The organism is Streptomyces sp. NPDC013157 (genome assembly GCF_042899865.1).
Lineage (GTDB): Bacteria > Actinomycetota > Actinomycetes > Streptomycetales > Streptomycetaceae > Streptomyces.
In genome coordinates this window covers 57220-113378 of the sequence record NZ_JBIBAK010000004.1, presented here as the reverse complement: position 1 = coordinate 113378, position 56159 = coordinate 57220, and the positions used below count along the sequence as shown (strand labels likewise).

Genomic DNA, 56159 nt, shown 5'->3' with positions numbered 1-56159 from the left:
GCGGATCACCACGACCGCGCTGCAACTCGTGGACGAGCAGGGCGACTTCAGCGTCCCGCAGATCGCGAAGCGGCTCGGCACCCAGGCCGGTTCGCTGTATCACCATGTGGACGGCCGGGACGGCATCGTCGAGCTGCTGCGCGAACGGGTCGCGGCCGCGATCGACCCGGCGACCCTGGACCTGTCCCCCTGGGACACCGCCGTGGAGTCCTGGGCCCGCTCCTACCGGGCCGCGTTCGCCGCCCACCCGCGGACGATCCCGCTCCTGATGACCTCGCCGGTGCGGGCGCCCCGGGTCCTGGAGCAGTACGAGCGGGCGGTCACGGTACTGCTGGACGCGGGCTTCGCCCCGGCGGACGTGATGCCCCTGCTGATCGCCCTGGAGAACCTGGTGCTCGGCTCGGCCCTGGACCTGGCGGCCCCGGAGACGATGTGGGAGCTGACGGACCGGACACCGACCCCGCACCTGGCACGGGCCCTGGCGGCGGTGGGGGACGGCAGGGCGGACCGCGCCTTCGAGGTGGGCCTGACGGGCCTCATGAACCACGCCCGGAGCCTGCTCCCGCGCTGACCTCCTGCTCCAGCGGATGCTCTAGCAGGTTCCGTGTATCGCGGGCGTATCGAAAAACGCATACGCCGCGGCAACGGCCCGCCGGGTCCCATGGAGGGCGTGAACCACAACGCAACCCCGTCAGCACCTTTCCGCCGCGCGCGCCGGACCGTGCTCCCCGGCCTGGCGCTCCTCTTCACGGCGGGCGCCCTGTTCGTCGTACGGCGACCGCTCATGATGTCCGCCCCGAGGTGCATGGCCGGGCGGTGGCACGGCTGCTTCGACACGTTCAACGGCGTGGTGCTCATGACGCTGGTCACGCTGCCGCTCGCCGCGCTGGTGGCGTGGGCGCTGGCGCACCGCCGGCGGGCCGCCGGTGTCCCGTGGGCGTGGCGGACGTCGCTGGCCGAGGTGGGCATGGTGCACGGGACGGTGCCGTTCGTGTGGCTGACCATGATGCCGGGCGAGGGGGCCGGCACCGCGCCCGCCCGGGTGAGTCTCGTGCCGTTCCGGGACCTGGTCACGATGGGGACGCTCGGGATCGCCGGCAACCTGCTGGTCTTCGCGTCGCTGGGGTTCTTCGCCCCGGTGCGGTTCGCGGCGCTGGCGTCCGTGCCGCGGATCCTGGCGCTCGGGGCGGGCTGCTCGGCCCTGGTGGAGACCGCGCAGTACGTCCTGCGCCTGGACCGGGTGTCCTCCGTGGACGACGTCCTGGTCAACACCGCCGGCGCCCTGCTGGCCGGGCTGGCGTCGCGCCCCTGGTGGCGCACGCCGGCACCGGCGCCGTCGGACCGGCCGAGCCGCGCGCTGACGCCGACGGGATGAGTCACCTGCCGCCGCGTCTCGTCCTGCCTACGCTGGGGACACCGTGAACAGACGCCCGAACCACAGCGCCCGACTGAAGCTCACCCTCAGCTACGCCGGATTCCTGCTCGTCGCCGGGGTTCTCCTGCTGGCCGTGATGTGGGTGTTCGTGCTGCGCTGGCTGCCGAACGAAGACGCCACGTCCCTCCAGAAGAGGTTCGGCGCCGTGATCATCACCGGGCCCAAGCGCACCGACCTCCTGAACGGCTTCGCCCCCGCCGCGGCCACGGCACTGGCCTTTCTCCTCCTCTTCGGCCTGCTGGGCGGCTGGATCCTCGCCGGCCGGATGCTCTCGCCCCTCGCCCGGATCGCGTCCGCGGCGCGGCTGGCCTCGAGCGGATCGCTCTCCCACCGGATCCGCATGACGGGCCCCAGGGACGAGTTCCGGGAACTCGCCGACGTGTTCGACACCATGCTCGAGCGGCTGGAGTCCCACGTCGCCGAACAGCAGCGGTTCGCCGCGAACGCCTCCCACGAACTGCGCACCCCGCTGGCCGTCTCCCGCACGCTCCTCGAAGCCGCCCGCAACGACCCCACGCGGGACCGGGGCGAACTCATCGAACGCCTGCGCACCGTCAACACGCGGGCGATCGACCTCACCGAGGCCCTTCTGCTGCTCAGCCGGGCCGACGGCAGGAGCTTCACCCGCGAGCCCGTCGACCTCTCCCTCGTCGCCGAGGAAGCCGCCGAGACGCTGCTTCCCCTCGCCGAGAAGCGCCGGATCACGCTCGACGTCACCGGGGAGCCGGCACACGCCGTGGGCTCCCCGGCGCTGATCCTGCGGATGGTGACGAACCTCGTCCAGAACGCCGTCGTCCACAACCTCGCCGCCGGCGGCACCGTGACGGTCCACACCGAACGGCAGCACGACACGAGCGTGCTGCGGGTCGAGAACACGGGCCGTCCGCTCCCGCCGGAACTGCTGCCGACCCTCACCGAACCCTTCCAGCGCGGCACCGAACGCGTCCGCACCGACGAGCACGCCGGCGTCGGCCTCGGGCTGGCCATCGTGCACAGCGTCGTCCGGGCGCACGACGGCACCCTCGACCTCGTGCCCCGCCCCGCCGGGGGTCTCCTCGTCACCGTCCGGCTTCCCGCCCCCCGCGGAACGGCCGCCAAGCCCGGTCAGGCCCCGTAGAAGAGCTCCTCCACGACGGCCCGGGCCCTGCGCGTGGTACGCCGGTACGCGTCGAGCATGTCCCCGGCGTGCCCGTCCCCGTACCCCAGGTACCGCCCCACGGCGGCCAGTTCCCGACTCTCGGTGGGGAACGTGTCGCCGGCCCGCCCCCGCACCAGCATCACGGCGTTGCGCACCCGCGTCGCCAGCACCCAGGCCTCGTCGAGTATCGCGGCCTCCTCGGTCCCCAGCAGCCCGGCCGCCCATGCCGCGGCCAGCGCCTCCCGGGTCCGGGTGGTGCGCAGCCCGGGCTCGGCCCACCCGTGCCGCAGCTGGAGCAGCTGCACGGTCCACTCCACGTCGGAGAGCCCGCCCGGCCCGAGCTTGGTGTGCAGCTTCGGGTCGGCGCCGCGCGGCAGCCGCTCGGACTCCATCCGGGCCTTCAGCCGCCGGATCTCGCGCACCGCGTCCTCGCCGAGCCCCTCCGCCGGGTACCGCAGCGGGTCGACCAGCTCGATGAACCGGCGCCCCAGCTCCTCGTCCCCGGCGACCGGTTCGGCGCGCAGCAGGGCCTGCGACTCCCACACCAGCGACCAGCGGCGGTAGTACGCCTCGTAGGAGTTCAGCGTCCGCACCAGCGGCCCGGACCTGCCCTCGGGGCGCAGGTCCGCGTCGATGAGCAACGGCGGGTCGGCGCTGGGGATCTGGAGCAGCCGGCGCATCTCGGCGACGACCTTGCCCGCCGCGTCGGCGGCCTCCCGTTCGGCCACGCCCTCCCGCGGCTCGTGTACGAAGACGACGTCGGCGTCGGAGCCGTAGCCCAGCTCGTGGCCCCCGAACCGGCCCATGCCGATCACGACGAACCGGGTCGGCAGGGTGTCCCCCCAGCCGTCCCGGACCACCGCGCGCAGGGTCCCCGCCAGCGTGGCCGCCGTCAGGTCGGAGACCGCGCCGCCGACCCGGTCGACCAGGGCGCCCTGGTCGGGCTCGACGGGCTTGGTCTCGGTGCCGTAGGAGTCCACGATGTCGGCGGCGGCCGTCCGGAACAGCTCGCGGCGGCGCACGCCGCGCGCCGCCCGTACCCCGTCCTCGGCGTTGTCGGCACGGCCGACGGCGGCGAGGATCTCCTGCTCCAGCTGGGCCCGGCCGCGCGGCTCCAGGCCGCCCCCGTCGCCGTCGCCCAGCAGGGCCACCGCTTCCGGGGCGCGCATCAGCAGGTCGGGGGCGAGACGGCCGGCGGACAGCACGCGTGCGAGGTTCTCGGCGGCGGCGCCCTCGTCCCTGAGCAGCCGCAGGTACCAGGGGGTCTTGCCGAGGGCGTCGGAGACCTTGCGGAAGTTCAGCAGGCCCGCGTCCGGGTCCGCGGAGTCGGCGAACCAGCCCAGCAGGACCGGCAGCAGGGTGCGCTGGATGGCGGCCTTGCGGGTGACGCCGGAGGCGAGGGCCTCCAGGTGGCGCAGGGCGGCGGCGGGGTCGGCGTAGCCGAGGGCCTCAAGACGTTCCCGGGCGGCTTCCGCACTCAACCGGGCCTCGCCGGGGGCGAGTTGGGCGACGGCGTCGAGCAGCGGGCGGTAGAAGAGCTTCTCGTGCAGGCGCCGTACGACGCCGGTGTGCTGCTTCCACTCGCGGATCAGCTCGGTCACCGGGTCGGTGCGCAGGCCGAGCGAGCGGCCGAGGCGGCGCAGGTCGGCCTCGTCCTCGGGGACCAGGTGGGTGCGGCGCAGCCGGTACAGCTGGATGCGGTGCTCCATGGAGCGCAGGAAGCGGTAGGCGTCGTCGAGCTGGACGGCGTCGGCGCGGCCCACGTAGCCGCCGGCGGCGAGGGCCTGGAGGGCGTCGAGGGTGGTGCCGGAGCGCAGCGTGGCGTCGGTGCGGCCGTGCACCAACTGGAGGAGCTGGACCGCGAATTCGACGTCCCTGAGGCCTCCCGGGCCGAGCTTCAGCTCGCGGTCGATCTCGGCGGCCGGGATGTTCTCCACCACGCGCCGGCGCATCTTCTGCACGTCGGCGACGAAGTTGTCGCGCTCGGCGGCCTTCCAGACCATGGGTTCGAGCGCGGCGACGTACTCCTGCCCGAGGCCGGGGTCGCCGGCTACCGGGCGGGCCTTGAGCAGGGCCTGGAACTCCCAGGTCTTGGCCCAGCGCTGGTAGTAGGCGAGGTGGCTGCTGAGGGTGCGCACGAGGGGGCCGTTGCGGCCCTCGGGGCGGAGGTTGGCGTCGACGGGCCAGATCGACCCCTCCACGGTGGTCTCGGAGCAGATCCGCATCATGTGCGAGGCGAGCTTGGTGGCGGAGCGCAGCGCCTTGGCCTCGTCGGCGCCGTCGGCCGCCTCGCCGACGAAGATGACGTCGACGTCGGAGACGTAGTTCAGCTCGTGGCCGCCGCACTTGCCCATGGCGATCACCGCGAGCCGGCAGGCGGCGGCGTCCCCGGGCGCGGCGGCCTCGGCGAGGGTGAGGGCGGCGCGCAGGGTGGCGGTGGCGAGGTCGGCGAGTTCGGCGGCGGTCTGGGCGACGTCCGTCGTGCCGCACACGTCCCGGGCGGCGATGGACAGCAGGCAGCGGCGGTAGGCGACGCGCAGGGCGACCGGGTCGGCGGCCTCGGCGAGCCCGTGCTCGAACTCGGCGACGCCCGGGTGCAGGTCGCGGGGCTCGTAGGTGACCAGGGCCTCCCAGTCGCGCGGGTGCCGGGCGAGGTGGTCGGCGAGGGCGGCGGAGGCGCCGAGGACGCCCAGCAGGCGGTCGCGGAGCGGCTTGGCCGCTATCAGGGTGTCGAGCAGCTCGCGGCGGGCGGTGGGGCCCGGCTGGGCCTCCAGGAGCCGTACCAGGCCGTGCAGGGCGAGGTCGGGGTCGGCGGTGGCGCCCAGGGCTTCGAGGAGCACCGGGTCGTCGCGTACGGCGGCCAGTTCGGCGCTGTCCAGCAGCCGCTCGGCGGCCGAGGCATCGGTGAAGCCGTGCCGCAGCAGCCGCGTGAAGGTACTGCTCCTGCGCCCCGGCGTCATGTGCGGCCTCCCCTTGGGATCACGATCATGCTGGCCAGACGAGCCTAACCGCAGAGGCTGTCACGGGCGCCGATGAGTTTCGCGCGGGATCGTGGTCTGTACGGGCGGACGACCACGGGAGGCGTCATGCGTGAACCCCAGGGCGTACTGGACGCCCGCTACAGCAGCGAGGGCACCTCGGCCCACGACTGGTCGGAGGCGGAGAAGGTCCTGACGGAGTCCGAGCTGTTCTGGATCTCGACGGTACGCCCGGACGGGCGCCCGCATGTCACCCCGCTGCTCGCGGTGTGGCACGACGGCGCCCTGCACTTCGGCACCGGCCCGGGCGAACGCAAGGCGGCGAACCTCGCCGGGAACCCGCACGTCGTCCTGACGACCGGCACCAACGGCTGGACCGACGGGTACGACGTGACGGTCGAGGGCGAGGCGGTGCGGGTCACGGACGACGACCGGCTGCGGGAGCTGGCGGCGGTCTGGGAGGCGAAGTACGGCCCGTTCTGGCACTACGAGGTCGCCGGCGGCTGCTTCCACCACGGCCCGGGGCGGGCCCTGGTCTTCGCCGTGCGGCCGCGCAAGGTCCTCGGCTTCGGCAAGGGCGAGCCGTTCAGCCAGACGAAGTGGGAGTAGTGCACCGGGTCCAGTAGTTCACCCGCTCTTCATCCCCCTGGCCGGGTCCGGTGGGGCGAGGGATTATTGGCGTGCGCATGCTCAGTCCGCACCGCCACCCCCACCCCCTCCCTTCCCCAGCACCGGAGGTTGATGTGTCCGGCAGTTCCGCTCGTTCCGGGATGCTGCGCCGCACCCGTACGGCGGTGGCGTCCGCCACCGCCTTCACCGCGGCCGCCATCGGCCTGTGGACCGGGCTCGGCGGCACGTCCGCGCACGCCGCGAGTGCCGTACCGACCCCGGACCACGTGATCGTCGTGGTCTTCGAGAACCACGCCTACAGCCAGGTCATCGGCTCCTCCAGCGCCCCGTACATCAACTCGCTGGCGACCGGCGGCGCCAACCTGACCCAGATGTACGCGGAGACCCACCCGAGCCAGCCCAACTACTTCGCCCTGTTCTCCGGCTCCACCCAGGGCATCACCGACGACAGCTGCTACACCGCGGGCTTCTCCTCGGCGGCGAACCTGGCCTCCGAGCAGCTCGCGGCCGGCCGCACCTGGGCGAGCTACAACGAGACCCTGCCCAGCCAGGGCTCGACCACGTGCAGCAGCGGCAACTACGCGCGCAAGCACAACCCGTGGTTCGGCTTCAGCAACGTGCCGACCTCGACCGCGAAGACGTTCGCCCAGTTCCCGACCGACTACTCCACCCTCCCCCAGCTGTCCTTCGTGACCCCCAACCTGTGCAGCGACATGCACGACTGCTCGGTGTCCACCGGTGACACCTGGCTGAAGAACAACCTGGGCGCGTACGCCACCTGGGCGAAGACCCACAACAGCCTCCTCGTCGTCACCATGGACGAGGACAACCGCCTGGCCGGCAACCGCATCCCGACGGTCCTGTACGGCCAGCCGGTCACCGCGGGCTCGACCTCGTCCACCACCTACGACCACTACGACCTGCTGCGCACCCTGGAGGACAGCCAGGGCCTGAGCGCGCACGCGGGCAACGCGGCGTCCTCGTCCGACATCACCGGGATCTGGGCGTCCTGACGTGTACGTAGCGGACAGCCGCGCGAGCACTCCGACGACGGCGTCCGTGGAAGGTACCGCCCGGCCCTCGCGGGCCGGGCGGTACCGCACCACGATCGCGCCCGCCGTCCTCGCCCTCGGCACGGTCAGCCTGGTCACCGACGTGTCCTCGGAGATGGTCACGGCGGTCCTCCCGCTGTACCTGGTGGCGGGCCTCGGCCTGTCCCCGCTGGGCTTCGGCCTCCTCGACGGCGTCTACAACGGCTTCTCGGCGGTCGTACGCCTGGTCGGCGGCCACCTGGCCGACCGCGGCGGCGGCCGCCACAAGTGGGTGGCGGGCGCGGGCTACGCCCTCTCCGCCCTCTGCAAACCCCTGCTGCTGCTCGCCCACACCCTCACCCCCATCGGCCTGATCCTGGCGGCCGACCGCACCGGCAAGGGCCTGCGCACGGCTCCCCGGGACGCCCTGATCTCGCTCTCCAGCACCCCGGAGACCCGGGGCCGCGCCTTCGGCGTGCACCGCGCCATGGACACGGCGGGCGCCCTGCTCGGCCCCCTGGCCGCGTTCCTCATCCTCCGGGCGACCATGGACGGCTACGACGCGGTCTTCACGGTGAGCTTCTGCGTGGCGGTGCTGGGCGTGCTGGTCCTGGTCCTGTTCGTGCCGGGCGGCGGCCGTACCGGGGCGGCCGCATCCACCGCACGCCCCACCCTGCGCGCGGCACTCGGCCTCCTGTCCCACCGCGGCCTGCGCCGCATCACCGTCTGCGCCCTCCTCCTGGGCCTCGCGACGGTGAGCGACTCCTTCGTCTACCTGCTGCTGCAACGCCGGCTCGGCGTACCGGACCGCTGGTTCGCCCTCCTCCCCCTCGGCACCGCCGCCGCGTTCCTCCTGCTGGCCGTCCCGCTGGGCCGCCTGGCCGACCGCCGGGGCCGCTGGCGCGTCTTCCTGGCCGGCCACGGCGCCCTGCTCCTGGCCTACGCCCTGCTGCTCACGTCCTGGCACGGCACGGCGCTGCCCTACGCGGTGCTGGCCCTGCACGGCACGTTCTACGCGGCGACCGACGGCGTCCTGATGGCGGCCGCCTCCGACAGCGTCCCCGAGGCGCTGCGCTCGTCGGGCCTGGCGCTCGTGCAGACCGGCCAGGCGGGGGCGCGGTTCGCCTGCTCGCTGGGGTTCGGGGCGGCGTGGACGCTGTGGGGCGACCGTACGGCGCTGAGCGTGTCGGCGGTGGCCCTGGCGGTGTGCGCGGCGTACGCCCTCACCCTGCGCCCCGTCCGGAAGGCCGCCGCATGACCCTGCGCTCCCGCCTCCTGATCCTCCTGTCGGCACTCGCGGTGCTGGCGGCCGTGGCCCTGGCCTCCGTCCTGCACGCCTCCGCCCGGGCGGAACGCCGCGACCACACCCAGGCGGGCGGCCCGAAGGTCACCCCGGGCACGGTGACCCTCACGGCCCCCGGCCGCATGGTCTTCCGCAACATGGCCTGGGGCCCGCACCGCGACGAGCTGACCACGGTCCCCGCCGCCGCCCCCTCCGGCCCGCGCACCGCCTCCGGCGTGAAATGCCTCCGCTTCTACGCCGCCGCGGGCACCGGCGTCTGCCTCCAGGCGGTCCACGGCCCGGTCTCGGACACGTACCGGGCCCTGATCCTGGACGCCCACCTGAAGGAACGGGCCCACTACGACGTCCCGGGCATCCCGTCCCGCGCCCGCGTCTCCCCCACCGGCCACTACGCGGCCTGGACGGCGTTCGTGGGCGGCGACTCCTACGCGGGCACCGACTTCTCGACCCGCACGGCGATCGCCGACACCCGCACCGGCGCCCTGATCCCCTCCCTGGAGGAGTTCCACATCGTCAGGGACGGCCGTCCCTACCGGTCCGCGGACGTCAACTTCTGGGGCGTGACGTTCGCGTCCGACGACAGAACCTTCTACGCGACCCTGGCGACGAAGGGCTCGACCTACCTGGTCCGGGGCGACCTGCGGACCCGCACGGTCACCACCCTCCACCCGAACGTGGAATGCCCGTCCCTCTCCCCCGACGGCACCCGCATCGCGTACAAGAAGCGGGTGAAGGGCCTGCCGAAGGACGCGCCCTGGCGGCTCTACGTCCTCGACCTGCGGACGATGCGCGAGACCCCGCTCGCCGAGACCCGCAGCGTGGACGACCAGGCGGTGTGGAAGGACCGGCACACCCTCGTCTACGCCCTGCCGGGCGACTACGGGGCGGACCTGTACCAGGTCCCGGCGGACGGCACGGGGAAGGCGCGGCGGATCAGCGTCTCGGCGGTGTCGCCCGCGTTCGTGGGCTGACCCCAGTCCGGAATAACGGGAATGGGGGACATGCGACCGTGGGTTGGCGGTTGCAGGAAGAACAGCAGACGAGCACCGGAGCACGACGTGAGCGCTGCCACGATCACGACATCCGCGGTCGAGACCCTGCGAGCCTGGCGCCGTTACGCGCCGGGGCCGCTGCGGCTCGCGGGACCGCTCCTGCTGATCGTCGCGATCCCGGTGGCCGACTGGTTCCTGCCGCCGGACATCCACCTCGCCCATCTCCTCGTCGTCGCCGTGGCGGTCACCGCGGTCGGCAGCGGGCCGCGCGCCACGGCGCTGATCGGGGCGCTGGCGGTCCTCGCACTGGTCAGCGCCGGCCTGGAACGACGGACCCTGACCACCGAGAGCGTTCTCGTCGAACTCGCCGCCCTCCTCGCCGTCTGCGTGTTCCTCGTTCTCTTCACCCGGCTGTGGGACCGTCGGGAGCGGGAACTCGTCCGGGTGCGCTCGGTGTCCGACGCGGCGCAGCGGGTCGTCCTGCGGCCGTTGCCGAAGCAGGCCGGTCCCGTCACGCTCGCCTCGCACTACCGCAGCGCCGAAGCGGACACGGCCGTCGGCGGCGACCTGTACGCCGCCGCCCGGGTCCCCGGCTGCACACGGCTGCTCATCGGGGACGTCCGGGGCAAGGGGCTCTCCTCGATCAGCGACACGGCGATCGTGCTGGGCGCCTTCCGCGCCGCCGCACACCGCCGGATCCCACTGCCGGAACTGGTCGCCTACATCGAGGACGCCGTCCGCTGGGGACTCTCCGAGTTCTCGGAGCCGGACGAGGACGCGGCAGAGCGCTTCGTGACCGCCGCCGTCATGGACATCCCGGACGACGAGCCCGTGGTGCACCTGATCAGCTGCGGCCACCCGCCACCGCTCCTGCTGCGCGGCCGCACCAGGTCGGCGCTGACGCTGACGGTCCCCGAGCCGTCGCCCCCGCTCGGCCTCGGCGTCTGGCCCGCCGACGTGGACTGCGCGGAGAGCGCGGGCGGCTGCTACACGCCGGCGACCTTCCCGTTCGAGTACGGCCACAGGCTGGTCCTGTACACGGACGGCGTCACCGAGGCCCGGAACGCGGACGGCGACTTCTATCCGTTCGCCGAACGCGCCACCGCCTGGGCTGACCAGGCGCCCGCCCCGCTCGTCGAGCAGCTCGCCGCCGACGTCCGCGCGTACACCGGCGGCCGGCTGAACGACGACATGGCGATGGTCGTCCTCCAGCGCGACCGCACGGCGTCCTGACGAGCGGGAGGACCCCGGCCGCGACTACCTCCGACTGCCTGCCCCTACAGCACGGGCAGGTTCTTCCGCAGCTCGAAGGCCGTGACCTCGGACCGGTACTCCTCCCACTCCTGGCGCTTGTTGCGCAGGAAGAAGTCGAAGACGTGCTCGCCGAGGGTGTCGGCGACCAGGTCGCTGTTCTCCATCAGGGTGAGGGCCTCGCCGAGGTTCTGCGGGAGGGGTTCGATGCCCATGGCGCGGCGCTCGGCGTTGGAGAGGGCCCAGACGTCGTCCTCGGCGCCCGGCGGGAGCTCGTAGCCCTCCTCGATGCCCTTGAGGCCGGCAGCCAGCAGGACGGCGTAGGCCAGGTACGGGTTGGCGCCGGAGTCGAGGGAGCGGACCTCGACGCGCGCCGAGCCGGTCTTGCCCGGCTTGTACATCGGGACGCGGACGAGGGCGCTGCGGTTGTTGTGGCCCCAGCAGATGTAGGACGGGGCCTCGCCGCCCGCGCCGGCCGTGCGCTCGGAGCCGCCCCAGATGCGCTTGTAGGAGTTCACCCACTGGTTGGTGACCGCGGAGATCTCGGCGGCGTGCTTCAGCAGGCCCGCGATGAACGAGCGGCCGACCTTGGAGAGCTGGAACTCCGCGCCCGACTCGTAGAACGCGTTGCGGTCGCCCTCGAAGAGGGACAGGTGGGTGTGCATGCCGGAGCCGGGGTGCTCGGAGAACGGCTTCGGCATGAAGGTCGCCTGCACCCCCTGCTCCAGCGCCACCTGCTTCATGACCAGCCGGAACGTCATGATGTTGTCGGCCGTGGAGAGCGCGTCGGCGTAGCGCAGGTCGATCTCCTGCTGGCCGGGGGCGCCCTCGTGGTGGGAGAACTCGACCGAGATGCCCATCGACTCCAGCATGGTGATCGCCTGGCGGCGGAAGTCCATGCCGACGTTGGTGGGCGTGTGGTCGAAGTAGCCCGAGTTGTCGGCCGGGGTGGGGCGGGAGCCGTCCATCGGACGGTCCTTCAGGAGGAAGAACTCGATCTCGGGGTGGGTGTAGAAGGTGAAGCCGAGGTCGGAGGTGCGGGCCAGGGCGCGCTTGAGGACGTACCGGGGGTCCGCGAAGGACGGGGAGCCGTCCGGCATGAGGATGTCGCAGAACATGCGGGCGGTGCCGGGGGCCTCGGCGCGCCACGGGAGAACCTGGAAGGTGGACGGGTCCGGCTTGGCGATCATGTCGGACTCGTAGACGCGGGCGAAGCCCTCGATGGCGGAGCCGTCGAAGCCGATGCCCTCGTCGAAGGCCTGTTCAAGCTCGGCCGGGGCCACGGCGACGGACTTGAGGAAGCCCAGCACGTCCGTGAACCACAGGCGTACGAACCGGATGTCGCGCTCCTCCAAGGTCCGGAGCACGAACTCCTGCTGCTTGTCCATCTTCCGCTTCCCCATCCTTGCTGGTCAGGCCGCCTGTCTTCCTGTCCCGCAGGAGGCGGTCGGGCACCTGAGCATCACACCACAACAGCATTTCACGCGCGTTGCGCACCTTGATCGCCCGAGCGACCTCGGCCTGAACGGCTCTCGTACGGCAGGTGTCCTGCCCTGCCGCCCATCTTGCCTGCTCGCGGCGGCATCCGTAATGGCCGGTCCGGATCCGGAGTGACCGACACCACGGGTCTTAAATTTGAATCTCAGATGCAAGTTTTAATAGCGTCGAGGCGTCCAGCCGTTCGGCGAGCCACAAGGAGCCCCGATGCTGTCCGAGCCGTCCGCCGCCACCGTCCGCGCCACCCTCCCCGCCGTGGGCGCGGCCATCGGAGAGATCACCGAGCGTTTCTACGCCCGCCTCTTCGCCGCCCACCCCGAGCTGCTGCGGAACCTCTTCAACCGCGGCAACCAGGCCGCCGGCACCCAGCGGCAGGCCCTCGCCGGCTCCATCGCCGCGTTCGCCACGCACCTGCTGGACCATCCGGACCAGCGGCCCGACGCGATGCTGGGCCGGATCGCCCACAAGCACGCCTCCCTCGGAGTCGCCCCCGAGCAGTACGCGGTCGTCCACGAGCACCTGTTCGCCGCCATCGTCGAAGTGCTGGGCGAGGCCGTCACCCCCGAGGTCGCGGCGGCCTGGGACGAGGTCTACTGGCTGATGGCCAACGCACTGATCGCCATCGAGAAACGGCTGTACGAGGAGAGCGGGGCCACCGGCTTCCGGCCCTGGGAGGTCGTCGGACGGGTGGCGGAGACGGCCGAGGTCGTGACCTTCCGGGTGCGGCCCGCCGACGGCGGGCCGGCGCGCGGCTTCCGGGCCGGGCAGTACGTCTCCGTGGGCGTCGCCCTCCCCGACGGCGCCCGCCAGATACGCCAGTACAGCCTCTCCGGCGCCCCGGACGACTCGGTCCGCCAGTTCAGCGTCAAGCGCGTGCCCGGCGACCCCCGCGGTACGGCACCCGAGGGCGAGGTCTCCAACCACCTGCACGCGCGCGTGCGCGAAGGGGACGTCCTGGAGCTGTCGGAGCCGTACGGCGACCTCGTCCTGGGCGATGCCGCCGACCGGCCCCTTCTCCTCGCCTCCGCCGGCATCGGCGTCACCCCGATGGTGGCGATGCTCGCCGCGCTCTCGGCCGACGGCCACCGCGCCCCGGTCACCGTCGTGCACGGCGACCGCTCCCCCGCCGACCACGCCCTGCGGACCGACCACACGGCGTACGCGGCCAAGCTCCCGGACGCCGCCGTGCACGTCTTCTACGAGCGCGACACCGAGCCGGGCACCCGCACCGGCCTGGTGGACCTCACCGACGTCGACGTCGCGCCCGGCACGCGCGCGTACCTGTGCGGCCCCCTCCCCTTCATGCGCGCCGTCCGCACCCAGCTCCTCGCCAAGGGCGTGGCCCCGGCCGACATCCACTACGAGGTCTTCGGCCCGGACCTGTGGCTGGCGGCGGCCGCGGCCTGATCCGCGCGGCAGGAGCCGAGAAGGGCCGGCCACCCCCGGAGGAGGTGGCCGGCCCTTGCGCCGGGCGGACGGGATCAGCTCAGGCCGAGGTCCGACAGCGCGGTCGTCCAGTCCGTGACGATCGCGTCCTGGGCGTCGGCGAGGGTGACCGTGCCGGCGCAGACGGCCTTCTTGAGCTTGTTCTCGACGGTGTCCTTGTTGGCGGCGGTCTTGGTGCCGTACTCCGGCTCGGGCCAGAGGTTGAGCTCACTCTTGGGGGCACCGCCGAGTTCGAGGGGGACGAAGTGGTCCTCCTCGTAGTCCGAGGTGCTGGTGTCCGTGTAGCCGTACTCGACGATCTGCTTTTTCTTCAGCGCGGTGGTGTAGGAACTGGACGGCCGGACGGTCGCGGTCCACCCGGAGACGCAGATGGTGGAGTCGATGGTGGACTGGGTGACGTCCGGGTTGAAGTCACCGGGCTGGCAGCTGGGGTCGGGCAGGGGGAGGTAGTCCTGGCTGCAGCTCTGCGCGTGCGCGGTGCCGGCGGCGACCGTGAGGCCGGCGGCGGCCAGGGCGAGGGAGGAGAGGGCGGTGACCAGGGAGCGGGATATTCGGGGCATGGGGGATCTCCCGGTGGGGTGCCCGGCAGGAGTTCCGGGCGGTCGTGAGCATGACAGCACCGGGATCATCTATGCGGGTAGAGCCCTTTGTCGGTAGCGGAGATCCCTTTGTTGAATGTTTGAACACTGCAGGGCCTACGAAGGGCAAGCCATGGCCCGCGCTTGGTTGCGGACCTCTAAACCGCCCTCGGCCCCTTGGAGATGCCGAGCAGCAACGGCCCCGTCGGCTCCGCCACCATGTCCGCCACCGTCACCGGGTCCAGCGCCGCGAAGAACGCCTCCTGGGCCCGGCGCAGGGCTACCCGCAGGCGGCAGCCGGAGTTGAGGGGGCACGGGGTGGCGCCCTCGCAGTCGACCACGTCCCCCTCGCCCTCGAAGGTGCGCACCAGCGCCCCCACCGAAGCGCTGCGGCCCTTCCCGGTCAGCGTCAGCCCACCGCCCCGGCCGCGCCGGGCGTCGACGAGCCCCATGTGCTGCAGTTCGGCGACCACCTTCGCGGCGTGCGTGTACGGCACGTCCATGTCACCGGCGACCTCGCGGGTCGTGGGGCTGGCGTCGCCCGCGACGGCGAGCCGCATCAGCAGGCGTAGAGCCAGGTCGGTGGAGCGCAGCAGCCGCATACCGGTCAGGCTAGGTAATACGCATCCGTCATTCAAATTATCGGTTTCCTGTCGGATCCCGGGTCTTTACAGGACTTTCCTGTGCCCTGCCTACGGCCGACCCCATCTCCCCCATTACGATCAGCGAGCCCCACCGTCCACGTCTCTTTCCCCCAGAAGGACACATCCCATGGGTTCCGCGAAGAAGAGCAGCAACGCCGAGCGCAAGGCGCGCATAGAGGAGATGCGGCGGGCGGAGCGTGCCCGCGAGCGCCGTAACCGGATCCTGACCATCGCCGCGAGCACGGTGGTCGTGGCCGGTCTCGTCGTCGGCGGTGTGGTGCTCGTCAACTCGCAGTCGGGCAAGAGCGACAGCGCGAGCGACGCGAAGGGCGGCTCCGGGGACTCCGGGCACTTCGTCACCGGCAGCGACGGCGTGCGGACCTGGACGGGCAAGCTGTCCCGCACCCACGTCACGGGGACCGTGAAGTACCCGATGCACCCGCCGGTCGGCGGCAACCACAACCCGGTGTGGCTCAACTGCAACGGCAACGTCTACACCAAGGCCGTGAAGGACGAGAACGCCGTGCACGCCCTCGAACACGGCGCGGTCTGGGTGACGTACACCGACAAGGCGAGCAAGTCCGACGTGGACAAGCTGGCGGCGAAGGTGAAGCAGACGCCGTACTCGCTGATGAGCCCGTACGCGGACCAGACCTCGCCGATCGAGCTGTCGGCGTGGGGGCACCAGCTGAGCGTGACGAGCGCGGACGACCCGAAGGTCGGCACGTTCTTCGAGACGTACGTGCAGGGCAAGCAGACCCCGGAGCCGGGGGCCTCCTGCACGGGCGGGACGATGTGACGTGAGGAAGCACATCGGCTGGATCGCCGGGACCGCCGCGGCGGTGCTCGTCGCGGCCGGCGCGATCACCTACGCGGTCGCCGAGGACGGCGACGGCGGTGGCGGCGGCCTGAAGGTCCCGAGCGCGGACGGGGCGGACGCGGGGTTCGCGCGGGACATGGCGGTCCACCACCAGCAGGCCGTGGAGATGTCGTACATCATCCGCGACCGCACGAAGAACACGGAAGTACGGCGGCTCGCCTACGACATCGCACAGACGCAGGCCAACCAGCGCGGCATGCTGCTGGGCTGGCTGGACCTGTGGGACCTGCCGAAGGTGTCGGCGAAGCCGCCGATGTCCTGGATGGGCATGGGTGACATGCCCGAGCGCGGGGACGGTTCGCTGATGCCGGGCATGGCGACCGACACCGAGCTGAAGAAGCTGGGGACCCTGAACGGCAAACAGGCGGAGATCTTCTACCTCCAGCTGATGACGGACCATCACAAGGGCGGCATCCACATGGCCGAGGGGTGTGTGGCCAGGTGCACCGTCGCGGTGGAGAAGAACCTCGCCCAGGGCATGGTCGACGCGCAGCAGTCGGAGCTGACGGCGATGAAGCAGATGCTGACGGAGCGGGGCGCGAAGCCGCGCGCCTGAGCGGTCTCCAACACGCCTTACAAGTCGGGGGATTTGTCGACTTAACGGCACCGCAAGCATTCAACAACAATCGCAACCGATCTGTAATGTTCTGCGCGCCGTCGAAAGTGGACCAAAAGCCCCTAATCAACGCCCACTTGGGACTTCCTTGGGTTTCTCATTCCCCTGGCATGAACAGTTCACCGAAAGAGTGACGTCCACCGTGTGATCCATTCACGGGCCGTTCCGCCGCAGGCCTCCTGGTGACCACGGACGACCGACCACTCCATGCGTCGAACCGCATAGCAGGGGGCAGTATGAGATCCAACCGTGCCAAGGTGCGGGCCAGCGTGAGCATGGCAGCGACACTGCCGATGATCGCCGGCGCGCTCGCACTCGGCATACCCGCGGCGCACGCCGCGGACAGCCCGGCCCGTGACAGCCTGAAGGGCACCAAGCCCACCTGGGCCACGGCCAAGGCGGACAAGGGCGCCACCTCGAACAGCGCGCAGGTCAAGGCCCGGGTCTACCTGGCCGGCCAGGACGCCAAGGGCCTCGCGGCCTACGCGAAGGCCGTGTCCGACCCCAGCTCGCCGCTCTACGGCAAGTACCTCAGCGCCAAGCAGGTCCAGGCCCGCTACGGCGCCACCAAGGCCCAGGTGAAGGCCGTCAAGTCCTGGCTGACCGCGTCCGGCCTGAAGGTCACCGAGGTCACCCAGCACTACATCGCCGTCTCCGGCGACGTGTCCGCCGCCGAGAAGGCGTTCGGCACCCAGCTGCACAACTACGCCAAGGGCTCCAGGACCTACCGCGCCCCGGCGCAGACCGCGTCCGTGCCGGCCGCCGTCAGCGACGCCGTCCTGACCGTCACCGGGCTGGACAACGCGCCGCACAAGGCCACCCACGACGACACGCTGCCGCCCCCGGCCACCGTGTTCAAGAACTCCGGGCCGTTCTCGTCGTACTACGGCTCGAACACAGCGAGCACGCTGCCGAGCGCGTACGGCACGAAGATCCCGTACGCCGTCCAGGGCTACACCGGCAAGCAGCTGCGGGCCGCCTACGGCGCCGGCAGCTACACCGGCAAGCACGTGCGCGTCGCGATCACCGACGCGTTCGCCTCGCCGACCATCGCCTTCGACGCCGGCACCTACGCCAAGGCGCACGGCGACGCCGCGTGGAAGACGAGCCAGCTGCACCAGGTGCTGCCCTCGAACTACACCAACACCGGCGCCGACGAGTGCGACGCCTCCGGCTGGTACGGCGAGGAGACCCTCGACGTCGAGGCCGTGCACGCGGTCGCGCCGGACGCCGACGTCACCTACGTGGGCGCCGCGTCCTGCATGGACAACGACCTCCTCGACGCCCTCAGCAAGGTGGTCGACAACCACCTGGCCGACATCGTCTCCAACTCCTGGGGCGACATCGAGGCGAACGAGACCCCGGACGTCGCGGCCGCCTACGACCAGGTCTTCCAGCTGGGCGCGGTCCAGGGCATCGGCTTCTACTTCTCCTCCGGTGACAACGGCGACGAGGTCGCCAACACCGGTACGAAGCAGGTCGACACCCCGGCCAACTCCGCCTGGGTGACGGCGGTCGGCGGTACCTCCCTCGCCGTCGGCAAGGGCGACACGTACCTGTGGGAGACCGGCTGGGGCACCGAGAAGGCCTCGCTGTCCACCGACGGCAAGAGCTGGACCAACTTCCCCGGCGCGTTCACCTCGGGCGCGGGCGGCGGCACCAGCAAGACGGTCGGTGAGCCGTACTACCAGAAGAACGTCGTCCCGAAGGCGCTGGCCACGGCCAACAGCGCCGGCGGCAACCGGGTCGTCCCGGACATCTCGGCGATCGCCGACCCCAACACGGGCTTCAAGGTCGGCCAGACCCAGACCCAGGCGGACGGCACCGAGGCGTACAGCGAGTACCGCATCGGCGGCACCTCGCTGGCCGCGCCGGTGATCGCGGCGGTCCAGGCCCTCGCCCAGGAGGCGCGCGGCGGTCAGGCGATCGGCTTCGCCAACCCGCTGATCTACTCCAAGTACGGCACCAAGGCCTACCACGACGTCACCGACAACCCGACCGGCAAGGGCCTCGCCGTCGCCCGCGTCGACTTCGCCAACGGCTACGACGCCACCAACGGCCTGCTGACCTCGGTCCGCAGCCTCGGCAAGGACAGCTCCCTGTCCGCGGTCAAGGGCTACGACGACGTCACCGGCGTCGGCACCCCGGCGGGCGGCTACGTCGCGTCGTACAAGCCGACGAAGGCACACCGCAAGCACTGACCCGCTGCGCGGCTCGGCCGACGAAGGGGGCGTGGGGTCCTGGTGACCTCACGCCCCTTCGTGTTGCGCCGGGCGGAGGGCTGGATGCCCTGGCCCGGGAGTGACCGGCTTCGAGCCGTGTTCGAGCCGCGAGAGGGATCTACCCGGTCATGGAGGGGGCGAAGGGGGACAGGGCTGGGGCGAGTTGCATGCCGGGGGCCAGGCCGAGTGCGGTGAGGGCGTCGGGCAGGCCGTGCCCGGTACGGGCCGCGTCCAGTGTTCCCGGTGCGGCCAGTGGGCGGCAGCTGGCGGCGATGATCTCGAACAGGTGCTGCACGCGGCCGGGTCCGCGAGGCAGCAGCCGGCCGTGGAAGTCCTCGTGGTGGGCCAGCACGAGCGCGGCCAGGCCCGCGATGTGGGCAGACGCGGTGCCGGTACCGTCGAGGGCGGTATAGCCGCCGCCCGGGGAGCAGGAGAGAACCGCAACGCCGGGGGCGGCCGCATTCACCCCGGGGCCGTGGCAGCTGAACGGCGCGGCGAACAGCCCTTCCGGGCTCAGCTGCGGCCCGATGTGGACGGCGTGGGAGGTGTCGGGCGGATAGGTGCCGAAGGCTCCCAGAGCGCCCACGGCGAGGACGGTGGGCAGCGAGGCGGGGAAGGAGACCGGTCCGCCGCTGTCGCCTGCCGGAGCGATGCAGGCGATGCCCGCCGCGGTGGCGTCGGCGAGTTTGCGGGAGACCAGCGCCGAGGGGTACGGGGTCGCCACCTGGAGGTGGGCGATGTCGGCCTCGTGCTCGATGCAGTCGTCCAGGGCGGCGATCAGGTCGCTGAAGTGGCCGCCGGGCATGACCTGGCAGACTTCGAGTTCGGCGTCGACGGCGATGCCGATGATGCCCTTGCCGGTGTCCGCCCCGGCGATGACGCCGGCCGCGTGGGTGCCGGTGCCGACCGGGTCGTGGGCCCAGCCCTCCTTCGTGCCGCGCACGAAGTCGGCACCGGAGCGCACCCGTTGCTTCAGGTCGGGGTGGTCGGCACTCACGCCCGTACCGATGACGGCGATCTTGATGCCGAAGCCGCGGAACGTGGGCGGCAGCCGGTCCAACCGCATGGCCTGCTGGCCCCAGCCGTAACTCTGCCGCTGTTCCAGTTCCGGGTAGACCTTGGACAGCGGGGTGAGGGTGACGAGGTTGTCCTGGGTCCCCGACAGGTCGGGGCGGTGGATCCAGAGGTCGGTGTAGCCGCCCGCGGGCCGGACGTACAGGGACTGGACGGACTCCACGGTCTCCGTCGCCAGGGTGAGGGTGGCCCTCCCGTCGGGGCCGGTGACGCCCTGGCTCGGCCATGTCGCCCCGATCAGGAACACCCCTGCGCCGGCCAGCGGTTCGCCGTCCGGGCCGCAGACGCGGACCTGGACCTCCACGGGCTCCTCCAGCGGCATGACCAGCCCCGGGTCGCGCAACGGCAGCATCCCCGCGGTCGGCGTGGCAACGGGTAGGACTGCGGACAGCGGCAGATCCGGCTCGATGTGCACATGCAGCGTCTGCATCGCCGGTACCTGGGCCTCGGCGGCCTCGACGACCACGAGTTCGGGGCAGGAGGGCTGCACGCCCGCCGACTTCAGCTTGTCCGAAGGGGTGAGTCTGCGGACCACCGTGACCTCGGGCATCCGCTCCAGATGGTCGCACACCGCGTCCATGCCGAGTTCGGGCACTCCCACGGGCAGAAGCTGCTGCGGCAGCGGGGTCACCATGTAGCGGGACCGGCGTGGCTGCACCGCGATCGATGACGGTCCGCCCTTCTTGCGTGGCCCCGGTTTCTCCTCGGGGCCCGGCCCGCCGGCCCCCGCGCCCTCGGATTCGCTCTGGCGGTTGCTCCGGGGCTTGCTTCCGGGCCTGTCCTTGACCATTACATCCACCTTGACCATGTCTGCGTAGGTTTTTGGGCTTCTGTTGCGCATGACGGGCGGCCGGCGCCTTCCGCGGCTGTGCGGTGTGCCCGGGAATCGATCCCGGGCACACCGCACAGCGCACTGCCTGCCTTGTGTCAGCCGATGCCGAAGGGCAGACCCATCTGGCCGAAGCCGAAGCCGGGCTGCTGGTACTGCTGCGGGTACTGCTGCGAGTACTGCTGGCCGAAGCCGCCGCCCCACGGCTGGTGGCTCTGCTGGCCCTGCTGACCCTGCTGGCCGCCCTGCTGACCCTGGTGGCTCTGCTGCAGCAGCGTCAGGATCGCGGTCGGCAGCGCCTGCTGCACGGACTGCTCCACGGCGCTGCGCACGCCCTGGATCAGCGTGCTGTGCAGCGCGACGGCCAGGTACGGGTGGGCGTGGTGGGCGATGCCCTGCTGCTGCAGCTGCTGCTGGACCTGCTGGATCTGCTGCAGCGTCTGCTGCATGCGCTGCGCGATCTGCTGGCCCGCCTGCTGGCAGGCCTGCTGGATGGACTGCTGGACGACCTGCGCGAGCTGCTGCTGCGGTCCGGCGATCTGCTGGCCGAACTGCTGCAGAGGCGGGGTACCGGTCATCACCGACATGGATGCTCCGTTCGATGTTACAGGAAGATCAACATATGGGATTTTGTTGACCTTTTCGGAATAATTCCGACATATTGAAGCTACGGTGATACCGGAGCGCCCCACAATCGGGCGAGCCACTCGGGGCGACGAATCCCCCGATCGGCCCCGGCGACCGGCGAACCGGCCAGGGACGCGGCAGGATGAACTGCTGCCGAAGGCGGCGAACGACCCGTGCGGGCGGCACTCACTCACCGCCGGCGCCGGCGGCAGGGGTTTCGGGGACCCGAGAATTCCGCTCGACACTCCCGGCACATCGCCAGGCATCACGGAGAGCGCGGATAGATTGGGCAAGGCCTTACAGCGATACGCGGTAGGGCAGCACCCGACCGGCCGAGCTCCCGCGGCCCTCGGGGTGAATGGGATATGGGGTAATTGGCAGCCCGACGGTTTCTGGTTCCGTTAGTTCAGGTTCGAGTCCTGGTATCCCAGCAAGCACGGACGCGGCCGGTGATCTGCTGCCGGTGCGGTGGGGCGTGGGGTCCTGATGACCTCACGCCCCTTTGCGTTACGCCTACTTGAGGGAGTCGACGAAGGGGGTCCAGGCAGTGGCGGCGAGGAGGAGGGTGGGGCCGTGGGGGGCGTTTTTCGAGTCGCGGACGGGGACGAGGGCGGGGAAGCCGTCGGCGACCTCGACGCAGTTGCCACCGTCACCGCAGCGCCGGCACCTTCCCCCGGCAGCTCGCCCTGCAGACCGTCAACGGCAAGGTCCAACTGGTGCAGAAGCCGGTCAAGGAGCTGAAGACACTCCGCGGGGCCGCCGCCGGCGTCCCGGCCACGGCCGTCACCAACGGCACCACGCCGCTCGGCGTGAGCGGCAGCACCCTGGAACTCCAGGCCACTCTCACCGCGGGCACCGCTGAGCGCTTCGGTCTCGACGTCCGTACCGGCGGTGCCCAGCGCACCCGGATCGGCTACGACACCACCACCGGCGAGGTCTACCTGGACCGCACCGCCTCCGGCGCGACCGACTTCGACCCGACCTTCGCCAGTACCGAGCGCGCCCCCCTGGCCCTTGACGGCAAGCCGCTGAGCCTGCACGTCCTCGTCGACGCGTCCTCGGTCGAGGTCTACGCGGAGAACGCCTCCGGCGAACAGGTCGTCCTCACCGACCAGATCCTCCCAGATCCCGCCGACACCGGCGTCGACGTCTTCGCCGACGACGGCACCGCGAAGCTCGGCCGACTGAAGGCATGGCAACCGGCGTCCATCTGGAAGCGAGCGACCAGGGCAGGCTTGCGTGCGGCCCGGTCAGCTCGCGGTCGGCTGCGTCGGGCGCGGTGCCGGACCGTCCGTTTCCGTACGGCGGTTGTCGTCGGGGAACGTCAGGTCCGTCGCCTCCAGGGGTGCCTGGGTGGGCGATGTGGGGCGGGGCAGGGCGGTGGGCGGGTCGGCGCCCAGGCGTTCGCAGGTCAGCGCGGAGACGAGGATCGCGTCGTCCACGGCGATCCGCAGTGCGCCCGGGTCGGCCGCGGCCAGCGCCCGCGGGCTGTGCAGTCCGTGGCGGGTCAGCGCGCCCAGCAGCCCCGCGGTGAACGCGTCGCCCGCGCCGACGGTGTCCACCACCGCGACCTTCCGTCCGGGACGGCTCAGGCTCCCCGCGCCGGAGTAGACATGGGCGCCGTCGGGGCCGTCGGTGATGACGACGAGGAGTGCGCCGAGCTCCAGCCAGCGGGCGGCGGTCTTCTCGATCGGCGTGTCGGGGTAGAGCCACTCGACGTCCTCGCGGCTCGCCTTGACGAGGTGGGCGGTGCCGACGCTCCGTTCGACGGCCTGCCTGCCGCGCTCCGGGTCGCCGAGGAGGACGGGGCGGACGTTGGGGTCGTAGCTGATCAGCGTCGTGCCCTCGGCGCGCAGGCGGCAGGCAACGGAGTGGATGTGCCGGTCGGCCGGAGCCGTCCAGGAGGCGACCGAACCGAAGTGCAGTACGGCCGTGTCCCGGGGGACGAGCGCGGTCTCCGCCTCGCTCCACTGCCAGTCCGCGGTGCCGTCCAGGTAGAAGTCGTAACTCGCCCGCCCCTGCCCGTCCATGGAGACCACGGCGAGCGTGGTGGGTTCGGCGGCGGCCGGGGCCGAGGTCAGGTCGACGCCCTCGGCGGCGGCGTGCGCGCGCAGCAACCGGCCGAAGGTGTTGTCGGCCAGCCGTGCCATGAGCGCGGTGCGGTGGCCGAGCCGGGCGAGGCCGATGGCGACGTTGAAGGGGCTGCCGCCGGGCCGGGCGCGGTAGTCGCCGGGGGCGTCGAGCTGGACCAGGTCGATGAGGGCTTCGCCGATCACGGTCACGGCCGGCGGCTGTGCGGCGGCTCGTACGGCTTCAGTCATGGCGGGGTCCTTCGGCCGGGATTTCGCCGGAGCCCCGCTCGATGAGCCGGGTTGGCACGGTGACGGTGCGGGTGGGCGACTCGTCGCCGTCCAGACGGTGGAAGAGCATCTCGGCGGCGGTCCTGCCCACCTCCTCGACGTTCTGGGCGATGACGGAGATGCCCGGGTCGAGGATGTCCGCCAACGGGAAGTCGTCGAAGCCCACGTGGGCGACGGTGTCCTGCAGTCCGAGGGCACGCAGGGCCCGCAGGGCGCCGATGGTGACCAGGTTCTGGCTGGTGAACAGTGCCGTGGGCGGATCCGGCAGCTCCAGCAGCCCCTTGGTGGCGGCGACGGCGGCCTCCTCACTGGCCGGCACGTGCCGCACGATCTCGTCGTCGTACGTGAGGTGCGCGACCTCCAGCGCGTGCCGGTACCCGTCGAAGCGCTGGGCGGCGGTCGGGATGGAGGCGCGGTCGCCGAGGTAGGCGATACGGCGGTGGCCGGCCTTGAGCAGGTGGTTGACGGCGGTGACGGCGCCCTGCCGGTTGTCGGAGACGACCGCGTCCGCGTCCAGCAGACCGGCCTCGCGGTCGACGAAGACCATGCGGGTGCCGGAGCGCTGTTCGCTGATCAGGTAGCTCTGGTCGCGTCCCGCCGGGACGATGACCAGCCCGTCCACCCGGCGGTCCACGAGCGCCTGGGCCAGCTCCCGTTCGCGTGCCGGGTCCTCGTCCACGCTGCCGACCAGCACCAGGACTCCGCGTTCCCGGGCGACGTTCTCCACGGTGCGGGTCAGGGCGGCCGAGAAGGGGTTCGCGGCGTCCTCGACCAGCATGCCGATGGTGGCGGTACGACCGTCGCCGCGGCGCAGACTGCTCGCGGTGAGGTTGGGACGGTAGCCCAGTTGGTCGGCGGCCTCGCGGACCCTGGCGACGATCGCGGGATCGACGGTGGGGACGCCGTTGAACACGCGCGAGACCGTCTTGATGGCGACTCCGGCCAGCGCCGCGACCTCACGCATGGTGGGGCGGCTGCGGGTGGACCGGGGCGGCGTTTCGCCCTGAGTCATCGTTGTCTCCTACCGGATTCGCGTTACCCACTCGTTGCCGACGCATGTTTATCAGCGTCTTGACGCGCTCGTCCATACAGGCCCAGTATCTCGCCCAGTCAACGTTGTCTCAGCGTCGGCCAAGGGACGGATCCGAAAGGGATCGAGCCATGAACTTCTCCACCAGTCACCTGTCGAGCCGCTCCGGCCGGCGTACCCGGGCGATGGCGATCGGCGTCACGGTCTGCCTCGGCGCGACGCTCGCGGCCTGCGGTTCCTCGAACGGGAGCGCCTCCTCGTCCGCCTCGGGGGGCGGTGGCAAGGTGGGGGTGTCGCTGATCCTGAAGACCCTCACCAACCCGTACTTCGTCAGCATGGAGAAGGACGCCAAGGCTCAGGCCGCCAAGGACAACGTGGGTCTCACGGTGGCGGCGGGCACCAGCGACGGCGACACCCAGACCCAGATCACCGCCATCGACAACGCGATAGCCCGTGGCGACAAGGGCATCCTCATCACCACCAACGGCGACGCGGTGAACGCGGCCCTGGGCCGGGCCAAGCAGGCCGGCCTGTTCGTGATCGCCCTGGACACCGCGCCGAACCCGACGAGCACCGCGGACATCACCTACGCCACCGACAACGAGCAGGCCGGCAAGCTCATCGGCCAGTACGCGGCGGCGGCCCTCGGCGGCAAGCCGGCCGTCATCGCCATGCTCGACCTGTTCAACAACCAGGTCGTCTCGGTCGACATCAACCGTGACCACGGCTTCCTGGAGGGCATGGGCATCGACCCGGGCAGCAAGACCGAGAACGGCAAGGAAGCCAAGTCCGGCAAGTACACCGGCGGCAAGGGCGGCACATACAAGGTCGTCTGTCACCAGCCCACGCAGGGCGCCATCGACGGCGGCCGCACCGCGATGGAGAACTGCCTGTCGGCCAACCCGGACATCAACGTCGTCTACGCGATCAACGAGCCCGCGGGTGAGGGCGCGTACAACGCGCTGAACGCGGCCGGCAAGGTGAAGCAGGCCGCGATCTACGCGATCGACGGCAGCTGCTCCGGCCTGAAGAACGTGACCAGCGGGGAGTTCGCCGCCGACGCGGTGCAGTACCCGGGCAAGATGGCGGCCCTCGGCGTCACGTCGATCGCCAAGCTGGCCCGCGGCGGCAGCAAGCCCAGCGTGACCGACGGCAAGTCCTTCTACGACACCGGTACCGCCCTCGTCGCCGCCAAGTCCCTGGACGGCCTGACCGTGCAGTCCCCCTCACAGGCCGCCTCCGCCTGCTGGGGCAGCTGACACCCCGCCGGGTGCGGCGCCGCGGCCCGTCGTCACGGCACCGGCGCCGCACCCGTACTCCACGAGCCCATGAGCCCGTACCAGGGAAAACACCGGAAGGACCCCCTGTGACCACCCACGTGGACAAAGCCACACCGGCACCGGCGGAGGAGTTCCTCAACAGGCCCGCCACCCCCAGCCAGCGCATCCACTCGGTGCTGCACCGCCAGCCGGCCCTCAGCCCGGCCATCGTCCTGGTGCTCGCCGCCGTCGTGTTCTCCCTGGTGAACGAGCGCTTCTACGCGCTGCAGAACCTCTCGCTGGTCGCCCAGCAGGTGGCCGTCATCGGTTCGCTCGCCGTCGGCCAGACGGTCATCATCCTCACCGCCGGCATCGACCTGTCGATCGGCGCGGTGATGGTGCTGTCCTCCCTGCTCATGTCGAAGCTCGTCGCGGACAACCACTGGCCCGGCGTGTTCGCCCTGCTGGCCGGGGCGGTCGTCGCGATCGCCGCGCAGGCCGTCAACGGCGTACTGGTGACCAAGATCAAGCTGCCGCCGTTCATCGTCACCCTCGGCACCCTCAGCGTCTTCACCGCCGTCACCCTCATCTACGCCAAGGGCCAGACCGTCGCCCTGCAGCCGGGCAACATCCTGCTGTGGAGCGGCCAGACCGTCTCGCTCGGACAGCTGAACCTCACGTACGGCGTCCTCCTCATGATCGCGCTGTACGCGGTGGTCGGCTACGCCCTGCGTTACACCGCCTGGGGCCGCCACCTCTACGCCGTCGGCGACGACGTCGAGGCCGCCCGGCTGGCCGGCATCTCCGTCAACCGGGTCCTGCTCAGCGCCTACATGGTGGGCGGTTTCGCCATCGCCGTGGGCGCCTGGATCCTGGTCGGCCGGGTCGGCGGCGGTGACCCCAACAGCGGTCTCAACGCCAACCTGCAGTCCATCACCGCCGTGGTGATCGGCGGCACCAGCCTGTTCGGCGGCCGCGGGGTGGTCTTCGGCTCGCTGATCGGCGCGCTCATCGTCCAGGTCTTCGTCAACGGCCTCGCGCTGGCCGGCATCGACCCCAACTACCAAGTCCTCGCAGTCGGCATCCTGGTGATCGCGGCTGTCTCCGTCGACCAGTGGATCCGGAGTGTGAAGTCGTGACGACCGCCACCGCCCCCGTTCTCGAAGCAAAGGGCCTGGTCAAGCTCTTCGGCAGGGTCGTCGGCCTGAACAGCGTCGACCTCACCCTCCACGCCGGCGAGGTCCTCGCCGTCATCGGCGACAACGGCGCCGGCAAGTCCACCCTGATCAAGTGCCTGTCCGGAGCCCTCGTCCCCGACCAGGGCAGCATCCTGGTCGACGGCAAGGAGGTCCACTTCAAACGCCCCCAGGACGCCCGCGACGCCGGCATCGAGACCGTCTACCAGACCCTCGCCGTCGCCCCCGCCCTGGACATCGCCAGCAACCTCTTCCTCGCCCGCGAGATCCGCCGCAAGGGCGTCCTCGGCTCGGTGTTCCGCATGCTCGACACCGGCGAGATGAAGAAGCAGGCCGCCGACCACATCAAACGGCTCGGCATCGGCACGCTGCAGAACATCAACCAGGCCGTGGAGACCCTCTCCGGCGGCCAGCGCCAGTCCGTGGCCGTCGCCCGTACCGCCGCCTTCGGCGGCCGGGTCGTGATCCTCGACGAACCCACCGCCGCGCTCGGCGTCCGCGAGACCGGCCAGGTCCTCAAACTCGTCCGCGACCTGCGCGACCAGGGTCTCGGCGTCATCCTCATCAGCCACAACATGCCCAACGTCTTCGAGGTCGCCGACCGCATCCACATCCAGCGCCTCGGCGCCCGCGCCGGCGTCATCACCCCCGAGTCGCACTCCATGGAGGACGCGGTGGCCATCATGACGGGCGCGAAGAAGCTCGCCCCCGAGGCGAGCTGAAAGGGGCGGCACGGGAATGACCGCCGAGTACCGGATCACCGAGAGCCGCCTCGGCGGCGAACCCACCCTCGTCGTCTCCGCACCAGACGACCGCGTACGCGCCGTCCTCGCCCTGCGCGGCGCGACCCTGCTGAGCTGGCAGGTCGGCAGCGAAGTCACCGGCGAACTCAAGGAGTTGACGGACGGCTACCGCGACGAGAAGGAGCTCCTGGCGCAGGACGGCGTCCGCGCCGGCCTGCTGGCCCCCTTCCCCAACCGCGTGGCCGATGCCCGCTACCGCTACGACGGCCACGACCACGACCTGCTCCCGGGCCACCACGGCGACCGGCTGATCTACCACGGCTTCGTCCGCGAGACCGCCTTCGCACTCGCCCACGCCGCCACGACACCGGACTCCGCCCGCCTGCTGCTGCGCACCACGGCCATCCGGCCGGGCGCATACTCCGGCTATCCCTTCGCGATCGACCTCACGGTCGAATACACCCTCAGCGGCAACGAGCTGGCCGTCGACGTCCGCGCGACGAACGTGGGCGACACGACCGCCCCCTACGCGACGGGCTGGCACCCGTACTTCACCCTGTCCCGCCCCATCGACGACCTGACCCTGCGCATCCCCGCGCACACCCTGATCCGCACCGACGCCTCCCTCATCCCGCTGCCCGGCGAGGACGGCCGCATCTCCCTGGACGACCGCCCCGACCTGGACTTCCGGGCGCCGAGACGACTGGGCGGCGTGGTCATCGACGCCTGCTACGCGGACCTCACTCCCGGCCCCGCCGGCCGGATCGAGACGGTACTGACCGATCCCGCGACCGGCGAGGAACTGCGCGTCTGGCAGCACAGCGGCTACCTGCACGTCTTCACCGGCGACACCCTGGCCCGCGACCGCCGCGCCTCCATCGCCCTTGAACCCGTCGAGACGACGACCGACGCCTTCAACCGCCCGGACCAGACCGCCGGCCTCGCCCTCGAACCGGGCAGGAGCCGCGCGTTCACCTTCGGTGTCGGGTACGCGGGCTCGGCGAACGCTTCCTGATCCGGCGTCCGTCGACGGGTGCGGCCCCCGCCGGGTGGTGAGGGCTCCGGGGAAGGTGGCCGGGGTGTTCTTGCCGCCGTTGGGGGCTCCGTGGAGTATCTGGCTCAATTGCCGTTTGCTCCGGGGGAGTTGCTGTGCCGATTCTGTTCGGTCTGTTGTTGGCCGGCGGGGTTGCCGTCTCGCTGATGCTCCTGGTGCAGCGTCGTGAGCAGCACCGGGAGACAGTGCGGGCCACCGTGTTGCAGACGCAGGTGGAGCTGCTGCGGGCCGCAGCGGCCGATCCGGAGCTGGTCCGGGCCGCGGCCGGGCAGCGGCTCAGCGGTGCGGAGCCCGGGGAGATACGTCGGCACCTGTTCTTCGAGGCTCAGGTGACCGCCTGGGAACTGCGGTGGCGCATCGGTGCCCTGACCCGGCACCAGCTCGGCGCCTACGCCGCGGGGCTGCTGGCCGACGAGGAGGGCCGCCGGTACTGGCAGCGCACCCGCACCGACCGCGTCGGCCTGTCCGGCGACGACGAGAAGCTGCGCACCTTCACCCAGGTGTTCGATGACGCGCTGCAGGAACTGCAGACCGCCGACGCCGGCTGATCAGTCGGTCTTCCTCAGGGCGGCCTTGAGGATCTGTTCGACGTCGAGGGTGGCCTCGGCGCCAATCGCCCCGGGCAGCGTGACGGTCTCGCCGGGTGAGTACGGCCGGTGGTGCTCGTACTTCTCCCCGCTGGGATCGGTGAGCACGTGGACGCGCTGGTGCTTGGGGTCGACGATGACGTAGACCGAAGGTGATCACCGGCCCCGCCCGTTGACCGCCGGATGCGCTGCATACAGCAGTGCCCCGGCGGTCGGCGGGCCACTGACGGTCAGGAGGAGTGGACCGGCTCCGCCGTCTCCGGGACATGCGAGGCGACCACCCGTACCTGACCGGTCGGCGTCGGGACGTCCCGGCGCCGGTCCACCGCGTACGCCACGCTCGCGACGCCCAGGCCCAGGACGGCGAGGGCCGCGCCCGCCAGGGCCGGGGACGTGACGCCGAAGCCCGCGGCCAGGGCCACGCCGCCGATCCAGGCGCCGCCGGCGTTGGCGAGGTTGAAGGCCGCCTGGTTGGCGGAGGAGGCGAGGGAGGGGCCGGCGGCGGCGCGCTCCATGACCATCAGCTGGAGCGGCGAGCCGGTGACGAAGGCCGCGACACCGAGGAGGACGACCGCGGCCGCCGCGCTCCACTCCGCCCGCATCAGGACCGGGAAGAGGAGCAGGACCGCCACCATCGACGCCAGGCCGCCGAAGAGCGTGCCGCGCATCGCGTGGTCGGCGAGGCGGCCGCCGACGAGGTTGCCGATCGTGGCGCCGACGCCGAAGAGGGCGAGGAGGAGCGTCACGTTCCCCTCTCCGTAGCCGGCGGACTCGGTCAGCATCGGCGTGATGTAGCTGTACGCGGAGAAGAGGGCGCCGAAGCCGACCACCGTGGTGGCGAGGGCCAGCCAGACCGGGAGGGAGCGCAGGGCGGTGAGTTCGCCGCGCAGGCCGGACGTCGGGACCGGGGTCTGCGTGGGGTGGATCAGGAAGAACACCGCGGCCATCGCCGCGACGCCGATCAGGCTCACGCCCAGGAAGGTCGCCCGCCACCCGAGGTGCTGGCCCATGAGGGTGGCGACCGGGACGCCCGCGATGTTGGCGACGGTCAGGCCCATGAACATCAGGGAGACCGAGCGGGCCTTGCGCTCCGGTGCCACCAGGCCGGTGGCGACGACCGCGCCGACGCCGAAGAAGGCGCCGTGCGGGAGGCCGCTGAGGAAGCGGGCGGCGAGGAGGGAGTCGTAGCCGGGGGCCAGGGCCGAGAGCGCGTTGCCCGCGACGAACAGGGCCATCAGGGAGATGAGGACCCGGCGGCGGGGCAGGCGCGCGGTGAGCGCGGCCAGCAGCGGGGCGCCGATGACGACGCCGAGGGCGTACGCCGAGACCAGGTGGCCGGCGGTGGGGATCGAGATGTGCAGGTCGTCGGCGACGTCGGGCAGCAGGCCCATCATGACGAATTCGGTGGTGCCGAGACCAAAAGCGCCGACGGCCAGGGCGAGCAGGGCCAGAGGCATGAAGGGCTTTGCCTTTCGGGGAGCAGGGTTCCGTGCGTTCTAAGTTCAACTACGGAACAAAGTCTCCCAGGCCAAGTATTCCGCCAGGTTACGGCGCAGTGTCCGATTGTCCTTACAAAGCCGGCGTGGCTGCGCTGACCAGGGGTTTCTACGAATCCGATGTGGTCAGGTTCACACGCGCCGCGATCGGGAGGTGGTCGCTGCCGGTCCTCGGGAGGGTCCAGGAACTCTCCGGCTCGACGCCCTTGACCATGATCTGGTCGATGCGGGCCATCGGGAACGCGGCCGGCCAACTGAACCCGAAGCCGCTGCCCGCCGCGCCCTGCGTGGAGCGCATCTGCGAGGTGACGCCGTTGAGGGAGCGGTCGTTCATCGTGCCGTTGAGGTCGCCGAGGAGGATCACCCGGGGCAGGGTCTCGTCGGCGATGGCCTCGCCCAGCGCGTCCGCGCTCGTGTCGCGCTGCCGGGCGGTGAAGCCGGCGTTCATCTTGACGCGTACGGAGGGGAGATGGGCGACGTAGACGGCGAGGGGGCCGTGCGGGGTGGCGACCGTGGCGCGCATCGCGCGCGTCCAGCCGAGCTTGATGTCGACGGCCTTGACGCCGGTGAGCCGGTACTTGCTCCACAGGCCGACGGTGCCCTCGACCGCGTGGTATTTGTACGTCGACGCCAGCGCCTTCTCGTACGTGGGTACGGCCGTCGCCGTCAGCTCCTCCAGGGCCAGCACGTCGGCGCCCGAGGAGGCGAGCCGGGTGGCCGTGCCGGTCGGGTCGGGGTTGTCGGCGTTGACGTTGTGCGTGGCCACCATGAAGTCGCCGCCGGTGCCCTGCTTGTCGGTGAGCAGTCCGCCGAACAGGTTCAGCCAGACGATCGCCGGGAGGAGGACGGCGATCAGCGCGGTCGCCGACCTGCGCAGGAAGCCGACCAGGACCAGTACCGGGATCAGCAGGCCCAGCCAGGGCAGGAAGGTCTCGGTGAGACTGCCGAGGTTGCCGACGCGATTGGGGATGCGGGAGTGCAGCAGCATCACGCCGGCGAGGAGCAGCGCCACCACGGCGGTGACGATGCCCCGGCGCCAGATGCGCGGATCGTTCCGCCAGCCCTTCAGCAGCCGTTCCACCAGGCGTCGGAACCGGTCTCCCCGACGCTCGGGTCCCGAGCCGCCGTTGTCCGTCTCCGTCATGTACGCCTGCTGCGCCATACCGCCTGCCTCACAACCTGCCGTGCACACCGTCGTCCCCCGGTTACGACCCTAGGGGATGATCGGCTCCTCTCCCGCCGTCACATGACGGCCGTACGCAAGAGGATGACGAACGGGCCGAGAGGAGGGGTTCCGGTTACCGGCGGGTCGGTGGGGTCTGTGACGAAACGCGAACACTTGCTACGGCGAGGTGACGGGGCCCAGCCCCGCCAGCACCTCGTCGACGATCTGTTCGGCCAGGCCCTCGGGGAGTTCCGCGTCGGGGCGCAGGATGGCCCTGAGCAGCATCGGCCCGGTGAACATGTCGTTGGCCAGCTCGATGTCGACGTCGGCGCGGAGTTCGCCGTTGCGCTGGCCGCGGCGCAGCACTTCCCTGCCCAGTTCGCGCCGGGGATTGACGACGTCGGCGTGGTAGGCGTTCCAGATGCGGGGGCTGCTCTTCATCTGGGCGTAGACGTTGTGCAGGATGGCCGACGAACGGTTCATCAGACCGCGCTGCCGCAGCGACTCGAGCAGCACGACGAGGTCGTCGCGCATGGAGGTGCCGGGGAGTTCGGGGTCGGGGGGCTCGGCGGCGCGCATGACGTCGACGAAGAGCTCCTCCTTGCCGTTCCAGCGGCGGTAGATGGTGGCCTTGCCGACGCCGGCGGTCCGGGCGATCCGCTCGATGGAGAGCTCGGCGAGCGGAACGCCCTCCTCCAGGAGCTTCATCACGCCTTCCAGGATGGCGATCTCCACCGCCTCGCTGCGGGGGCGGCCGCGGGCCGGATTGATGGACCGCGGTCCGCTGTCGGCAAGCGTCACGTCGTACCGTCCTCTCAGTGCACTGGCTGCGGGAATTCTCCCGCAGCCGAAGCCTCCCCCCGTGGTAGGCCACGAGGTTTCCCCCGTGGCTCCGGGGTGTCCCCCGGTGTCCCCCGTGGTTCCGGCCGGCGCCCGCCGGTCCGTTCAGTCGTTCTGGTCGTTCCGGTTGTTCCGGTTATTCCGGTCGTTCGTACTCACTCCGCCGCCACGACCAACTTCTGTTCCCGGTCGCCCTGCTGGCCGGCCGGCGGCTTGCCCGGCAGGAAGAGGGTCACGACCACGGCGCCGATCAGCGCGACGCCCGCGCCGCACAGGGCGGTGATGTGCATGGCGTGCAGGAAGGCGTCGTTGGCGGGGGTGACCAGGGCCTTGCCCTGCGCCCCGAGCTTCGAGGCGACGCCGAGCGTGGCCTCGATGGACTCGCCGGCGGTCTCGCGCAGCCCGGGCGGCAGCGCGCCGAGCTTGCCCTCGATGCCGTTGCGGTACGACGTCGACAGCACCGAGCCGAGCACGGCGATACCGAGGGCGCCGCCGACCTGGCGGAAGGTGTTGCTGAGCGCGGAGGCGGAACCGGCCTTCTCACGGGGCAGGGCCTGCATGATGACGACCGAGGTCGGCGTCATGATGTGCGCCATGCCGGTGCCCATCAGGAAGAAGACGACCTCCAGGATCCAGATCGGCGTGTCGGCCTGGAAGGTGGCGAAGGTGGCCAGGGTGGCGGCGATCAGCACCAGGCCGCCCGCGGTGGTGGCCTTGTTGCCGAACCGGTCCACCACCAGCCGGGCCCGAGGCGCGAAGATCATCTGCGCGGCGGCCAGCGGGAGCAGCAGCAGACCGGACTGCAGCGGCGAGTAGCCGCGCACGCTCTGGGTGTAGAAGACGGAGAAGAAGGTCACGCCCATCAGCGCGAAGAAGACCAGCGCGATGGCGGCCATGGCGGCCGAGAAGACCTTGTTCTTGAAGTAGGTGACGTCCAGCGAGGGGTGGTCGCTGCGCTTCTCGTAGATCACGAAGCCGGCGAGGACCGCGATGCCGGCGAAGATGGTCGCGAGCACCTTGGCGTCGGTGAAGTCGGCGAGCTCGCCGCCCTTGATGATGCCGTAGACCAGCAGGACGAGGCCGACGACGGAGAGCACCACGCCGACGGGGTCGAGGCGGCCCGGGCGCGGGTCGCGCGAGTCGGGGACCAGCCAGACCATCAGGGCGAGCGCGATGATCACGATCGGCACGTTGATGAGGAAGACCGAGCCCCACCAGAAGTGGTCGAGCAGCACACCGCCGGTGATCGGGCCGATGGCGATGGCGAGGCCGACGCCGCCGGCCCAGATGCCGATCGCCTTCGGCTGCTCCTGGCGCTCGAAGACGTTCATCAGGACGGCGAGGGTGGCGGGCATCACGAAGGCGGCACCGAGGGCCATCAGGGCGCGGAAGGCGATCAGCTGGTCCGCGGAGCCGGACTCGGCGGCGAGGGCCGAGCCGACGCCGAAGACCACGAGGCCGCCGATGAGCACCTTCTTGCGGCCGAGGCGGTCACCGACGAGGCCGGCGGTGAAGAGCAGGCCGGCGAAGACGAGGGTGTAGGCGTTGATCGCCCATTCCAGCTGGCTCTGGGTGGCGCCGAGGCCGACCGGGGCCGGGGTGGAGATGGTCTTGACGGCGACGTTCAGGATCGAGTTGTCGAGCACCACGATCAGCAGGCTCAGCATGAGCACGCCGAGAATCGCCCAGCGGCGCCGGTGCACCGCCTCGGGTATGCGCGGGCCGGGTGGAGCGTGGTCGGCAGGAGTTGTCATGCGGACGAGCCTATGACCATTTCAATACGGCACCGTCTCGTATCTGAATTCCTTTACCCATCCCTTACGGAACGCGACAGGGCCGGGCGGATCCCGGGGACCGTGGACGGCGGACGGTGACCGATGGATCACACGGGGGTCCTCTGGCCGTCGGCGGCACGAAGTGCCACCATGAGAGGGATCCGGGGACACCGTCAGGGTGCCTCGAGATGACTGAAGGAGCCGTTGTCATGACGCAGCTTTCGGCTGCCCAGACTGTGCAGAACAGCCCCTCCGACGGCAGCAGGACGCTGTACGGGGGGAAGGGCACCCGCCGCATCACGGTTCGCGACATCGCCCTCGCCAAGGAACGCGGCGAGAAGTGGCCCATGCTCACCGCCTACGACGCGATGACCGCGTCCGTCTTCGACGAGTCCGGCATCCCGGTACTCCTGGTCGGCGACTCGGCCGGCAACTGTCACCTCGGCTACGAGTCGACGGTCCCCGTGACCCTCGACGAGATGACGATGCTCTCGGCGGCCGTGGTCCGCGGCACCCGGCGTGCCCTGATCGTCGGCGACCTCCCCTTCGGCTCCTACCAGGAGGGCCCGGTGCAGGCGCTGCGCTCGGCGACCCGGCTGGTGAAGGAGGCGGGCGTCGGCGCGGTCAAGCTGGAGGGCGGCGAGCGGTCGCACGAACAGATCCGGCTGCTCGTCGAGTCCGGCATCCCGGTGATGGCGCACATCGGCCTGACCCCGCAGTCCGTCAACGCGATGGGCTACCGCGTGCAGGGCCGCGGCGAGGAGGCGGCCCAGCAGCTGCTGCGTGACGCCAAGTCGGTCCAGGACGCGGGAGCGTTCGCGGTCGTCCTCGAACTGGTCCCGGCGGAGCTCGCGGCCGAGGTGACCCGGGTGCTGCACATCCCGACCGTCGGCATCGGCGCCGGTCCCGAGACCGACGCGCAGGTCCTGGTCTGGACGGACATGCTCGGCCTGACCTCGGGCCGGGTCCCGAAGTTCGTGAAGAAGTACGCGGACCTGCGCGAGGTCATGGGCAACGCGGCCCGGGCCTACGCCGAGGACGTCGTCGGCGGGACGTTCCCGCTGGAGGAGCACTCCGTCCACTGAGCGCTCCCCTTCGGGGCGCTGCCCAGAGCCACTGCGGAAACACCAAGGACAGCCCGCCGATCTTCCCCCGTCGGCGGGCTGTCCCCTTTCTGCTTTCTGCTTTCTGCTTTCTGCGGCGAGGTGCGCCGGATGCCGTCTGCCGCGCCGTCGTGGCTGGTCGCGCAGTTCCTCCCCCAGCCTTCGGCCGGGGGTGCCCCCGCCCCTTACGGGGCGTTGCCGGACCCGCGTCTCGCACGAGAGCTTGGCGAGCTATCGGCGGTGTATCGGTGGGCTGTCGGCGCACTGTCGGCCCGTGTAGGCGGCCTGTCGGTGGTTTGTCGGTGGGGCCTGGCACCGTACTTGCCATGACGCGAATCGACAACAACGCCGTGTCCGTACGGGGGCTGGTGAAGCACTACGGCGACACCAAGGCACTCGACGGAGTTGATCTGGACGTCCGCCAGGGCACCGTGATGGGTGTGCTCGGGCCGAACGGGGCCGGCAAGACCACCCTGGTGCGGATCCTGTCCACGCTGCTGCAGCCCGACGCGGGAGAGGCGACCGTCGCCGGTTACGACGTGCTGCGCCAGCCCCGCCAGCTGCGCCGGGTGATCGGGCTGACCGGGCAGTACGCCTCCGTGGACGAGAAGCTGCCGGGCTGGGAGAACCTGTACATGATCGGGCGGCTGCTCGACCTGCCGAGGAAGGACGCGCGGGCCCGGGCCGACGAACTGCTGGAGCGGTTCTCGCTGACCGAGGCCGCCAAGCGCCCGGCGAGCACCTACTCCGGTGGCATGCGCCGCCGGCTCGACCTCGCCGCCTCGATGATCGGCCACCCCCAGGTGCTGTTCCTGGACGAGCCGACCACCGGACTCGACCCGCGCACCCGCAACGAGGTGTGGCAGGAGGTCAAGGCCATGGTCGGCGACGGGGTGACCGTGCTGCTGACCACCCAGTACATGGAGGAGGCCGAGTACCTCGCCTCCGAGCTGACCGTCGTGGACCGCGGGAAGGTCATCGCCGGCGGCAAGGTGGAGGAGCTGAAGGCGAAGGTCGGCGGGCGGACGCTGCGGGTGCGGCCCGTCGACCCGCTGCAGGTCCGGCCGCTCGCCGCCATGATCGACGAGCTGGGCATCACCGGGCTCGCCGGTACCACCGTGGACGGCGAGAACGGCACGTTGCTGGTGCCGATCCTCAGCGACGAGCAGCTGACCGCCGTGGTCGGCGCCGTCACCGCCCGCGGCATCACCATCAGCTCCATCGTCACCGAACTGCCCAGCCTGGACGAGGTGTTCCTGTCCCTCACCGGCCACCGCGCCAGTGCCCCGCAGGACGCCAAGACCGCCGACGACCGTCAGGAGGTCGCCGTATGAGCGCCACGACCGCAACCCCCACCGATGTCCGGATCCCGCTGCGCGGGCACCTGCGGCACACCGGGGCCCTGATCCGCCGCAACCTGCTGTGGATCAGGCAGGACCCGGAGTCGATGTTCGACGCGCTGCTGATGCCGGTCGTCTTCACGCTGCTGTTCGTGTACGTCTTCGGCGGCTCGATCGGGCAGGCGCTCGGCGGCGGTCAGGACGGATACGTCCAGTACGTCATCCCGGGCATGATCGCGATGATGAGCATGACGCTCTCGCAGGGTGTCGGCACCGGGTTCAGCCAGGACTTCAACTCCGGTGTGATGGACCGGTTCCGGTCGCTGCCGATCGGGCGCGGCTCGGTGCTGTTCGCGAAGATCTCGGTGGAACTGGTGCGGATGCTGTTCGCCACCGCCGTGCTGATGATCGTCGCCGTGCTGGTCGGGTTCCACATCAACCACTGGGCCGGACTGTTCGCCGCCGTGGGCCTGTCCGCGGTCTTCGCCTCCTCGATCATGTGGGTGTTCCTCACCCTGGGCGTGATCCTGAAGAACGCCCAGTCCGTGCAGGCCATGGGGTTCCTGGTGCTGTTCCCGCTGCAGTTCGGCTCGTCGATCTTCGCGCCGACGAAGTCGATGCCGGGCTGGCTGCAGGCCTTCACCGACTACAACCCGCTGTCCACGCTCGCCGACGCGGCGCGCGGACTGATGGTCGGCGGCCCGGTCGCCCACGACCTGTGGATCACGCTGGCCTGGTCGGTGGGGATCACGGCGGTGGCGGCACCGTACGCGATCTACAAGTTCCGGACGAAGAGCTGACGTCCACCGGGAAGTCCACACGGAAGACGACGTCAGAGCAGGGCGGTGGCCTCCGCGCGGGAGAGGCCGCCGCCCTCGGCGTACGCCGACTCGTAGGCAGGGTCGTCGGCGAGGGCGGCGCGGACCCGGACCTCCGACCGGTCGCGTGACGTGCGCTCCAGGCCGACCTGGAGGTGGCCGGGCGGCAGCAGGGCGTCGGCGGCGCCCAGGCAGCGGGCGGCGTCCAGGGCCCGTGCGCCCCCGTCGAGGCCGGCCAGGGCGACCGCCGCAACGGTCAGGCACAGGGAGGTCAGGTGCGGGGTGATGGCCTCGCTCAGCGGGTCGGCTGCGAGCCGCACCGCGTCCCGCAGCTTGGCCAGCGCCTCCGCGTGCAGGTCGTCGAGGGCGTCCACCCAGGCCTCCTGGGTGAGGATCAGGGCGTCGAAGACGACGAAGTGGGAGATCTTGAACTCGGAGCGCAGCAGCCGGAGTTGCTCGCGGGCCTCGGCGATGCTGCCGCTCAGCAGGAGCCAGGTGGTGAGGAAGAGCCGGGCCGCGGGCATCGACTCGTTGTTCACGCCCTCGTTGTCGGCGATGACCTGGCGCAGCAGCCGTTCCCCGCGCTCGGTCTGGCCCGACTCGATCAGCACGCTGCCGAGGCGGGCGTGCAGCACGGCGGCCTGGGCGCGGGCGCCCAGCCGGCCGACCCGCTCGATGGCGGCCTCGTAGTCGGCGGCCGCCGCCAGGTACTCGCCTCGGCGCTCCCGGGCCTCGGCACGCCCGGAGAAGGCCTCGGCGGTGCCCCAGTCGTCCCCGAGGCGTCGGAAGATCCCCAGCGCCTCGTCGGCGTCCCGGGTGGCGTCGCCCGCCCAGGCGGCGCGGTTGGCGAGCAGGTTGGCGCGCATGGCGAGGCTCCCGGCCAGCTCCCACTCGTAGCCCGGTGTCTCGCGGCAGGTGCGGACGGCGGCGTCGAGGATCTCGCGCAGCCGGTCCATGCCGCCGGTCAGCATCACGGCGAAGAACCAGAACATGCCCGGCGCCCGGCAGGTCTGCGGCATGCCGGGCTCGTAGACCTCGGTGACGGCGCGCAGCTTCGCCTGGGCCTCGGGCGTCTGCCAGACCTCCAGCTCGGTGTCCATGCAGGCCAGATGGGCCAGGTGCAGGCCGCGCCGGGCCTCGGCGAGGACCTCCCCGGTGTACGGCGGCGGGGTGTCGGTGCAGCGCTGCCACACCGGTTCGGCCCGGCGCAGCGGCGCGGCGAACGGGTCGGGGCCGAAGGCTATGACCTCGGCGCACCAGGTGCGGGTCTCGATCCGCTGGTCGTGCATCTGCCAGTACCAGAACAGCGAGTGGAGCAGACAGAGCGCCTCGTGCTCGTCCCGCAGGGCGACGGCGTGCCGCAGCGCGGTGCGCAGGTTCTCGTACTCCAGCTGGAGCCGCGCGATGGCGGCCCGCTGTCCGGTGCCGCGCAGCAACGGTTCGTTGGTGCGGGCGAGTTCGCGGTAGTACGTCAGGTGCGCGCGCTCGGCGGGGGTGCGCCCACCGCTCTCGTCGAGGCGCTCGCCGGCGTACTCGGCGACGGTCTCCAGGAGCCGGTAGCGCATCCCGCCGCCCTCGGCCTCGCCCGAAGGGGCCGCCACGACCAGGGACTTGTCGACCAGGGTGCCGAGCGCGTCGAGGGCGGCGGGGCCGCAGACGGCCTCGGCGGCGGCCAGGTCGCAGCCGCCCGCGAAGAGGGAGAGGCGGCCGAGGACGTCGCGCTCGCCGGCGTCCAGCAGGTCCCAGGACCAGTCGACGACCGCGCGCAGGGTCTGCTGGCGGGGCAGCACGGTGCGGCTGCCGGAGGTGAGGAGCCGGAAGCGGTCGTCCAGCCGGTCGGCTATCTGGCGCGGGGTCAGCATCCGCAGCCGGGCGGCGGCCAGTTCGATGGCGAGGGGCAGTCCGTCCAGGCGGCGGCAGATCTCGGCGCAGGCCGCCGCGGTCTCGTCGTCGGCGTCGACCGTGAAGCCGGGGCGGGCCGCGGCGCCCCGCTCGGCGAGCAGCCGCAGCGCCACCGGCTCGGGCAGCGGCTCCACCGGACGCAGCAACTCCCCGGGCACGCCGAGGGGTTCGCGGCTGGTGGCCAGGATCGTCAGGTCCGGGCAGCGCTCCAGGAGCCGGGCCGCCAGGTCGGCCGCCGCGTCGACGACGTGCTCGCAGTTGTCGAGGACGAGCACCATCCGGCGCCGGGCGCAGTGGTCGACGAGCCGCTCGACCGGGTCGTCGTGCCGGTCGGTGGCGGCCCGCATGGTCTCGGCGCCGCCGCCGTACAGCACGGCCTGGCGGGCACCGAGCGCACTGAGCACGGCCTCGGGGACGTCGGCGGGGTCGTCGACGGGGGCCAGCTCGGCCAGCCAGACGCCGTCCCGGGCGTGTTTCAGGGTCTCGGCGGCCTCCTGCGAGAGCCGGGTCTTGCCGGCCCCGCCGGGCCCGAGCAGGGTGACGAGCCGGGCGGTGGCGAGGTCGCCCCGGATGGCCTCGATGTCGGCCTCGCGCCCGACGAAGGAGGTGAGCCGGGCACGCAGGTTGCCGGGCCGGGCGGAAGCCGGTGCCGCGGGCTCCGGGTCGAGGAACCCGGCGTGCAGGGCGCGCAGTTCGGGCCCGGGGTCGGAGCCGAGGCGGTCGGCGAGGAGGTGGCGTACGTCGTCGTAGGCGGCCAGTGCCTCGGCGGTGCGGCCGGTGCTGTGCAGGGCGCGCAGGCGCAGGGCCTGGAGGGGTTCGTCGAGGGGGTGCGCGTCGCACAGGGCGGCCAGCTCGGGCAGGGACTGCTCGGCCTGGCCGAGGGCGAGGGCGGCGGTGTGGCGGGCGCGCAGGGCGTCCAGGCGGCGGACGTCGACGCGGGCCGCCTCGGCGGTGCGGTCGGGCAGGTCGGCCAGGGCCGGCCCGTGCCACAGGGCGAGGGCGTCGTCGAGGACGGCGGCCGCCTTGGCGGGGTCGCCGTCCGCGAGGGCGCGCAGCCCCTCGCCGGTGAGCCGCTCGAAGCGGTGCAGGTCGACGTCGTCGGGGGCGGCGGCCAGCCGGTAGCCGCCGTCGGTGGAGTCGATCGCGTCCGCGCCGAGCGCCCTGCGCAGCCGGCCGACCAGCGCCTGCAGCGCGCCGCCCGCGTCGGCCGGCGGCTCGTCGCCCCACACCTCGTCGACGAGCAGCCCGGCGGGCACCGCGCGGCCGGGCCGCAGCGCCAGCACGGTCAGCAGGGCACGCAGCCGTGCCCCGCCCACGGGGACGGCCGTGCCGTCGGGGCGGAGTGCCTGGGTGGTGCCGAGGATCGCGTAGCGCACGGGGTCCATTGTCCCTGGGGACGCCCGGACGCCGCCTGTGGGTTTCAGATGCGCATGAACTGCGCGGAGTCGAGGGTGAGGGTCTGGTCGGCGACGGGGATGGCGATCTCCTTGCCGAAGGGGCCGGACTGCGTGCACTGATAGGTGCCGTCTTCCGGCTGGGTCAAAAGCGTCCAAGTGGCGGCGAGGACGTCGACGATGAGGTATGCCGGGATACCGCGCAGGGCGTAGTGGTCCGGCTTGGTGTTGTAGTCGCGGTTCTTGGTCTCCGGCGAGACGACCTCCACGACAAACGGCAGCGAGCCTTCGTCGAACTCGCTGCTGCCGGCGTTCCACTGCCCTTCGCGTACCACGGAGGCATCGGGCTCGGGCTTGTATCCCTCTCGAGCGGGCAGGACCTTGAACTCGCCGATCGGCATCCACCCGGGCAACCCGGAATCGATCTGGCTGAAGATGCGCATCTGAGTCGTCACATGTGCTTGCGTGACAGGTACCACAGTGAGTCCGTTCCTCGTCAGGCGGAGCCGCATCCGCCTGGGCAACTCAATGGCCTCGAACGCGTCCGCCACCCAATTGTCGGTAATACTCACGGCACCTCCCGGTCCAGTCGATTCCGGAGTAACGACTACCAGGAACCCGTGGCCCTCCGCATGACGTTCTTCTCACGTCACCTGTACGGTCGACCCCGCACGCCACCTCCACCGACGCGCCCCGGGAGCCCCGCGCCATGACCGCCACCACCACCCGCCCCAGTGACCGGCGGATCAGTCCCGTGTTCGTCGGGATCCTCGCCGTCACCGCGGTCACCGGGTGGGCCACCTGGTCCGGGTTCGCCGAGCAGCCCGGGGTCGCCGTGTTCCTGTTCGTGACGGCGGCCTGGATCGTCTCGCTCTGCCTGCACGAGTACGCGCACGCGCGCACCGCCCTGCACGGCGGCGACATCACGGTGGGCGCGAAGGGCTACCTGACCCTGAACCCCCTGAAGTACACGCACGCCCTGCTGAGCATCGTGCTCCCGGTGCTGTTCGTGATCATGGGCGGGATCGGTCTGCCCGGCGGCGCGGTCTTCATCGAGCGCAGCCGGATCCGGGGCCGCTGGCGGCACAGCCTCATCTCCGCCGCCGGTCCGCTGACGAACGTCCTGTTCGCGGCCGTCTGCACCGCCCCCTTCTGGCTGGACGCCCTGGGCGGCGTCCCGCGCGACTTCCGTTTCGCCCTCGCCTTCCTCGCCCTGCTCCAGGTCACGGCGGCGATCCTGAACTTCCTGCCGGTGCCGGGCCTGGACGGCTACGGCGTGATCGAGCCCTGGCTGTCGTACGGCATCAAGCGGCAGGTGGAGCCGTTCGCCCCGTTCGGCCTGCTCTTCGTGTTCGCGCTGCTGTGGGTGCCGTCGATCAACACCGCGTTCTTCGACGTGATCGACGCGCTGCTGCGCCACCTGGGCGTCGGAGACCTCGACCAGTACTGCGGTCAGCAGCTCTACCGGTTCTGGCAGGGGACGGACGAGTTCTGCTCGGCCGCCGGCTAACCCTCACGCGGACAGCGGGAACTCCTCGCCCAGCTCCCGGAACACCGCCGTGTTGAGGGTGAACGCCCGCCTGCACTCGGCGACGACGCGCTGCTTCTCCAGGTCGTCGGTGTCCACCGCGTCCAGCAGCTCGCGGTAACCCCGCTTGAAGGCGGCCGGGTTGGCGATGTCCTCGAAGACGTAGAACCGGACGCCGTCGCCCTTGCGCTCGAAACCCCAGGTCCGCTCGGCCCTGTCGCGGATGATCTGGCCGCCGGAGAGGTCGCCGAGGTAGCGGGTGTAGTGGTGGGCGACGTAGCCGGCGGGCCAGCGCTCGGCGCACTCCCGCACCCGCGCCGCGTACTCCTCCGTCGCCGGCAGCGCCGTGAGCCCGGTCCGCCACCCGGCCCCGCGCAGGTGCGCCAGGTCCCGCTCCAGCGCGGCCAGCCGGAACAGCTCGGGCCGCACGAACGGCCCGGCCACCGGGTCCGACGCCAGCCGCCCGGCCGCGCCCTCCAGCGCGTCGTACACGAACCACAGCTGCTCGGTGTAGCGGGCGTACGCCTCCACGCCGAGCCGGCCGCCCAGCAGGTCGCTCATGAACGTCGAGGTCTCCGCCTCCACGTGCTGCTCGTGGGACGCGGTGCGGATGAGTGTCGAGAAGGAGTCCATGAGCAACACCCTCTAAGGTAAGGCTTACCTAAGTCAATGCCCTTACCGACGCTTCGTCGGTAAGGTTACCGACACCCTGTCGGTAAAAGCGTACCGGAAAAGGCCCGCCCTCCGAGGGGAGGGCGGGCCTGACCGCCGGTGGGCTACGGCAGGGTCAGGATCTCCGCGCCGGTGTCCGTCACCACCAGCGTGTGCTCGAACTGCGCGGTGCGCCTGCGGTCCTTGGTGACGACGGTCCAGCCGTCGTCCCACATGTCGTACTCGTACGTCCCGAGCGTCAGCATCGGCTCGATCGTGAAGGTCATCCCCGGGTGCATCACCGTCGTCGCGTGCGGGCTGTCGTAGTGCGGGATGATCAGCCCGGAGTGGAACGACGAGCTGATGCCGTGGCCGGTGAAGTCACGGACCACGCCGTAGCCGAAGCGCTTGGCGTACGACTCGATGACCCGCCCGATGATGTTGATCTGCCTACCGGGCCGGACCGCCTTGATCGCCCGGTTCAGGGACTCCCGGGTCCGCTCCACCAGCAGCCGGCTCTCCTCGTCGACGTCCCCGACCAGGTAGGTGGCGTTGTTGTCGCCGTGCACCCCGCCGATGTACGCGGTCACGTCCAGGTTGACGATGTCGCCGTCCTGGAGCACCGTCGAGTCCGGAATGCCGTGGCAGATGACCTCGTTGACGCTGGTGCACAGGGACTTGGGGAAGCCGCGGTACCCGAGCGTGGACGGGTAGGCGCCGTGGTCGCACATGTACGCGTGCGCCACCCTGTCGAGTTCGTCCGTCGTCACACCCGGCGCGATGATCTTCGCGGCCTCCTCCATCGCCTGCGCGGCGATGCGACCGGCGATCCGCATCGCCTCGATGGTCTCCGGGGTCTGCACCTCGGGCCCGGTGTACGGGGTCGGCGCGGGTTTGCCGACGTACTCGGGGCGGCGGATGTTCCCGGGTACCGAACGGGTGGGAGAGAGCTCCCCTGGTACGAGCAGCGACTGGCCAGACATGCCAGCGAGTCTAACCAGCGGGCATGGGGGAACATGTGGATGGCGAAAGGAGCCGGTCATGGCCCTGTTCAAGAAGCGGACCGTTGCGAAGCCGGGCGAGTGGTACTACTGCCTGCAGCATCAGAAGGTCGAGGAGGGGCCCGAGTGTCCCGCCAAGGACCGGTTCGGGCCTTACGCCACCCGTGGGGAGGCCGAGCACGCGATGGAGATCGCGCGGGAGCGCAACCTCCAGTGGGAGAACGATCCGCGGTGGCACGACGCGCCCGCCGGGGACCCTTCGGACGAGGGCTGATCAGGAGGGCTGGGTGGGACCGGCCGCGGCTTCGGTCGCGGCCTCGGCGGTGCGCCGGGCGCGCAGGCGTACGGCGTGCTCGTTGGTCTGTTCGTCGTACGACATCAGGGCGGGCAGGCACAGGGCCAGCAGGCCGACCGCGCCGGTGCAGAGCAGGCCGCCCGCGCCGACGGACGCCCGTACACCCAGCCATCCGGCCATGCCGCCGGAGCGGACCTGGCCGAGGGTGGGGCCCACGGAGTACGACAGCAGTTCGATCCCGGCGAGGCGGCCGCGCAGCTCGTCGGGGATCGTCTGGTTCCACATCGCGGCCCGGAAGATCCCGCTGACCATGTCGCAGCCGCCGGCGACGGCGAGGAGAAGCAGGACCAGCCACACGTTCGTCACGGCGCCGGCGGCGGCGATCGCGAGGCCCCACAGCGCGGCCGACAGCACCACCATCCGCCCGTGCCGGTGCACCCGTGAGGTCCAGCCGCTGACCAGGCTCACGAGGAGCGAACCGGCCGGGATGCTCGCGTACATCAGGCCGAGCGACCAGTTCGCGTCCAACTCGTCGGCGAGGAAGGGCAGCACGGCGAGCGGCATCGCCAGGAACATCGCCGCGAGGTCGACCGCGTAGGTGCCGAGGAGTTCCTTGCGGCTCCAGGCGTAGCGGGCGCCCTCGGCGACGGAGCGGAGGGAGGGCCTGGCGGCCTCGTGGGAGGCGGGCGACGGGGCGATGGGGAGGATGAGCACGACCGAGACGAGGAACGTGACGAGGTCCGCCCCGTACGCCCAGCCGAGGCCCGCGTACGCCACGACCAGGCCGGCGACGGCGGGGCCCGCGACGCCGCCGACCGTCCAGCGGAAGGAGTTGAGGGCCGCCGCGGCCGGGAGGTCGTCGTGGGCGACGATCCTCGGCAGCAGGGAGTCGAGGGCGGGGCGCTGGACCGAGACGAGGGCGGAGGACAGGGCCGCGACCGCGTACAGCGGCCATACCGCCGGGTGCGGCAGCAGGGCGTTGACCAGCAGGCCGGCACTGAGCAGGCCCTGAGCGGCCTCGGTCCGGACGATGAGGGCGCGCTTGTCGAGGGCGTCGGCGAGGGCGCCGCCGTACAGGCCGAAGAGGATGAGCGGGAGCAGTTCGACAGCGCCGATGGCGCCTACGGCGGCCGCGGAACCGGTGAGGTCCTTGATCTGCACCGGGAGCGCGACGAACGTCAGGAAGCTCCCGAAGTTGCTGATCAGACCGGAGACCCACAGCCGCCGGAAGTCGACGGAGGCCTTCCAGGGGGCTAGGTCGGGGAGGAGGCTCACGGTGGGCCATGCTGAACGGCTGGGCGCCTCGCCTCAACCGCTTTTCCGCCCGCCCGCCCACCCGACTCGGTTCGTGGAGAAGTGAGGTCTGAGGTTCCTCGGTGCTGCCGAAGGCAGTTCGGTCGACCGAGACGGGTGGGCGGGCGGACATCACCAGGGAGTCGGAGGCGGGGCCATCACCGTTTCCGCCAGCTTCGCCAGACGGTCCCTGAAGCGGCGGCGCCCCCGTGGGGAGGGGCCGTTCTCGCCGGCTGCCGCGCTGACGAGGTGCTGGACCGTGTCCAGGTCCAGTTCCGCGGCCTCGGGGACGGCGAGGGTCTCGTGGGCCATGGCGGTCAGCGCGTCGTCGGTGGTGGTGGAGAGGGTCAGGACCGTCACGCCGGCGCGGCGGGCCGTGTGGACCCGCTCCAGCAGGGGCTCGGCGTCACCCGTCGCCACCACGAGCAGGGTCTCGCCCCGGCGGGCCGCCTCGACGCGGCCGGGGCCCACCGCGAGGTGCGCCGGGTCGGTGGGACGGGCGTCGTACCGTACGAGGGTCGGCGCCAGTTCCGGCGTACCGGACCACGCCGCCTCGTCGACGAGGTGCGCGGCGAGATGCCACGGCTCGTACTCCGGGGTGCCGAGCAGGAGCAGTCCGCCGCCGTGGGTCACCACCGAGCCCCGCAGCGCGCCCGCGAATCTCCGTGTCGCGGTCAACCACTCTGTCCCGGCGAGCACTTCACGCAACAACGCGACCCGTACGGCGTCCATGCCTCCGCATACTGCCGCAATCGGACACTCGTGACGCGGAGTTCACCGCGAGTTCGCCCGACCCGGGGAGAAGGCGGCCCATGAGCGACGCAGAAGCAAGCATTCCCTTTCGCGCGGGCACAGAGGGCTACGCCAGTTTCCGGATCCCGGCGGTGGTGGTCTCCCGGGCGGGCACCGTGCTCGCCTTCTGCGAGGGGAGAGCCGACTCCGCCGCCGACCACGGGCACATCGACGTGGTGCTGAAGAGGTCCACGGACGGCGGGCGTACCTGGGGACCGCTCCAGGTCGCCGCGAGCAACGGGACCGACCTCGCCGGGAACCCGGCGCCCGTCGTGCTCGACACCGGCCGCATCCTGCTCGTGCACGTCCGCAGCGCCGCCTCCGCCGCCGAGGACGCGATCCTGCGCGGGCAGGTGTCCGACGCCGACGGGCGGCGGGTGTGGGTGCAGCACAGTGACGACGACGGGGTGACCTGGTCCGCCCCGGTCGAGATCACCAAGTCCGTGAAGAAGGCCGGGTGGCGGTGGTACGCCACCACGCCCGGGCACGCCGTCCAGTTGCGTTCGGGACGGGTGGTCGTGGCCGCCAACCACACCCTGCCGCCGACCGGTACGGACAACGGCACCGAGGGCAGGTACAACAGCGGGCACTGCCTGCTCAGCGACGACCACGGGGCGACCTGGTACCTCGGCTACCTCGACGAGAACACCGACGGGTACATCAACGTCAACGAGACCACCGCCGCCGAACTGCCCGACGGGCGGGTCTACTTCAACACGCGCAACGATTCCCCGGCGCCGGGGAACAGGGCCGACGCCCACTCGGCGGACGGCGGGTGCACCCTCGTGAAGCCCTTCCGGCCGCAGGCCGGGCTCAGCGCGCCCGTCTGCCAGGCCAGCGTGCTCCAACTCCGCGATCCCGACGTGCTGCTGTACTCCGGGCCGGGCGATCCGGCGGCCCGCGCCCTGATGACGATCCGCGCCTCCACGGACGGCGGCACCACCTGGCGGGCCGCGTACACGGTCGACGGGCTGCCCGCCGCCTACTCCGACCTGACCCGGATCGACGCGGCCACCGTCGGACTGCTGTACGAGACCGGCGACTTCAGCGCGTACACGACGATCACGTTCCGCCGGGTGCCCGTGAACCGCCTCACCTGACCGGGTGCGGCCGTCGGCCCGGACGTAGAGTCGGCCCATGACCTCTACCGACAGTGCACAGCAGCCGGCGGCCGAGAAGGCCCCCGCCAAGGATCCCTGGGACCTGCCCGACGTCTCCGGTCTGGTCGTGGGGGTGCTCGGCGGCACCGGCCCGCAGGGCAAGGGCCTCGCCTACCGGCTGGCCCGCGCCGGCCAGAAGGTGATCATCGGCTCGCGGGCCGCCGAGCGTGCGCAGGCCGCCGCCGACGAGCTCGGGCACGGTGTCGAGGGCGCCGACAACGCCGAGTGCGCGCGCCGCAGCGACCTCGTGATCGTCGCCGTTCCGTGGGACGGGCACGGCAAGACGCTGGAGTCACTGCGCGAGGAACTGGCCGGCAAGATCGTCGTGGACTGCGTCAACCCGCTCGGCTTCGACAAGAAGGGCGCCTACGCGCTCAAGCCGGAGGAGGGCAGCGCGGCGGAGCAGGCCGCGGCGCTGCTGCCGGAATCGCGGGTCACGGCCGCCTTCCATCACCTCTCGGCCGTGCTGCTCCAGGACCCGGAGATCGAGGAGATCGACACCGACGTGATGGTGCTCGGCGAGGTACGGGCCGATGTCGAGACCGTGCAGGCACTGGCCGGGCGGATCCCCGGGATGCGCGGGGTCTTCGCGGGCCGGCTGCGCAACGCCCACCAGGTGGAGTCCCTGGTCGCGAACCTGATCTCGGTCAACCGCCGCTACAAGGCACACGCCGGGCTCCGCGTCACGGACGTCTGAGCGGATGGGGGACACTGGTGGATGCCAGCAGTGTCCCCCTCGTCATGAGAAAGCGACCCCTATGCCCCGCCTCGCCCTGTACGCCCTGGCCGTCTGCGTCCTCTCGGTCGTCGCCGCCGTCGTCTCCTTCGTCCAGGGCAGCTGGCTGATCGGCGTGGTCTGGGTGCTGCTGACGGGTCTGTCGTCCAACATGACCTGGTACTACCTGCGGCGCGGGCGCGCGGACAAGTCGGTCACCGGCTGATTCCCGGCTGCTTCTCCGGGCCCTCCAGGAAGACCCGCCCGCCGATCTCCACCCAGCCGTACGGCTGCGGCGCGGTCAGGATCTGCGAACCCCGGCCCTGGGTGATGTTCAGGGCCCGGCCCAGCTGCGCGGTGAGCAGGAGGGCGGCCGCCCCGGTCGCCTCGTCCTCGTCGATGCCGTCGTTCCGGCCGGGGAAGGCGCGGGCGCGGACCCGTCCGGCGGACTCGTCCTCCCAGGCCCAGGCGTAGATCCACTCCCCGGGCGGCGGCACCGGCAGGGCGTCGACCTCGGCGGCCCTGGCGTACTGGCGCAGGGTGCGCGGCGGAGCCCACTCCGGAAGCGCCTCGATCCAGCTGAACTCCCCGTCCAGCCGGGCGCCGACCACCCCGGCCGGGGTGACGAGTTCGGGCACGTCCAGCAGCCAGGCCGTGCCGACGCAAGGGTGCCCGGCGAACGGCAGGCGCAGGGTGGGGGTGTAGATGTCGACGACCCCGCGCTCGGGGTCGTCCACGAACACGGTCTCGCTGAACCCGAGCTTCGCCGCCAGCGCCTGCCGGTCCTCCCGGTCGGGCAGCACGGAGCCGTCCCGAACGACCCCCAGTTCGTTGCCGTATCCGCCGTTCGCCGCGCAGAAGACACGCAGCACGTCGTAATCAGTCACAGCGGCATTGAAGCATTCACCGGACCCTTGACCATCCCTTTACTGTTTCTTGGCGTCTGCTTTGAGCCATCGATATCAAGCCGTGTCTGTGATCTTTCTGTTTCGGGTCAATCACCACCGCCCGGGTATGAGTGAGGTAAGCCTCAGGTAAGTTAGGCCAGCCTCACCACACCATCCCGCTTGGAGCCTGCATGCGTGCCGTCCGACTCACCGTCACCGCCGCCGCCACCGTGGCCGCCTTGACCGCTCTCTCGGCCTGCACGGCGAAGAGCGACGCCAAGGGCGACGACGCGATCCAGGTCACCGCCGCCGACTCCAAGTGCGAGACGTCGACGAAGTCGGTTCCGGCGGGGCACGTCACGCTCGCCATCGAGAACACGGGGTCCAGGGCCACCGAGGTCGAGATCCTCTTCCCCGACGACCGGATCGTCTCCGAGAAGGAGAACATCGGCCCGGGGACCAAGTACACGCTGACCGCCGAGGTGAAGGCGGGATCGTACGAGATAGCCTGCCGGCCCGGGATGAAGGGGCACGGCGTCCGGCAGAAGCTGACCGTCACCGGCGGCACGGTCGCCAAGCGCGACCCGAAGCTGGACGCGGCCGTCGCCGCCTACCGCGAGTACGCGCAGGAGCAGGCCGACGCGACGATCCCGAAGGTGCAGGCGTTCGCCGACGCCATCGCGGCCGGCGACCTGGAAGCCGCCAGGAAGGCTTACGCCCCCTCCCGCGTCGGCTGGGAGCGCACCGAGCCGATCGCCGAGTCGTTCGGGGACATCGACCCCAAGACCGACACCCGCGCCGACGGCCTGGAGAAGGGCCAGAAGTGGACCGGCTGGCACGCGCTGGAGAAGGCGCTGTGGCAGGACAAGAAGACCGGCGCCGAGCAGAAGACCCTCGCGGCCGAGCTGGTCACGGACCTGAAGGACTGGCAGAAGCGGGTCGGCAAGGCCGAGATCACCCCGACCTCCATGGCCAACGGCGCCAAGGAGCTCCTCGACGAGGTCGCCACCGGCAAGGTCACCGGCGAGGAGGACCGCTACTCGCACACCGACCTGAGCGACTTCAAGGCCAACGTCGAAGGCGCGCAGAAGGCGTACGAGCTGCTCAAGCCGGTCGCGCAGAAGAACGACGCGCCGCTCGCCACCGAACTCGACAAGCAGTTCGCCGCGCTGGACGCACTGCTCGGCAAGTACCGCACGGACAAGACCTCCGACGGCTACGTCTCGTACGACACGGTCACCGAGGCGCAGCGCAAGGAGCTGTCCGACGCGGTCAACGCCCTCGCGGAGCCGCTGTCCAAGCTCGCCGCGGCCGTGGTCAAGTAAGGGGCCGGGCATGGGTGACAAGACCAATCCGTCGCGTCGCGCGCTCATCGGCTGGGGCGGGGCCGGGCTCGCGCTCGGCGCCGCCGTGGCCGGGGGCGCGGTGGCCGCGGCCGAGTCCGGCGGCGACGACAGCACCGACGCCACCACCGCCGCCGTCCCGTTCCACGGCGCCCACCAGGCCGGTATCGCCACCCCCGTCCAGGACCGGCTGCACTTCGCCGCGTTCGACGTGAAGACCGACGACCGGGCCGAGTTCGTGCAGCTGCTGAAGGACTGGACGGCCGCGGCCCGGCGGATGACCGCGGGCAAGGCCGTCGGCGAGGGCGCGTACGGCGGGCTCGCCGAGGCGCCCCCGGACGACACCGGCGAGGCCCTCGGGCTCCAGCCGTCCCGGCTGACGCTGACGATCGGCTTCGGGCCGTCCTTCTTCGAGCGGTTCGGCCTGAACCGCCGACGGCCCGCCGCGCTCGTCGATCTGCCGAAGTTCCCCGGCGACAACCTCGACGCCTCCCGTACCGGGGGCGATCTCTGCATCCAGGCCTGTGCCGACGATCCGCAGGTCGCCGTGCACGCCATCCGCAACCTCGCCCGGATCGGCTTCGGCAAGGTCGCCGTCCGCTGGTCCCAGCTCGGCTTCGGGAAGACCTCGTCCACCACCCCGGACGCCCAGACCCCCCGCAACCTCATGGGGTTCAAGGACGGCACCCGCAACATCGCGGGGACCGAGACCGACCGGCTGAAGAAGTTCGTGTGGGTGGCAGAAGGGGACGGGACCGACTGGATGACCGGGGGGTCGTACCTCGTCGCCCGGCGGATCCGCATGAACATCGAGACCTGGGACCGGACCTCGCTCCAGGAGCAGGAGGACGTCTTCGGGCGCGACAAGGGCGAGGGCGCCCCGGTCGGCAAGGCGAAGGAGCACGACGAGCCGTTCCTGAAGGCCATGAAGCCCGACGCCCATGTGCGGCTCGCGCACCCGGACTCCAACGGCGGGATCACCATCCTGCGCCGGGGCTACTCCTTCACCGACGGGACGGACGGGCTCGGACGGCTCGACGCCGGGCTGTTCTTCCTGGCCTACATGCGTGACGTCGGCAAGGGGTTCATCCCGCTCCAGCGCAAGCTGTCGGCGTCCGACGCGCTCAACGAGTACATCCAGCACGTGGGTTCGGCGGTCTTCGCGGTCCCGCCCGGCGTCCGGGACAAGGACGACTGGTGGGGCCGGACGCTGTTCTCCGAATCCGCCAAGACCGCCGAGTCCGCCGAGTCCGCCAAGGGGGCGTGAGCCGTGTTCTCCAACTACCTGATCGGACTGCGGGAAGGGCTCGAGGCCTCGCTCGTCGTTTGCATCCTCATCGCCTATCTGGTCAAGACCGGGCGCACGGACGCCCTGAAGCCGATCTGGACCGGCATCGCGGTGGCGGTGCTGATCGCCATGGGCTTCGGGTGCCTGCTCGAATTCGGCTCCCAGGAGCTGACGTTCCAGGCGCAGGAGGCGCTCGGCGGGTCCCTGTCCGTCGTCGCGGTGGGCCTGGTGACCTGGATGGTGTTCTGGATGCGGCGCACCGCCCGGCACCTCAAGACGGAGCTGCACGGCAAGCTGGACGCGGCCCTCGCGATGGGTACGGGTGCGCTGGTCGCCACCGCCTTCCTCGCCGTCGGCCGGGAGGGCCTCGAGACCGCGCTGTTCGTGTGGGCGTCCGTGCACGCGGCGAGCGACGGCACCCCGCGCCCGCTGGTCGGCGTGGCGCTCGGCCTGGCCACCGCGGTCTTCCTGGGCTGGCTGTTCTACCGGGGCGCGCTGCGCATCAACCTCGCCAGGTTCTTCACCTGGACCGGCGGCATGCTGGTGGTGGTCGCGGCGGGCGTGCTGGCGTACGGCTTCCACGACCTCCAGGAGGCCGACTGGATCCCGGGCCTGACAAACCAGGCCTTCGACATCAGCGGCACCATCCCGCCGGACAGCTGGTACGGGACGCTGCTGAAGGGCGTGTTCAACTTCCAGCCCGACCCGACCGTGCTCCAGGTCACGGTGTGGCTGCTCTACCTGGTCCCGACACTCGTGCTCTTCTTCGCCCCGGTAGGGTTCGGCTCCGGGAAGGGGAAGGTGAAGGCACCTGATGACGCACCTGACGACCAGGGGTCGCGGCCCTCGACGGCTCCGCAGGCTCCGCAGGCGTGATCGGAACGCGCTCATAGCGGTCGCGCTGACCGCCATGTCGCTGACGGCGAGCGGTTGCGTGGTGGTGCACGGGGAGCGCGAGGTGCTTCCCAGCACCACCCGCGCCGAGGCCGCCAAGGCGCTCCGGCAGTTCACGGACGCCTACAACAAGGCCGACAAGGCCTACGACGGCTCCCTGGACGCGGACTACACGACCGGCGCCCTCGCCGACATCGACTCCGCGCGCCTGAAGGCCGGGCACGTCAACAGCCCGGCCGGCAACTCCGCCCACTCGGCGCTGGAGTTCGACGACGTCACGTACACCATCCCGAAGAAGGCCGGCTGGCCCCGCTGGTTCGTCGCCGACGCGCACGGCAACAAGGGCGGCGACGAGCGCTGGCTGCTGGTCTTCACCCGCAACAGCCTCTCCCAGCCGTTCCAGGTGGCGTACCTGACGCTGGTCGCGCCGGGCGACGTACCGAAGTTCACCACCGACAAGGACGGCTGGGCCGAGGACGTACCGGCGAACAGCGACCGGCTCGCCGTCGCCCCGGGCGACCTGAGCCGGGACTACGCCACGTACCTGAAGAGCGGCGGCACCGTGTTCGCGGACGGCGTGCACACCAGCGGCTGGCGCGCCGACCGCAAGAAGTCCACCAAGCCGGGCCTGGCCACGCAGTACATCGACGAGCCGCTCACCGCCGGCGACTACGCACCGCTCGCGCTGCGCACCACCGACGGCGGGGCGGTGGTGTTCTTCACCACCCGCTACTACGCCAAGGAGACGGCGGCCGCGGGTGCCTCCGTGCCGACGCCGAACCTCAGCGTCAAGGCCCTCACCAAGGGCGAGATCAAGCAGTCGCTGACGATGCAGTTCGTCTCCAACCAGGTCGCACTGGACCCGGCGGGCACCGGAAAGATCTCGATCCTGGGCCGCATCCAGGGCCTGACCTCGGCAGAAGGTTCCTAGCAATAGCGCCCCGTCAGGGGCGCGGGGCGGTATCAATGTGCGGCTCCGCCGCGTGGGCGCGCCCAGCCCCCACGGCGCCGCAGCCGACCGACCACCCGGCGCTGCCCACGGCGCGCCTACCAGGCCGCACCCACCTGGTCGGCCTCCTCGCCCGCGTACCGGGCGCACGCGTCCGTGAGGATCTCCAGCAGGCTCAGCGGGTCGGGGAGCGCGTGCTCGGGTCCGCGTACCCAGTGCACCCGCCGGTCGCCGTCGCCGCCGGGCAGCCGGGCGGGCGGGACGAGGACGTAGGAGCCCCGGCAGTGCCAGCGCAGCCCCGGGTGCTCGTCCATGGTCTCGGGACGGCAGTCCAGCTCGCAGGGCCACCACTCGTCCTCGTCCTCGGGGGTGCCGCGGGTGAGGGTGAAGAAGAGCAGGCGGCCGTCGTCGCTCTCGGCGACCGGGCCGACCTCCACGCCGTTCGCGAGCAGCCGTTCCAGCGCCTGCCGGCCGGCCTCCAGGGGCACGTCCAGGACGTCGTGGGTCATGCCGGTCGCGGTGATGAAGTTGGCCTGCGGCTGGTGCCGGGCCCAGCGCTCGATCTGGGCGCGGTCGGTGGTGGACTGCGTCTGCCACGCGAACGACACCGGGTGCCGGGCCGGGGTGGGACAGCCGACACGGTCGCAGGAGCAGCCGTAGCCGGGGGCGGGGTGCGCGGCGGGGGCCAGCGGGAGCCCCGCGTCGGCGGCGGCGAGCAGGAGCGCCGCGCGGCCCGAGTCGTCGGCGGCGGCCGCCTGCTTCGGGCGGCGGCCGCGGAGCCACTGGGAGAGTCTGCCCTGTCGGCCGCTCGGGCCGCCGAACGTCGCGCTCATCTATCGCCTCGCCTCGCTGTGGTCCGGCCAGGATGCCTTATGGTCCCGTCTGGGCGTGAAGCAGGGGGTACGAGAGCTGTGTCACCCGGCCGGCCACGCGTCGCCCCAGTCCGCGTCCCGGGCCGCCTTGTACAGGTCGCCGTGGCGCTTGGTGACCGTCGTGCGGCGCAGCTGCTCGTCGGTCCCGCACAGGTCGAGCAGGACCTGGCCCTTGCGGATCTGGGGGCGGCGGACCACCCGGGCCGGTGCCGGGGCGGGCCGGAAGCGGGTGGCGGCCACGTAGCTGAACTTCTCGTCCTCGTAGGGCAGCGAGCCGCCCTTGACCTGGCGGTGCAGGGAGGAGCGGCTGACCCGGGCCGAGAAGTGGCACCAGTCCGTGCCGGGGACGATCGGGCAGGCGGCGCTGTGCGGGCAGGGGGCGGCGACGTGGAAGCCGGCGGCGATCAGGCGGTCGCGGGCCTCGATGATCCGGGCGTAGCCGGCGGGCGTGCCCGCCTCGACGATGACGACGGCCTGCGCGGCGGCCGCGGCGGCGTCGACGAGGGCGGCGCGGCCGGCCTCGTCGAGTTCGTTGAGGACGTACGAGACCGTGACCAGATCAGTGCTCTCGATGGTGAGCGCCGCTCCGATCCGGGAGCGCTGCCACGTCGCGTCCCGCAGCGCCGGGTTCGCCGCGGCGATCTCCCGGCCGAGGGCCAGCGCCGGCTCGGCCCAGTCGAGGACCGTCACGGGCCGCACGCCCTCCCAGGTGTCGGTCACCGCCCAGGTCGCCGCGCCCGTCCCGCCGCCGACGTCCACATGGCTCGCCGGCGCCCACTCCTGCGGTACCGCGTCGGCGAAGGCCGCCAGCGCGGACCGCACCGCCTCGAAGGTCGCCGGCATCCGGTACGCGGCGTACGCCACCACGTCCGCCCGGTCCCGCAGGATCGGCGCGTCGGTCGGGGTGGCCCCGCGGTAGGTGGCGATCAGCCGCTCGACGGCTGTGGCGGCCTGCTTCGGGGGCAGGCCGTCGAGCAGGTCGGAGAGCGTCGCGCGGAGCCGGTCGGCCGGTGGGACGGGAGGGGTGGGAGGGGTGGGGTGGTTCACCCGGCGATTGTATGGACAGCCCGGGCGAGGCGGGTCGCCGCGGCTGCCCGGGGTGCGCTGTCGCCGGGGCGGCGCCGCGGATGCACGGTGTTGGCCAGCAGCACCAGGAACGTGTCCGTCGCCCGGTCCAGCACCAGGCTGGTCCCGGTGAACCCGGTGTGGCCCGCGGCGCCCTGTCCCGCCAGCTCGCCCATGAACCACGGCTGGTCCA

General features: G+C 71.5%; 52 protein-coding genes, 1 tRNA gene and 2 pseudogenes (2 of these 55 only partly in view). 31 read left to right on the top strand and 24 right to left on the bottom strand.

Annotation, left to right across the window (positions count from 1 at the left end):
• The 3 genes from ACFY6U_RS13845 to ACFY6U_RS13835 form a co-directional block, all read left to right on the top strand.
• Nucleotides 1-571, top strand: partial view of a TetR/AcrR family transcriptional regulator gene (locus tag ACFY6U_RS13845; RefSeq protein WP_390037851.1) — the 3' portion only. The gene continues 35 nt to the left of window position 1, outside the view; the window shows 571 of its 606 coding nt (coding positions 36-606); its start codon lies beyond the left edge, outside the window; its stop codon occupies nt 569-571.
• A gap of 99 nt (nt 572-670) precedes the next feature.
• Nucleotides 671-1375: a VanZ family protein gene (locus ACFY6U_RS13840; protein WP_390037849.1), complete on the top strand. Its 705-nt coding sequence runs from the start codon at nt 671-673 to the stop codon at nt 1373-1375.
• 43 nt (nt 1376-1418) lie between these two features.
• Nucleotides 1419-2552: a sensor histidine kinase gene (locus ACFY6U_RS13835; protein ID WP_390037847.1), complete on the top strand. Its 1134-nt coding sequence runs from the start codon at nt 1419-1421 to the stop codon at nt 2550-2552.
• Here ACFY6U_RS13835 and ACFY6U_RS13830 read toward each other — a convergent pair.
• Nucleotides 2540-5533, bottom strand: a complete 2994-nt coding sequence (locus tag ACFY6U_RS13830; RefSeq protein WP_390037845.1) for a bifunctional [glutamine synthetase] adenylyltransferase/[glutamine synthetase]-adenylyl-L-tyrosine phosphorylase — start codon at nt 5531-5533, stop codon at nt 2540-2542. The two genes, ACFY6U_RS13835 and ACFY6U_RS13830, sit on opposite strands and share 13 nt — an antisense overlap.
• 126 nt (nt 5534-5659) lie before the next feature.
• On the opposite strand from ACFY6U_RS13830, the gene ACFY6U_RS13825 reads away from it, so the two are divergent.
• From ACFY6U_RS13825 to ACFY6U_RS13805, 5 genes are all read left to right on the top strand, one after another.
• Entirely contained in the window at nt 5660-6160 is a 501-nt protein-coding gene (locus ACFY6U_RS13825; RefSeq protein ID WP_390037843.1) for a pyridoxamine 5'-phosphate oxidase family protein, read from the top strand.
• A 161-nt stretch (nt 6161-6321) separates the two neighbouring features.
• Complete coding sequence (locus ACFY6U_RS13820; protein ID WP_351491604.1) at nt 6322-7194, top strand: alkaline phosphatase family protein; 873 nt, start codon at nt 6322-6324, stop codon at nt 7192-7194.
• Between the two features lies 1 nt (nt 7195).
• A complete protein-coding gene (locus ACFY6U_RS13815; protein WP_390037841.1) occupies nt 7196-8470 on the top strand; it encodes an MFS transporter in 1275 nt (424 codons plus the stop codon).
• Nucleotides 8467-9486 carry a TolB family protein gene (locus ACFY6U_RS13810; protein WP_390037839.1) on the top strand — a complete coding sequence of 340 codons (1020 nt, stop codon included), beginning with the start codon at nt 8467-8469 and terminating at the stop codon, nt 9484-9486. Before ACFY6U_RS13815 ends, ACFY6U_RS13810 begins: the two co-directional genes overlap by 4 nt.
• 87 nt (nt 9487-9573) lie before the next feature.
• Complete coding sequence (locus ACFY6U_RS13805) at nt 9574-10740, top strand: PP2C family protein-serine/threonine phosphatase (RefSeq protein ID WP_390037837.1); 1167 nt, start codon at nt 9574-9576, stop codon at nt 10738-10740.
• Nucleotides 10741-10784: 44 nt separating this feature from the next.
• Here the strand turns inward: ACFY6U_RS13805 and ACFY6U_RS13800 are convergent, their stop codons facing one another.
• On the bottom strand, nt 10785-12146 hold the full coding sequence (locus ACFY6U_RS13800; RefSeq protein ID WP_390037835.1) for a glutamine synthetase family protein: 1362 nt from the start codon (nt 12144-12146) through the stop codon (nt 10785-10787).
• 316 nt (nt 12147-12462) lie between these two features.
• Between ACFY6U_RS13800 and ACFY6U_RS13795 the strand changes: the two genes are divergently transcribed.
• Nucleotides 12463-13662, top strand: coding sequence for a globin domain-containing protein (locus tag ACFY6U_RS13795; protein WP_390037833.1), 1200 nt, complete (start codon nt 12463-12465; stop codon nt 13660-13662).
• A gap of 74 nt (nt 13663-13736) precedes the next feature.
• Here the strand turns inward: ACFY6U_RS13795 and ACFY6U_RS13790 are convergent, their stop codons facing one another.
• Together ACFY6U_RS13790 and ACFY6U_RS13785 are read right to left on the bottom strand one after the other, a co-directional pair.
• Nucleotides 13737-14261, bottom strand: coding sequence for a hypothetical protein (locus ACFY6U_RS13790; protein WP_217560213.1), 525 nt, complete (start codon nt 14259-14261; stop codon nt 13737-13739).
• A 176-nt stretch (nt 14262-14437) separates the two neighbouring features.
• Nucleotides 14438-14881 carry an Rrf2 family transcriptional regulator gene (locus ACFY6U_RS13785; RefSeq protein ID WP_390037831.1) on the bottom strand — a complete coding sequence of 148 codons (444 nt, stop codon included), beginning with the start codon at nt 14879-14881 and terminating at the stop codon, nt 14438-14440.
• Between the two features lie 169 nt (nt 14882-15050).
• On the opposite strand from ACFY6U_RS13785, the gene ACFY6U_RS13780 reads away from it, so the two are divergent.
• The 3 genes from ACFY6U_RS13780 to ACFY6U_RS13770 all read left to right on the top strand — a co-directional run bounded on the left by ACFY6U_RS13780 (nt 15051) and on the right by ACFY6U_RS13770 (nt 18620).
• A complete protein-coding gene (locus tag ACFY6U_RS13780) occupies nt 15051-15722 on the top strand; it encodes a DUF3105 domain-containing protein (RefSeq protein WP_390037829.1) in 672 nt (223 codons plus the stop codon).
• Between the two features lies 1 nt (nt 15723).
• The gene (locus ACFY6U_RS13775) at nt 15724-16359 is read left to right on the top strand and encodes a DUF305 domain-containing protein (protein ID WP_390037827.1); all 636 of its coding nucleotides are present in this window, start codon (nt 15724-15726) and stop codon (nt 16357-16359) included.
• A 335-nt stretch (nt 16360-16694) separates the two neighbouring features.
• A complete protein-coding gene (locus ACFY6U_RS13770; RefSeq protein ID WP_390038633.1) occupies nt 16695-18620 on the top strand; it encodes a protease pro-enzyme activation domain-containing protein in 1926 nt (641 codons plus the stop codon).
• Nucleotides 18621-18759: 139 nt separating this feature from the next.
• Here ACFY6U_RS13770 and ACFY6U_RS13765 read toward each other — a convergent pair whose 3' ends face one another.
• Entirely contained in the window at nt 18760-20505 is a 1746-nt protein-coding gene (locus ACFY6U_RS13765; RefSeq protein WP_390037825.1) for a S8 family serine peptidase, read from the bottom strand.
• A 137-nt stretch (nt 20506-20642) separates the two neighbouring features.
• The gene (locus tag ACFY6U_RS13760; protein WP_390037823.1) at nt 20643-21131 is read right to left on the bottom strand and encodes a hypothetical protein; all 489 of its coding nucleotides are present in this window, start codon (nt 21129-21131) and stop codon (nt 20643-20645) included.
• A 399-nt stretch (nt 21132-21530) separates the two neighbouring features.
• On the opposite strand from ACFY6U_RS13760, the gene ACFY6U_RS13755 reads away from it, so the two are divergent.
• Nucleotides 21531-21602: transfer RNA gene (locus ACFY6U_RS13755), tRNA-Gln, on the top strand.
• Between the two features lie 82 nt (nt 21603-21684).
• Here ACFY6U_RS13755 and ACFY6U_RS13750 read toward each other — a convergent pair.
• Nucleotides 21685-21822, bottom strand: a pseudogene (locus ACFY6U_RS13750) (DUF397 domain-containing protein); the annotation flags it as partial.
• 65 nt (nt 21823-21887) lie between these two features.
• Between ACFY6U_RS13750 and ACFY6U_RS13745 the strand changes: the two are divergent.
• Nucleotides 21888-22358: pseudogene (locus ACFY6U_RS13745) on the top strand (GH32 C-terminal domain-containing protein); the annotation flags it as partial.
• Nucleotides 22359-22421: 63 nt separating this feature from the next.
• On the opposite strand, the gene ACFY6U_RS13740 reads toward ACFY6U_RS13745, so the two are convergent.
• Both ACFY6U_RS13740 and ACFY6U_RS13735 read right to left on the bottom strand, forming a co-directional pair.
• The gene (locus tag ACFY6U_RS13740) at nt 22422-23492 is read right to left on the bottom strand and encodes a carbohydrate kinase (RefSeq protein ID WP_390037821.1); all 1071 of its coding nucleotides are present in this window, start codon (nt 23490-23492) and stop codon (nt 22422-22424) included.
• A complete protein-coding gene (locus ACFY6U_RS13735; RefSeq protein WP_390037819.1) occupies nt 23485-24543 on the bottom strand; it encodes a LacI family DNA-binding transcriptional regulator in 1059 nt (352 codons plus the stop codon). The genes ACFY6U_RS13740 and ACFY6U_RS13735 overlap by 8 nt, the downstream gene beginning before the upstream one ends.
• A gap of 149 nt (nt 24544-24692) precedes the next feature.
• Here ACFY6U_RS13735 and ACFY6U_RS13730 point away from each other — a divergent pair, with 149 nt between their 5' ends.
• From ACFY6U_RS13730 to ACFY6U_RS13710, 5 genes are all read left to right on the top strand, one after another.
• Nucleotides 24693-25820 (top strand): substrate-binding domain-containing protein, encoded by a 1128-nt coding sequence (locus tag ACFY6U_RS13730; protein ID WP_390037817.1) that lies wholly within the window; start codon nt 24693-24695, stop codon nt 25818-25820.
• 107 nt (nt 25821-25927) lie between these two features.
• Nucleotides 25928-26959 (top strand): ABC transporter permease, encoded by a 1032-nt coding sequence (locus tag ACFY6U_RS13725; RefSeq protein WP_390037815.1) that lies wholly within the window; start codon nt 25928-25930, stop codon nt 26957-26959.
• Entirely contained in the window at nt 26956-27738 is a 783-nt protein-coding gene (locus ACFY6U_RS13720) for an ATP-binding cassette domain-containing protein (protein WP_390037813.1), read from the top strand. Before ACFY6U_RS13725 ends, ACFY6U_RS13720 begins: the two co-directional genes overlap by 4 nt.
• 16 nt (nt 27739-27754) lie before the next feature.
• Entirely contained in the window at nt 27755-28774 is a 1020-nt protein-coding gene (locus tag ACFY6U_RS13715) for an aldose 1-epimerase (protein ID WP_390037811.1), read from the top strand.
• Between the two features lie 134 nt (nt 28775-28908).
• Nucleotides 28909-29361 (top strand): DUF6082 family protein, encoded by a 453-nt coding sequence (locus ACFY6U_RS13710; RefSeq protein WP_390037810.1) that lies wholly within the window; start codon nt 28909-28911, stop codon nt 29359-29361.
• On the opposite strand, the gene ACFY6U_RS13705 is transcribed toward ACFY6U_RS13710, so the two are convergent.
• The 5 genes from ACFY6U_RS13705 to ACFY6U_RS13685 all read right to left on the bottom strand — a co-directional run bounded on the left by ACFY6U_RS13705 (nt 29362) and on the right by ACFY6U_RS13685 (nt 34655).
• Nucleotides 29362-29508: a hypothetical protein gene (locus ACFY6U_RS13705; protein ID WP_390037808.1), complete on the bottom strand. Its 147-nt coding sequence runs from the start codon at nt 29506-29508 to the stop codon at nt 29362-29364.
• 122 nt (nt 29509-29630) lie between these two features.
• A complete protein-coding gene (locus tag ACFY6U_RS13700; protein ID WP_390037806.1) occupies nt 29631-30857 on the bottom strand; it encodes an MFS transporter in 1227 nt (408 codons plus the stop codon).
• Between the two features lie 148 nt (nt 30858-31005).
• On the bottom strand, nt 31006-32058 hold the full coding sequence (locus tag ACFY6U_RS13695; RefSeq protein ID WP_390037804.1) for an endonuclease/exonuclease/phosphatase family protein: 1053 nt from the start codon (nt 32056-32058) through the stop codon (nt 31006-31008).
• 180 nt (nt 32059-32238) lie between these two features.
• A complete protein-coding gene (locus tag ACFY6U_RS13690) occupies nt 32239-32862 on the bottom strand; it encodes a TetR/AcrR family transcriptional regulator (protein WP_390037802.1) in 624 nt (207 codons plus the stop codon).
• 194 nt (nt 32863-33056) lie between these two features.
• Nucleotides 33057-34655: an MFS transporter gene (locus ACFY6U_RS13685; protein WP_390037800.1), complete on the bottom strand. Its 1599-nt coding sequence runs from the start codon at nt 34653-34655 to the stop codon at nt 33057-33059.
• A gap of 230 nt (nt 34656-34885) precedes the next feature.
• On the opposite strand from ACFY6U_RS13685, the gene panB reads away from it, so the two are divergent.
• From panB to ACFY6U_RS13670, 3 genes are all read left to right on the top strand, one after another.
• A complete protein-coding gene (gene panB / locus ACFY6U_RS13680; protein WP_390037798.1) occupies nt 34886-35761 on the top strand; it encodes a 3-methyl-2-oxobutanoate hydroxymethyltransferase in 876 nt (291 codons plus the stop codon).
• Between the two features lie 344 nt (nt 35762-36105).
• Complete coding sequence (locus tag ACFY6U_RS13675) at nt 36106-37113, top strand: ATP-binding cassette domain-containing protein (protein WP_351717558.1); 1008 nt, start codon at nt 36106-36108, stop codon at nt 37111-37113.
• The gene (locus tag ACFY6U_RS13670) at nt 37110-37919 is read left to right on the top strand and encodes an ABC transporter permease (protein WP_351491581.1); all 810 of its coding nucleotides are present in this window, start codon (nt 37110-37112) and stop codon (nt 37917-37919) included. The genes ACFY6U_RS13675 and ACFY6U_RS13670 overlap by 4 nt, the downstream gene beginning before the upstream one ends.
• 32 nt (nt 37920-37951) lie before the next feature.
• Here ACFY6U_RS13670 and ACFY6U_RS13665 read toward each other — a convergent pair whose 3' ends face one another.
• Together ACFY6U_RS13665 and ACFY6U_RS13660 are read right to left on the bottom strand one after the other, a co-directional pair.
• Nucleotides 37952-41224: a BTAD domain-containing putative transcriptional regulator gene (locus tag ACFY6U_RS13665; protein ID WP_390037796.1), complete on the bottom strand. Its 3273-nt coding sequence runs from the start codon at nt 41222-41224 to the stop codon at nt 37952-37954.
• Nucleotides 41225-41259: 35 nt separating this feature from the next.
• On the bottom strand, nt 41260-41805 hold the full coding sequence (locus ACFY6U_RS13660; protein WP_390037794.1) for a Uma2 family endonuclease: 546 nt from the start codon (nt 41803-41805) through the stop codon (nt 41260-41262).
• Between the two features lie 137 nt (nt 41806-41942).
• On the opposite strand from ACFY6U_RS13660, the gene ACFY6U_RS13655 reads away from it, so the two are divergent.
• Nucleotides 41943-42743 carry a site-2 protease family protein gene (locus ACFY6U_RS13655; RefSeq protein WP_390037792.1) on the top strand — a complete coding sequence of 267 codons (801 nt, stop codon included), beginning with the start codon at nt 41943-41945 and terminating at the stop codon, nt 42741-42743.
• A 3-nt stretch (nt 42744-42746) separates the two neighbouring features.
• Here the strand turns inward: ACFY6U_RS13655 and ACFY6U_RS13650 are convergent, their stop codons facing one another.
• On the bottom strand, nt 42747-43394 hold the full coding sequence (locus tag ACFY6U_RS13650) for a heme oxygenase (biliverdin-producing) (RefSeq protein ID WP_390037790.1): 648 nt from the start codon (nt 43392-43394) through the stop codon (nt 42747-42749).
• A gap of 143 nt (nt 43395-43537) precedes the next feature.
• Entirely contained in the window at nt 43538-44395 is an 858-nt protein-coding gene (gene map / locus ACFY6U_RS13645) for a type I methionyl aminopeptidase (RefSeq protein WP_351491592.1), read from the bottom strand.
• A 58-nt stretch (nt 44396-44453) separates the two neighbouring features.
• Here map and ACFY6U_RS13640 point away from each other — a divergent pair, with 58 nt between their 5' ends.
• Nucleotides 44454-44687: a hypothetical protein gene (locus ACFY6U_RS13640; RefSeq protein WP_351491595.1), complete on the top strand. Its 234-nt coding sequence runs from the start codon at nt 44454-44456 to the stop codon at nt 44685-44687.
• Here the strand turns inward: ACFY6U_RS13640 and ACFY6U_RS13635 are convergent, their stop codons facing one another.
• The gene (locus ACFY6U_RS13635) at nt 44688-45983 is read right to left on the bottom strand and encodes an MFS transporter (RefSeq protein WP_390037788.1); all 1296 of its coding nucleotides are present in this window, start codon (nt 45981-45983) and stop codon (nt 44688-44690) included.
• A gap of 150 nt (nt 45984-46133) precedes the next feature.
• Nucleotides 46134-46733: a hypothetical protein gene (locus ACFY6U_RS13630; RefSeq protein ID WP_390037787.1), complete on the bottom strand. Its 600-nt coding sequence runs from the start codon at nt 46731-46733 to the stop codon at nt 46134-46136.
• Nucleotides 46734-46813: 80 nt separating this feature from the next.
• On the opposite strand from ACFY6U_RS13630, the gene ACFY6U_RS13625 reads away from it, so the two are divergent.
• The 3 genes from ACFY6U_RS13625 to ACFY6U_RS13615 all read left to right on the top strand — a co-directional run bounded on the left by ACFY6U_RS13625 (nt 46814) and on the right by ACFY6U_RS13615 (nt 48894).
• On the top strand, nt 46814-47893 hold the full coding sequence (locus ACFY6U_RS13625; RefSeq protein ID WP_390037785.1) for an exo-alpha-sialidase: 1080 nt from the start codon (nt 46814-46816) through the stop codon (nt 47891-47893).
• Between the two features lie 37 nt (nt 47894-47930).
• The gene (gene npdG / locus ACFY6U_RS13620; protein WP_390037783.1) at nt 47931-48650 is read left to right on the top strand and encodes an NADPH-dependent F420 reductase; all 720 of its coding nucleotides are present in this window, start codon (nt 47931-47933) and stop codon (nt 48648-48650) included.
• 61 nt (nt 48651-48711) lie between these two features.
• Nucleotides 48712-48894 (top strand): hypothetical protein, encoded by a 183-nt coding sequence (locus ACFY6U_RS13615; RefSeq protein WP_390037781.1) that lies wholly within the window; start codon nt 48712-48714, stop codon nt 48892-48894.
• Here ACFY6U_RS13615 and ACFY6U_RS13610 read toward each other — a convergent pair.
• Nucleotides 48884-49555, bottom strand: coding sequence for a PhzF family phenazine biosynthesis protein (locus ACFY6U_RS13610; RefSeq protein ID WP_390037779.1), 672 nt, complete (start codon nt 49553-49555; stop codon nt 48884-48886). The genes ACFY6U_RS13615 and ACFY6U_RS13610 overlap by 11 nt on opposite strands.
• 191 nt (nt 49556-49746) lie before the next feature.
• Between ACFY6U_RS13610 and efeO the strand changes: the two genes are divergently transcribed.
• The 4 genes from efeO to ACFY6U_RS13590 are packed head-to-tail and all read left to right on the top strand — an operon-like array spanning nt 49747 to nt 54011.
• Complete coding sequence (gene efeO / locus ACFY6U_RS13605) at nt 49747-50880, top strand: iron uptake system protein EfeO (RefSeq protein WP_390037777.1); 1134 nt, start codon at nt 49747-49749, stop codon at nt 50878-50880.
• A 10-nt stretch (nt 50881-50890) separates the two neighbouring features.
• Nucleotides 50891-52165 carry an iron uptake transporter deferrochelatase/peroxidase subunit gene (gene efeB / locus ACFY6U_RS13600; RefSeq protein WP_390037775.1) on the top strand — a complete coding sequence of 425 codons (1275 nt, stop codon included), beginning with the start codon at nt 50891-50893 and terminating at the stop codon, nt 52163-52165.
• Nucleotides 52166-52168: 3 nt separating this feature from the next.
• On the top strand, nt 52169-53062 hold the full coding sequence (gene efeU, locus ACFY6U_RS13595; RefSeq protein WP_390037773.1) for an iron uptake transporter permease EfeU: 894 nt from the start codon (nt 52169-52171) through the stop codon (nt 53060-53062).
• Nucleotides 53001-54011, top strand: a complete 1011-nt coding sequence (locus tag ACFY6U_RS13590) for a hypothetical protein (protein ID WP_390037771.1) — start codon at nt 53001-53003, stop codon at nt 54009-54011. The genes efeU and ACFY6U_RS13590 overlap by 62 nt, the downstream gene beginning before the upstream one ends.
• A 116-nt stretch (nt 54012-54127) precedes the next feature.
• Here the strand turns inward: ACFY6U_RS13590 and ACFY6U_RS13585 are convergent, their stop codons facing one another.
• The 3 genes from ACFY6U_RS13585 to ACFY6U_RS13575 all read right to left on the bottom strand — a co-directional run.
• On the bottom strand, nt 54128-54862 hold the full coding sequence (locus ACFY6U_RS13585; RefSeq protein WP_390037769.1) for a bifunctional DNA primase/polymerase: 735 nt from the start codon (nt 54860-54862) through the stop codon (nt 54128-54130).
• Between the two features lie 81 nt (nt 54863-54943).
• Nucleotides 54944-55948, bottom strand: coding sequence for a small ribosomal subunit Rsm22 family protein (locus ACFY6U_RS13580; protein WP_390037767.1), 1005 nt, complete (start codon nt 55946-55948; stop codon nt 54944-54946).
• A protein-coding gene (locus ACFY6U_RS13575; RefSeq protein ID WP_390037765.1) for a serine hydrolase domain-containing protein crosses the window boundary here: on the bottom strand, nt 55945-56159 show its 3' portion. 979 nt of this gene lie beyond the right edge of the window; the window shows 215 of its 1194 coding nt (coding positions 980-1194); the start codon falls outside the window, past its right edge — the gene reads right to left on this strand; its stop codon occupies nt 55945-55947. The genes ACFY6U_RS13580 and ACFY6U_RS13575 overlap by 4 nt, the downstream gene beginning before the upstream one ends.

Bases quoted from the DNA above. Each gene is read 5' to 3' on its own strand.
- ACFY6U_RS13585 (WP_390037769.1), bottom strand. From the start codon at position 54,862: ATGAGCGCGACGTTCGGCGGCCCGAGCGGCCGACAGGGCAGACTCTCC.
- ACFY6U_RS13760 (WP_390037823.1), bottom strand. From the start codon at position 21,131: ATGTCGGTGATGACCGGTACCCCGCCTCTGCAGCAGTTCGGCCAGCAG.
- ACFY6U_RS13685 (WP_390037800.1), bottom strand. From the start codon at position 34,655: ATGACAACTCCTGCCGACCACGCTCCACCCGGCCCGCGCATACCCGAG.
- ACFY6U_RS13715 (WP_390037811.1), top strand. From the start codon at position 27,755: ATGACCGCCGAGTACCGGATCACCGAGAGCCGCCTCGGCGGCGAACCC.
- ACFY6U_RS13790 (WP_217560213.1), bottom strand. From the start codon at position 14,261: ATGCCCCGAATATCCCGCTCCCTGGTCACCGCCCTCTCCTCCCTCGCC.
- ACFY6U_RS13695 (WP_390037804.1), bottom strand. From the start codon at position 32,058: ATGGCGCAGCAGGCGTACATGACGGAGACGGACAACGGCGGCTCGGGA.
- ACFY6U_RS13770 (WP_390038633.1), top strand. From the start codon at position 16,695: ATGGCAGCGACACTGCCGATGATCGCCGGCGCGCTCGCACTCGGCATA.
- ACFY6U_RS13615 (WP_390037781.1), top strand. From the start codon at position 48,712: ATGCCCCGCCTCGCCCTGTACGCCCTGGCCGTCTGCGTCCTCTCGGTC.
- ACFY6U_RS13700 (WP_390037806.1), bottom strand. From the start codon at position 30,857: ATGCCTCTGGCCCTGCTCGCCCTGGCCGTCGGCGCTTTTGGTCTCGGC.
- ACFY6U_RS13820 (WP_351491604.1), top strand. From the start codon at position 6,322: ATGCTGCGCCGCACCCGTACGGCGGTGGCGTCCGCCACCGCCTTCACC.
- efeO (WP_390037777.1), top strand. From the start codon at position 49,747: ATGCGTGCCGTCCGACTCACCGTCACCGCCGCCGCCACCGTGGCCGCC.
- ACFY6U_RS13740 (WP_390037821.1), bottom strand. From the start codon at position 23,492: ATGACTGAAGCCGTACGAGCCGCCGCACAGCCGCCGGCCGTGACCGTG.
- ACFY6U_RS13655 (WP_390037792.1), top strand. From the start codon at position 41,943: ATGACCGCCACCACCACCCGCCCCAGTGACCGGCGGATCAGTCCCGTG.
- ACFY6U_RS13625 (WP_390037785.1), top strand. From the start codon at position 46,814: ATGAGCGACGCAGAAGCAAGCATTCCCTTTCGCGCGGGCACAGAGGGC.
- ACFY6U_RS13785 (WP_390037831.1), bottom strand. From the start codon at position 14,881: ATGCGGCTGCTGCGCTCCACCGACCTGGCTCTACGCCTGCTGATGCGG.
- ACFY6U_RS13640 (WP_351491595.1), top strand. From the start codon at position 44,454: ATGGCCCTGTTCAAGAAGCGGACCGTTGCGAAGCCGGGCGAGTGGTAC.
- ACFY6U_RS13810 (WP_390037839.1), top strand. From the start codon at position 8,467: ATGACCCTGCGCTCCCGCCTCCTGATCCTCCTGTCGGCACTCGCGGTG.
- ACFY6U_RS13795 (WP_390037833.1), top strand. From the start codon at position 12,463: ATGCTGTCCGAGCCGTCCGCCGCCACCGTCCGCGCCACCCTCCCCGCC.
- ACFY6U_RS13825 (WP_390037843.1), top strand. From the start codon at position 5,660: ATGCGTGAACCCCAGGGCGTACTGGACGCCCGCTACAGCAGCGAGGGC.
- panB (WP_390037798.1), top strand. From the start codon at position 34,886: ATGACGCAGCTTTCGGCTGCCCAGACTGTGCAGAACAGCCCCTCCGAC.
- efeB (WP_390037775.1), top strand. From the start codon at position 50,891: ATGGGTGACAAGACCAATCCGTCGCGTCGCGCGCTCATCGGCTGGGGC.
- ACFY6U_RS13670 (WP_351491581.1), top strand. From the start codon at position 37,110: ATGAGCGCCACGACCGCAACCCCCACCGATGTCCGGATCCCGCTGCGC.
- ACFY6U_RS13675 (WP_351717558.1), top strand. From the start codon at position 36,106: ATGACGCGAATCGACAACAACGCCGTGTCCGTACGGGGGCTGGTGAAG.
- npdG (WP_390037783.1), top strand. From the start codon at position 47,931: ATGACCTCTACCGACAGTGCACAGCAGCCGGCGGCCGAGAAGGCCCCC.
- ACFY6U_RS13590 (WP_390037771.1), top strand. From the start codon at position 53,001: ATGACGCACCTGACGACCAGGGGTCGCGGCCCTCGACGGCTCCGCAGG.
- map (WP_351491592.1), bottom strand. From the start codon at position 44,395: ATGTCTGGCCAGTCGCTGCTCGTACCAGGGGAGCTCTCTCCCACCCGT.
- ACFY6U_RS13830 (WP_390037845.1), bottom strand. From the start codon at position 5,533: ATGACGCCGGGGCGCAGGAGCAGTACCTTCACGCGGCTGCTGCGGCAC.
- ACFY6U_RS13665 (WP_390037796.1), bottom strand. From the start codon at position 41,224: ATGGACCCCGTGCGCTACGCGATCCTCGGCACCACCCAGGCACTCCGC.
- ACFY6U_RS13765 (WP_390037825.1), bottom strand. From the start codon at position 20,505: ATGGTCAAGGACAGGCCCGGAAGCAAGCCCCGGAGCAACCGCCAGAGC.
- ACFY6U_RS13650 (WP_390037790.1), bottom strand. From the start codon at position 43,394: ATGGACTCCTTCTCGACACTCATCCGCACCGCGTCCCACGAGCAGCAC.
- ACFY6U_RS13630 (WP_390037787.1), bottom strand. From the start codon at position 46,733: ATGGACGCCGTACGGGTCGCGTTGTTGCGTGAAGTGCTCGCCGGGACA.
- ACFY6U_RS13780 (WP_390037829.1), top strand. From the start codon at position 15,051: ATGGGTTCCGCGAAGAAGAGCAGCAACGCCGAGCGCAAGGCGCGCATA.
- ACFY6U_RS13735 (WP_390037819.1), bottom strand. From the start codon at position 24,543: ATGACTCAGGGCGAAACGCCGCCCCGGTCCACCCGCAGCCGCCCCACC.
- ACFY6U_RS13800 (WP_390037835.1), bottom strand. From the start codon at position 12,146: ATGGACAAGCAGCAGGAGTTCGTGCTCCGGACCTTGGAGGAGCGCGAC.
- ACFY6U_RS13730 (WP_390037817.1), top strand. From the start codon at position 24,693: ATGAACTTCTCCACCAGTCACCTGTCGAGCCGCTCCGGCCGGCGTACC.